Source organism: Nesterenkonia sp. F, from assembly GCF_000220985.1.
In the GTDB taxonomy this organism is placed as follows: Bacteria; Actinomycetota; Actinomycetes; order Actinomycetales; family Micrococcaceae; genus Nesterenkonia.
Window position 1 is genome coordinate 1 of record NZ_AFRW01000057.1, and the last position, 45,194, is coordinate 45,194.

The 45,194-nt window shown below is 72.3% G+C and carries 40 protein-coding genes, 1 tRNA gene and 1 pseudogene; 29 read left to right on the forward strand and 13 right to left on the reverse strand.

Translation table 11 applies throughout. The features are described from left to right. Positions 1-1,162, reverse strand: a 1,162-nt coding sequence (locus GU5_RS14045; RefSeq protein WP_010524409.1) for an MFS transporter, incomplete at its 3' end; no start/stop codon positions are given. A gap of 98 nt (positions 1,163-1,260) precedes the next feature. On the opposite strand from GU5_RS14045, the gene GU5_RS17350 reads away from it, so the two are divergent. The 6 genes and pseudogenes from GU5_RS17350 (at position 1,261) to GU5_RS16240 (ending at position 7,063) form a co-directional block, all read left to right on the forward strand. Further along, positions 1,261-1,950 carry a hypothetical protein gene (locus GU5_RS17350; RefSeq protein ID WP_010524410.1) on the forward strand — a complete coding sequence of 230 codons (690 nt, stop codon included), beginning with the start codon at positions 1,261-1,263 and terminating at the stop codon, positions 1,948-1,950. Between the two features lie 160 nt (positions 1,951-2,110). After that, the gene (locus GU5_RS0104630; protein WP_029514011.1) at positions 2,111-2,956 is read left to right on the forward strand and encodes an exodeoxyribonuclease III; all 846 of its coding nucleotides are present in this window, start codon (positions 2,111-2,113) and stop codon (positions 2,954-2,956) included. Between the two features lie 40 nt (positions 2,957-2,996). Continuing rightward, positions 2,997-3,279: pseudogene (locus GU5_RS16640) on the forward strand (Lrp/AsnC family transcriptional regulator). Between the two features lie 94 nt (positions 3,280-3,373). Next, complete coding sequence (gene trpS, locus GU5_RS0104635; RefSeq protein ID WP_010524412.1) at positions 3,374-4,429, forward strand: tryptophan--tRNA ligase; 1,056 nt, start codon at positions 3,374-3,376, stop codon at positions 4,427-4,429. 45 nt (positions 4,430-4,474) lie between these two features. After that, positions 4,475-5,611 (forward strand): YihY/virulence factor BrkB family protein, encoded by a 1,137-nt coding sequence (locus GU5_RS0104640; RefSeq protein WP_139084317.1) that lies wholly within the window; start codon positions 4,475-4,477, stop codon positions 5,609-5,611. A gap of 279 nt (positions 5,612-5,890) precedes the next feature. Further along, positions 5,891-7,063, forward strand: coding sequence for a hypothetical protein (locus tag GU5_RS16240; protein ID WP_139084318.1), 1,173 nt, complete (start codon positions 5,891-5,893; stop codon positions 7,061-7,063). Between the two features lie 181 nt (positions 7,064-7,244). Here the strand turns inward: GU5_RS16240 and GU5_RS0104650 are convergent, their stop codons facing one another. The 4 genes from GU5_RS0104650 to sdhC form a co-directional block, all read right to left on the reverse strand. Continuing rightward, complete coding sequence (locus GU5_RS0104650) at positions 7,245-8,027, reverse strand: succinate dehydrogenase iron-sulfur subunit (protein ID WP_010524415.1); 783 nt, start codon at positions 8,025-8,027, stop codon at positions 7,245-7,247. Continuing rightward, on the reverse strand, positions 8,027-9,814 hold the full coding sequence (gene sdhA / locus GU5_RS0104655) for a succinate dehydrogenase flavoprotein subunit (protein WP_010524416.1): 1,788 nt from the start codon (positions 9,812-9,814) through the stop codon (positions 8,027-8,029). Before sdhA ends, GU5_RS0104650 begins: the two co-directional genes overlap by 1 nt. Positions 9,815-9,928: 114 nt before the next feature. Continuing rightward, positions 9,929-10,423 (reverse strand): succinate dehydrogenase hydrophobic membrane anchor subunit, encoded by a 495-nt coding sequence (locus GU5_RS0104660; RefSeq protein WP_010524417.1) that lies wholly within the window; start codon positions 10,421-10,423, stop codon positions 9,929-9,931. Further along, a complete protein-coding gene (gene sdhC / locus GU5_RS0104665; protein WP_083830307.1) occupies positions 10,423-10,803 on the reverse strand; it encodes a succinate dehydrogenase, cytochrome b556 subunit in 381 nt (126 codons plus the stop codon). The genes GU5_RS0104660 and sdhC overlap by 1 nt, the downstream gene beginning before the upstream one ends. A 385-nt stretch (positions 10,804-11,188) precedes the next feature. Here sdhC and GU5_RS0104670 point away from each other — a divergent pair, with 385 nt between their 5' ends. The 5 genes from GU5_RS0104670 (at position 11,189) to GU5_RS14060 (ending at position 16,440) form a co-directional block, all read left to right on the forward strand. Next, complete coding sequence (locus tag GU5_RS0104670; protein ID WP_010524419.1) at positions 11,189-12,343, forward strand: mannose-1-phosphate guanylyltransferase; 1,155 nt, start codon at positions 11,189-11,191, stop codon at positions 12,341-12,343. After that, positions 12,333-13,598, forward strand: a complete 1,266-nt coding sequence (locus GU5_RS0104675; protein ID WP_010524420.1) for an amidohydrolase — start codon at positions 12,333-12,335, stop codon at positions 13,596-13,598. The genes GU5_RS0104670 and GU5_RS0104675 overlap by 11 nt, the downstream gene beginning before the upstream one ends. 87 nt (positions 13,599-13,685) lie before the next feature. Continuing rightward, entirely contained in the window at positions 13,686-14,180 is a 495-nt protein-coding gene (locus GU5_RS0104680; RefSeq protein WP_010524421.1) for a cytidine deaminase, read from the forward strand. Between the two features lie 135 nt (positions 14,181-14,315). Then, a complete protein-coding gene (locus GU5_RS0104685) occupies positions 14,316-15,671 on the forward strand; it encodes a thymidine phosphorylase (RefSeq protein WP_010524422.1) in 1,356 nt (451 codons plus the stop codon). Positions 15,672-15,678: 7 nt separating this feature from the next. Then, on the forward strand, positions 15,679-16,440 hold the full coding sequence (locus GU5_RS14060) for a DedA family protein (RefSeq protein WP_010524423.1): 762 nt from the start codon (positions 15,679-15,681) through the stop codon (positions 16,438-16,440). A gap of 90 nt (positions 16,441-16,530) precedes the next feature. On the opposite strand, the gene GU5_RS0104695 is transcribed toward GU5_RS14060, so the two are convergent. From GU5_RS0104695 to GU5_RS16645, 4 genes are all read right to left on the reverse strand, one after another. Next, complete coding sequence (locus GU5_RS0104695) at positions 16,531-20,577, reverse strand: type VII secretion protein EccC (RefSeq protein WP_010524424.1); 4,047 nt, start codon at positions 20,575-20,577, stop codon at positions 16,531-16,533. A gap of 115 nt (positions 20,578-20,692) precedes the next feature. Continuing rightward, positions 20,693-21,766 carry a hypothetical protein gene (locus GU5_RS17550; protein ID WP_010524425.1) on the reverse strand — a complete coding sequence of 358 codons (1,074 nt, stop codon included), beginning with the start codon at positions 21,764-21,766 and terminating at the stop codon, positions 20,693-20,695. A gap of 7 nt (positions 21,767-21,773) precedes the next feature. Beyond that, positions 21,774-23,093: a type VII secretion integral membrane protein EccD gene (eccD, locus tag GU5_RS0104705; RefSeq protein ID WP_010524426.1), complete on the reverse strand. Its 1,320-nt coding sequence runs from the start codon at positions 23,091-23,093 to the stop codon at positions 21,774-21,776. Next, positions 23,090-23,386, reverse strand: a complete 297-nt coding sequence (locus GU5_RS16645; RefSeq protein ID WP_010524427.1) for a hypothetical protein — start codon at positions 23,384-23,386, stop codon at positions 23,090-23,092. Before GU5_RS16645 ends, eccD begins: the two co-directional genes overlap by 4 nt. Positions 23,387-23,775: 389 nt before the next feature. On the opposite strand from GU5_RS16645, the gene GU5_RS0104720 reads away from it, so the two are divergent. From GU5_RS0104720 to GU5_RS0104770, 11 genes are all read left to right on the forward strand, one after another. Next, positions 23,776-24,108, forward strand: a complete 333-nt coding sequence (locus tag GU5_RS0104720) for a hypothetical protein (protein ID WP_010524428.1) — start codon at positions 23,776-23,778, stop codon at positions 24,106-24,108. A gap of 87 nt (positions 24,109-24,195) precedes the next feature. After that, positions 24,196-24,501: a pore-forming ESAT-6 family protein gene (locus GU5_RS0104725; RefSeq protein ID WP_010524429.1), complete on the forward strand. Its 306-nt coding sequence runs from the start codon at positions 24,196-24,198 to the stop codon at positions 24,499-24,501. Between the two features lie 90 nt (positions 24,502-24,591). Continuing rightward, positions 24,592-25,749: an adenosine deaminase gene (locus GU5_RS0104730; protein WP_010524430.1), complete on the forward strand. Its 1,158-nt coding sequence runs from the start codon at positions 24,592-24,594 to the stop codon at positions 25,747-25,749. Between the two features lie 31 nt (positions 25,750-25,780). Next, positions 25,781-26,584, forward strand: coding sequence for a MazG nucleotide pyrophosphohydrolase domain-containing protein (locus GU5_RS14065; protein WP_237704669.1), 804 nt, complete (start codon positions 25,781-25,783; stop codon positions 26,582-26,584). A gap of 13 nt (positions 26,585-26,597) precedes the next feature. After that, positions 26,598-27,878: a phosphopyruvate hydratase gene (eno, locus tag GU5_RS0104740; RefSeq protein ID WP_010524432.1), complete on the forward strand. Its 1,281-nt coding sequence runs from the start codon at positions 26,598-26,600 to the stop codon at positions 27,876-27,878. Positions 27,879-28,144: 266 nt separating this feature from the next. Continuing rightward, positions 28,145-28,741, forward strand: coding sequence for a septum formation initiator family protein (locus tag GU5_RS17555; protein ID WP_010524433.1), 597 nt, complete (start codon positions 28,145-28,147; stop codon positions 28,739-28,741). A gap of 152 nt (positions 28,742-28,893) precedes the next feature. After that, positions 28,894-29,481 (forward strand): DUF501 domain-containing protein, encoded by a 588-nt coding sequence (locus GU5_RS0104750; protein ID WP_010524434.1) that lies wholly within the window; start codon positions 28,894-28,896, stop codon positions 29,479-29,481. Between the two features lie 10 nt (positions 29,482-29,491). Next, positions 29,492-30,520 carry a Ppx/GppA phosphatase family protein gene (locus tag GU5_RS0104755; RefSeq protein ID WP_010524435.1) on the forward strand — a complete coding sequence of 343 codons (1,029 nt, stop codon included), beginning with the start codon at positions 29,492-29,494 and terminating at the stop codon, positions 30,518-30,520. 19 nt (positions 30,521-30,539) lie between these two features. Beyond that, entirely contained in the window at positions 30,540-32,069 is a 1,530-nt protein-coding gene (locus GU5_RS17215) for a S8 family serine peptidase (RefSeq protein WP_010524436.1), read from the forward strand. 141 nt (positions 32,070-32,210) lie between these two features. After that, on the forward strand, positions 32,211-33,581 hold the full coding sequence (locus tag GU5_RS0104765) for an NAD(P)/FAD-dependent oxidoreductase (protein ID WP_010524437.1): 1,371 nt from the start codon (positions 32,211-32,213) through the stop codon (positions 33,579-33,581). A gap of 142 nt (positions 33,582-33,723) precedes the next feature. Continuing rightward, positions 33,724-33,797 (forward strand) — tRNA-Leu (locus GU5_RS0104770). A gap of 22 nt (positions 33,798-33,819) precedes the next feature. Here the strand turns inward: GU5_RS0104770 and GU5_RS0104775 are convergent. After that, a complete protein-coding gene (locus tag GU5_RS0104775; RefSeq protein WP_010524438.1) occupies positions 33,820-35,073 on the reverse strand; it encodes an ABC transporter substrate-binding protein in 1,254 nt (417 codons plus the stop codon). Between the two features lie 133 nt (positions 35,074-35,206). After that, on the reverse strand, positions 35,207-36,226 hold the full coding sequence (locus tag GU5_RS0104780) for a LacI family DNA-binding transcriptional regulator (RefSeq protein ID WP_010524439.1): 1,020 nt from the start codon (positions 36,224-36,226) through the stop codon (positions 35,207-35,209). Between the two features lie 301 nt (positions 36,227-36,527). Here GU5_RS0104780 and GU5_RS0104785 point away from each other — a divergent pair, with 301 nt between their 5' ends. The 3 genes from GU5_RS0104785 to GU5_RS0104795 all read left to right on the forward strand — a co-directional run bounded on the left by GU5_RS0104785 (position 36,528) and on the right by GU5_RS0104795 (position 39,429). Beyond that, positions 36,528-37,676, forward strand: coding sequence for a Gfo/Idh/MocA family protein (locus tag GU5_RS0104785; protein WP_010524440.1), 1,149 nt, complete (start codon positions 36,528-36,530; stop codon positions 37,674-37,676). Then, on the forward strand, positions 37,673-38,605 hold the full coding sequence (locus GU5_RS0104790; RefSeq protein ID WP_010524441.1) for a PmoA family protein: 933 nt from the start codon (positions 37,673-37,675) through the stop codon (positions 38,603-38,605). Before GU5_RS0104785 ends, GU5_RS0104790 begins: the two co-directional genes overlap by 4 nt. An 89-nt stretch (positions 38,606-38,694) precedes the next feature. Further along, positions 38,695-39,429, forward strand: a complete 735-nt coding sequence (locus GU5_RS0104795) for a cupin domain-containing protein (protein WP_010524442.1) — start codon at positions 38,695-38,697, stop codon at positions 39,427-39,429. Between the two features lie 3 nt (positions 39,430-39,432). Here the strand turns inward: GU5_RS0104795 and GU5_RS17220 are convergent, their stop codons facing one another. Together GU5_RS17220 and GU5_RS0104805 are read right to left on the reverse strand one after the other, a co-directional pair. Then, a complete protein-coding gene (locus GU5_RS17220; RefSeq protein ID WP_010524443.1) occupies positions 39,433-39,813 on the reverse strand; it encodes an energy-coupling factor transporter transmembrane component T in 381 nt (126 codons plus the stop codon). A gap of 241 nt (positions 39,814-40,054) precedes the next feature. Then, positions 40,055-40,717: a biotin transporter BioY gene (locus GU5_RS0104805; RefSeq protein ID WP_010524444.1), complete on the reverse strand. Its 663-nt coding sequence runs from the start codon at positions 40,715-40,717 to the stop codon at positions 40,055-40,057. A 272-nt stretch (positions 40,718-40,989) separates the two neighbouring features. On the opposite strand from GU5_RS0104805, the gene GU5_RS0104810 reads away from it, so the two are divergent. From GU5_RS0104810 to GU5_RS0104825, 4 genes are all read left to right on the forward strand, one after another. Next, positions 40,990-41,865, forward strand: coding sequence for a Bax inhibitor-1/YccA family protein (locus GU5_RS0104810; RefSeq protein ID WP_010524445.1), 876 nt, complete (start codon positions 40,990-40,992; stop codon positions 41,863-41,865). 204 nt (positions 41,866-42,069) lie between these two features. After that, a complete protein-coding gene (locus GU5_RS14080; RefSeq protein ID WP_010524446.1) occupies positions 42,070-43,530 on the forward strand; it encodes an AI-2E family transporter in 1,461 nt (486 codons plus the stop codon). Next, entirely contained in the window at positions 43,527-44,807 is a 1,281-nt protein-coding gene (ilvA, locus tag GU5_RS0104820; protein ID WP_010524447.1) for a threonine ammonia-lyase, read from the forward strand. The genes GU5_RS14080 and ilvA overlap by 4 nt, the downstream gene beginning before the upstream one ends. After that, positions 44,807-45,139 carry a hypothetical protein gene (locus tag GU5_RS0104825; RefSeq protein WP_010524448.1) on the forward strand — a complete coding sequence of 111 codons (333 nt, stop codon included), beginning with the start codon at positions 44,807-44,809 and terminating at the stop codon, positions 45,137-45,139. Before ilvA ends, GU5_RS0104825 begins: the two co-directional genes overlap by 1 nt. The last annotated feature ends 55 nt before the right edge of the window (positions 45,140-45,194 follow it).

Here is a 45,194-nt window from a genome sequence, read left to right on the forward strand (position 1 = left end):
CGCGGTGCCGACGACCATCAGCCGCGGGCGGCCCGCTCCACCCGGCGCCCACCGCCGAGGAGAGCAGCATGACCATCACCGCGCCGGGCAGCGTCACCAGCCCGGCGGTCAGCGCCGAATGTCCCAGACTCTCCTGCACATGGACGGCGACCACCGCCCAGGTCGCCGGCATGCCGGCGAAGTACAGCGCCAGCACAGTGGTGTTCAGCGTGTATCCGGGCACGGCGAAGAGACGCAGATCGACCATCGGAGCCTCCGGATCCCGGCGGCCCAGCCGGTGCTCCCAGCCGACCCAGAGCCCCAGCAGCACCAGACCGGCCAGCCCCAGCAGCATCCCGGCGGCGCTGCGGAACTGGATGAACGGCAGCATGATCAGCACGACGGCGGCCGCCAACAGCAGGACGCCGCCGGGGTCGAGGGCGCGCAGCCCCGCCCGTCGGCCCGGTCCAGCGCTCCGACGGGCCGGGCCGGCGGCCGAGCCGGCGGACGCGTCCGGCGTCGAGGGGCTGGGCGGGGCCGCGTCGCTCCGCGGCAGCCAGAGCAGCGCCAGCACCAGGGCGACGCCGGTCAGCGGGGCATTGATCAGGAACGTCACGCGCCAGCCGACCTCGGTGGAGGTCGCATCGATGATCAGCCCGCCGATCGTCGGCCCGGCGGCGACGCCGAGCCCGATCACCGTGCCCATCAGCCCATAGGCTCGTCCGCGGGCCGATCCGGTGAACAGCCGCTGGATCATCCCGATGATCTGCGGGACGAGCAGGCCGGCGCCGAAGCCCATCAGCAGTCGCGCGGCATTGAGCACCAGCGCGTCGGGCGCCGCCGCGGCGAGGATCGAGGAGGTGCCGAACACGCCGGTGCCGAGCAGGAAGAACAGCCTCCGGCCCCACAGGTCGCCGGCGCGCCCGGCCGGCACCAGGGCGACGCCGAAGGCCAGCGCATAGCCGGAGAGCACCCACTGCAGCGCCGAGGAGGTCGTCTGCAGCGACTGCTCGATCGCCGGCAGCGCGACGTTGACGATGCTGATGCTCATCAGCGAGGCGAAGAGCGGGGCCAGCAGGGTGAGCATCGTGCGCAGCGGGTGGGCGTCCGCCGCGCCGGACGTGCCGGTCGGAGACTCGGGCCCGACGGTCGCCGCCCGTCGGGCTGGAGAGGGTGACGTCATGTCCACGACAACCTCGCGTCCGCGGCCGCCATTCCGAGAGACGCCCGACCCGCCGGTCGATTCGCCATCGACGCCGACGGGCGGGGATAATCGGGACCATGGGTTCGATCGATCGTGCCGCCGACGGCGGCGACCAGCACGGCTCCACCGGTTCGGGCGAGGACGGCGCCTCGCGCCCGCAGGACGCGGTCCGCAGCTTCGGACGGCGCTCCTCCGGGATGACTTTCGCGGTGATGATCACCGTGCTGCTGGTCGCCCTGGTCTTCGCGGCCAACCAGAACGACGTCATCGGCTGGATCATCGTGGTGATCTCCGGCGCCTGGCTGGTGCTGGCCGGCATCCTGGTGTTCTCCGTCCGGCGCGGCGCCCAGAAGGTCGGACAGACCCTCGACTCCGCCCGGGCCGACGCCGCGGCACGCCGCACGGCCGAGGGCGGCGGCACTGCGGTCATCGACGAGGACGCTCACCAGCGGAACATGAAGCTGGACCACTCCTTCAAGATCGTCCAGGTCCAGCGCCGCGTGGTCGCCCAGGAGATCGTCAAGGGGGCCGAGGCCGACCTCGAGATGGCCGAGCGCGCCCTGGACACCATCGAGACCACCGCGCACAACGGCCGCGACATCCTCGCCGACGTGCTCGGCGGTTCCGGCTCGGGCTCGTCCGGAGCCTCTTCCACGGACGCCGGCGCGTCCGCGGAGGAGGACCGCGGAGCGTCCCGGGACGAACGGCGCGGCCGGCGCCGCGGCGACGACGGTCCCGAGACGATCTCCGGCGACGTCGTCGAATGACGCCGCGCCCGACGCGCTGAGCGGCCCTGCCCGCCCGGCGCGCCCGGCATGCACGGCCCGCCCGGCACGCTCTGCACATCCCGCCGGCCCAGCCCGCACCTGCGACGAGAGGAACGACGTGACCGACCAGACCAGCGACTTCGGCGAGCACCCGCACCGCATCGTGGACCCCAAGGCCGACGGCGTCACCCGCATCGCCTCGGTGAACGTCAACGGCATCCGCGCCGCGGCGCGCAAGGGCATGGGGGAGTGGCTGGCCCATCGGGAGGTCGACGTGCTGGCCCTCCAGGAGGTCCGCGCGAACGAGGAGATCCTCACCAAGCTGGTGGCAGAGATGAGCGAGTCCACCGGCCAGCAGTGGCACATCCACGAGCAGGAGGCCGCCGACAAGGGCCGCGCCGGGGTGGCGATCCTCTCGCGGACCGAGCCGACGGCGGTGCGCAGCGGCATCGGCGACGGCCACCCGCAGGACCAGGGGCGCTGGGTCGAGGCCGACTTCACCCTCGGCGACGGGTCGACGCTGACAGTGGTCAGCGTCTACGTCCACTCCGGCGAAGTCGGCACCGAGAAGCAGGAGCACAAGATGCGCTTCCTGCAGGACATGCGCGACACGCTGCCGGCACTGGCCGAGCGCGCCGAGCACGTGCTGGTCGTCGGCGACCTCAACGTCGGCCACACCGAGCTGGACATCAAGAACTGGAAGGGCAACCGGAAGAACTCCGGCTTCCTGCCCGAGGAACGGGCCTTCTTCGACGCCTACTTCGGCGAGGAGGTCGGCTATGTCGACGTCGCCCGCCGGCTGGCCGGCGAGGTCGAGGGCCCCTACACCTGGTGGTCCTACCGGGGGAAGGCCTTCGACAACGACACCGGGTGGCGCATCGACTACCAGATGGCCACCCCGCAGCTGGCCGAGCGGGCCGAGAAGTCCGTGGTCGACCGGGCGCTGGACTACTCGCTGCGCTGGTCCGACCACGCCCCGCTCGTCGTCGACTACCGCCTGCCGTAGGCTGAGTTCCGTCCCGTCCCACCCCAGCGAGGAGCATGACATGGTGACCGCCTTCGTGATGATCCGGACCGATCCGCACCGCATCCCCGAGGCCGCCCAGGAGATCGCCGACATCGACGGCGTGCGCTCGGTGTATTCGGTCACCGGCGACTGGGATCTGGTGGCCATGGCGGAGATGCCCGACTTCGAGCAGCTGGCCACGCTGACTCCCGGACCGCATCTCCAAAGTCGAGGCCATCCGCGACACCGAGACGATGCTGGCCTTCCGCACCTACTCGAACCAGGACCTCGAGGCCGGCTTCGCCCTCGGTCTGGACGAGTGAGCGCCGGGGCCGACGGCGGTCGTGCCCTTGATACTCTGACCGCACTGAGACTGATCCGGCCGCGGGCCGGACGCGATGCTTCCACGAGGAGACCATGACTGAGGGGACGACAGACCCGAGCGCCGCACTGGTCGGCGTCGGCGGGGAGCACCGCGTGCTCTCCGGCATGCAGCCGTCGGCGGACTCGCTGCATCTGGGCAACTACGTCGGCGCGCTGCTGCACTGGGTGAAGGCCCAGGATCAGTACGACGCGTTCTTCTTCATCCCGGACCTGCACGGGATCACCGTCCCGCACGATCCTGAGGAGCTGCGCACGCGCACGCGCAACACCGCCGCCCAGTACATCGCCGGCGGCATCGACGTCGAGCGCTCCACGCTGTTCGTCCAGTCCCACGTGCCCGAGCACGCCCAGCTTGCCTGGGTGCTCACCTGCCTCACCGGCATGGGAGAGGCCTCGCGGATGACCCAGTTCAAGGACAAGTCGGCCAAGCAGGGGGCCGACCATGCCGGCGTCGGGCTGCTGACCTACCCGATGCTGATGGCCTCCGACATCCTGCTCTACCAGCCCGACGGCGTGCCGGTGGGCGAGGACCAGAAGCAGCACGTCGAGCTGGCGCGGAACCTGGCCCAGCGGTTCAACCACCGCTTCGGCGAGACGTTCCGGGTGCCCGAGCCGTTCATCCCCGAGGTCGGCGCGCGGGTCTACGACCTGCAGCAGCCCACGGCGAAGATGTCGAAGTCGGCCGAATCGCCCAATGGGCTGCTGAACATCATGGACACCGACAAGAAGATCGCGAAGAAGATCAAGTCCGCCGTCACCGACGACGGCTCCGAGATCCGCTTCGACCCGGAGGCCAAGCCCGGGGTGTCGAACCTGTTGAGCATCTTCTCGGCGGTGACCGGCCGCAGCATCGAGGCGCTGGAGGCGGAGTACGCCGGATCGATGTACGGGCATCTGAAGGTCGACCTGGCCGAGGCCGTCGTCGCGGCCGTCGGCCCGGTGCGCGACCGGGCGCTGGAGCTGCTCGACGACCCGGCCCAGCTCGACGCCCTGCTGGCCCGCGGCGCGGCCAAGGCACGGGCGACGGCGGCTCCGGTGCTCGCCGAGGTCTACCGGAAGGTCGGCTTCCTGCCGGCCGCGGGGCTCTGAGGAGGCCCCTGTGATGCGGAGCCCGTGCCCGGAGGTCCCCTCGCCGTGACCGACGACGCCGCGGCCGCCCCCGCATCCGCCGAGTCCGACGACCGCCCCGCGCGGTCCTCCGGCCGAGTCCGGGAGGCGCTGCGGCGTGCGGACCGAGGCCGTGAGGTCGAGCCGATGGTCCACCCGCTGGACCTGCCGGCGCTGCGGCGGCGGGAGGGGCGTGCCCGATCCGCGCGCCTCCGGGCGCGGGAGCTGGGACCCGGCGCCCGGATCGGCGCCTCGCTCGGCTGGGCGCAGGCCCGGCTGGACGTGACCCGCGGGATGCGGGTGGTCAACCTCTTCCTCTTCCACTACGGCACGGTGATGGCCGCCGGCGCGGCGTACATGATGTTCTTCTCGGTGGCCGCGGCGCTGGTGGCCGGATTCGCCGTGGCCGGGCTCTTCGTCGGCGGCGACGCCGAGCTCCAGGAGCTGATCACCCGGTCGGTGAACACGGTGCTGCCCGGCGTCATCGACGACGGCTCCGGCGGGCTGGCCACGCCCGAGCAGCTCTTCGACACCCGGGGGCTGAGCCTGACGCTGATCGTCTCGCTGGCGGCGCTGGTGGTGACGTCGCTGAGCTGGCTGCACGGGCTGCGCTCGGGCATCCGCAGCATCTTCGACCGGCCGCTGATGGGTGAGAACGTCCTCGTGGTGAAGGCCCGGGATCTGGTGATGATGCTGCTGGTGGGCACGATGTTCATCATCGCCGGGGCGATGGGCGCGCTCTCCTCGGAGCTGCTCGGCCGAGTCATGGTGTGGTTGGGGAGCGAAGACGCCGTCGCCCACGAGGCCCTCACCCGCGCGGCGACGCTGTCCGCGGCCTTCATCCTCGACGTGCTGATCGCCGTGCTGCTGATGCGGGTCGCCTCGCGGATCGTCATCCCGGTCTGGGCGCTGTGGCAGGCGGCGCTGATCGCCGGAGTCGGCGTCTCGCTGCTGCGCGTGCTCTCCGCCGAGCTTCTGGCCAGCACGACCGCCAACCCGATCCTGGTCCCGTTCACCACAGTGCTGGGTCTGTTCTTCTACTTCTTCCTGTTCTCGCTGATCTATCTGCTGGCGGCCTCCTGGGCTGCGGTGGCCGCGTCGGAGCGGGAGCGCCGGCGGGCCGGGCGCGGCCGACGTCGCGCCCGGCCGCGGATGCAGGGGTGAGTCCCGTGCTGAGTGTGCCGTCGCCCCGACGGGCGATGAGCGTCTGTGTCGCAGTCGCTCCCGGTCTCGGGCTCCTGCGGTGAGCGGACTTGTCGCAGGGCTCTGAGCCGTCGCACCCCGATATCGTTGCGACGACTCAGAGCCCTGCGACAGGTGCCGCCGCAGAGCGGTCGCCGACCCGGACGGCGGTCTCTCGGCCTGTGCAGGTGCGTTTCCCGCTGTCCACAGGGGCGAGGTCGGCGGCGACGCCGATCGTGCTCGTCCGTCAGAATGAGCGCCATGACGACGGCGACGCCCTCTGCGGACACGGCGCACCGGGTGCGTGCTCAATCTCGTGGCGACGACCTGCACACCGGCACCGCGCTGAGCCAGGACGTACGGTCCGGGCGCATGGTGCGCCTGCGGCGCGGCGTGTACGTCTCCCCGGAGGACTGGTTGCGTTCCCCGCCCTGGCGACGTCATCTGCTCTCCGTGGTGGCGACGGCGATGCAGGAGGCAGAGGCCGTCTTCTGTCGCGAATCCGCCCTCGCCCTGCACGGCGTGCCGCTGCTGGAGGCTCCCGACGCCGTGCATCGCCGATGCACCAGCCGCAGCGCCGCCCGCCGGGTCCCGGCGCCGTCGATGGTGGGAGACCGGTCGGCGGCAGCTGTGCGACGAATGCTGGCGGCGACGGCGCCGTCGGGACCGGCGGTCCCGCCGGAGTCGGTTCTGGCGGGCCTGCCGACGCATCGTCTGGAGCCGACTGCTCCGCGGGAGATGCGTCGGCCCGAGGCCCGGCGCGCGCTGCGGGACGGGGAACTCATCGTGCCGCGGCAGACTCTGGACGGTGGGGCGGTGCCGTGGTGCCGCGCCGACGTCGACGGCTTCACTGTGGAGCCGCTGGCCCTGGCCGTGGTGGATACGGTGCCGCGGCTCGCCCTGGCCGAGGGGGTGGTGATCCTCGACGCCGTGCTCGGCGGGCATACCCGCACCGGTGTGCAGGTCGACGGCGACGAGCTGGCCTCCTGGGCCGAGCGGGTCCCGTCGAAGAGGCTCCGCGCCCGGTGGGAGCGGGCGCTGGCGGCCGCCGATCCGCGGGCGGAGTCGCCCGGCGAGTCGTACTCGCGCGTCCGCATCGCGGAGCTGGGGTTCGGTCTTCCGGAGCTGCAATCGCGCATCGTCGTCGGCGGGACGACGTACCGGGTGGACGCGGAGTGGCGCGACGTCGGCGAGTTCGACGGGACGGTGAAGTACACCCGGGCGGCGGAGCTCGGCGGAGGAGATCCTGTCCGGACGGTGTACCGGGAGAAGGTCCGCGAGGACGACATCCGGTCCACCGGACGGGCGATGGTGCGCTGGGGCTGGCCCGAGCTGCGGCGGCCCGAGCTGCTCGCGCGGCGCCTCGACGCCGCCGGCGTGCCGCGTCGGAGAGCCGGCCGGCGCGGGAGCGTTGTCGGGCAGCGCACCGGGTGACGGGACCGGTCTTCGCAGGGCTGTGAGGTATCGCGGTGCAATCGGCCCGCGACATCTCACAGCCCTGCGATATCCGGCAGGAGCTACGACGACGGCCGCCCCACCGAAATCCGGCGGCGACGTCGGGGAGCGGCTCGGGAAACACCCCGCCCCTCGTCGTCGGGCGCGCTGTGCGTCGAGCTCAGGCCGCGCGGGTCAGGATGGCCGTCTTGACCTCCTGGATGGCCTTGGTCACTTCGATGCCGCGCGGGCAGGCGTCGGTGCAGTTGAAGGTCGTGCGGCAGCGCCACACGCCCTCCTTGTCGTTGAGCACCTCCAGGCGCATGTCGCCGGCGTCGTCGCGCGAGTCGAAGATGAACCGGTGCGCGTTGACGATGGCGGCCGGCCCGAAGTACTGCCCGTCGGTCCAGAAGACCGGGCAGGAGGAGGTGCAGGCCGCACAGAGGATGCACTTGGTGGTGTCGTCGAAGCGCTCGCGGTCCTCCGGGGACTGGTAGCGCTCAGCGGACGGAGCCGGGGAGTTGGCGATCATGAAGGGCATGATCTCGCGGTAGGACTGGAAGAACGGCTCCATGTCCACGATCAGGTCCTTCTCGACCGGCAGACCCTTGATCGGCTCCACAGTGATCGGCTCGGAGGTGTCCAGATCCTTCAGCAGCGTCTTGCAGGCCAGCCGGTTGCGGCCGTTGATGCGCATGGCATCGGAGCCGCAGACGCCGTGGGCGCAGGACCGGCGGAAGGAGAGCGAGCCGTCCAGCTCCCACTTGACCTTGTGCAGGGCGTCGAGCACTCGGTCGGTGCCCTGCATGGTGATGGTCCACTCGTCCCAGCGGGCCTCGTCGGAGAACTCCGGGATGTAGCGGCGGACCTTCAGCGTGATGTCGAAGGTCGTGATGCCGCCGCCGGTGGACTCGGGGAGGTCGACCGTGGAGGCGGGCTCGGCGGCTTCGGTGGTGGTGCTCATCAGTACTTACGCTCCATCGGCTCGTAACGGGTGAAGACGACCGGCTTGGTCTCGAAGCGGATGCCCTGGGTCCCCTCGGTGACCGCCTCGGGGTCCTTGTAGAGCATCGAATGCAGCATGAAGTTCTCGTCGTCGCGGTCCGGGAAGTCCTCGCGGAAGTGTCCGCCGCGGGACTCCTCGCGGTGCAGGGCCGCGACGGTCATGACCTCGGCCAGGTCCAGCAGGAAGCCGAGCTCCACGGCCTCCAGCAGGTCCAGGTTGAAGCGCTTGCCCTTGTCCTGGATCTGGACCTTCTTGTACCGCTCGCGGAGGTTCTCGATGATGCCGAGCGCCTCCTTGATGGTCGTCTCCGAGCGGAACACCTGCATGTTGGCGTCCATGGTCTCCTGCAGCTCGGCGCGGATCGCGGCCACGCGCTCGCCGCCGTCGCCGTCGCGGACGGTCGAGAGCATCGCCTCGACGCCGCGGGTCGGGTCCTCCGGCAGCTCGACGAAGTCGGCGTCGGCGGCGTACTCCGCCGCGGCGATGCCGGCCCGCTTGCCGAAGACGTTGATGTCCAGCAGCGAGTTGGTGCCCAGGCGGTTCGAGCCGTGCACCGAGACGCAGGCGACCTCGCCGGCTGCGAAGAGCCCCGGCACTCTGGTGTCGTTGTCCTGCAGGACCTCGGAGTCGATGGTCGTCGGCACGCCGCCCATCGCGTAGTGGCAGGTCGGGAACACCGGCACCGGCTCGGTGTAGGGCTCCACGCCCAGGTAGGTGCGGGCGAACTCGGTGATGTCGGGCAGCTTGGCGTCGATGTGCTCCGGCTCGAGATGGGTGAGGTCCAGGAGCACATAGTCCTTCTTGGGACCGCAGCCGCGTCCCTCGCGGACTTCGTTGGCCATCGAGCGGGCGACGATGTCGCGCGGGGCCAGGTCCTTGATGGTCGGGGCGTAGCGCTCCATGAATCGCTCGCCGTCGGCGTTGCGCAGGATGCCGCCCTCGCCGCGGGCGGCCTCGGAGAGCAGGATGCCCAGGCCCGCCAGCCCGGTGGGGTGGAACTGGACGAACTCCATGTCCTCCAGCGGGAGGCCGGCGCGGTAGGCCAGGGCCATGCCGTCGCCGGTCAGCGTGTGCGCGTTGGAGGTGGTCTTGAAGATCTTGCCCACGCCTCCGGTGGCGAAGACCACCGACTTGGCCTGGAAGACGTGGATCTCGCCGCTGGCGAGGTCATAGGAGACCACGCCGGCGGTGCGCTTCTCCGTGCGGGTGGTCCCGTCCTCGTCGGTGACCTCCTCGTCCACGGTGAGCAGGTCGAGCACGTAGAACTCGTTGTAGAACTCCACGTTGTGCTTCACGCAGTTCTGGTACAGCGTCTGCAGGATCATGTGACCGGTGCGGTCGGCCGCGTAGCAGGCCCGGCGCACGGCGGCCTTGCCGTGGTCGCGGGTGTGCCCGCCGAAGCGGCGCTGGTCGATCTTGCCCTCCGGGGTGCGGTTGAACGGCAGCCCCATCTTCTCCAGGTCGAGGACGGCGTCGATGGCCTCCTTGGCCATCACCTCCGCGGCATCCTGGTCGACCAGGTAGTCACCGCCTTTGACGGTGTCGAAGGTGTGCCACTCCCAGTTGTCCTCCTCGACGTTAGCGAGGGCGGCGCACATGCCGCCCTGCGCGGCGCCGGTGTGCGACCGGGTGGGGTAGATCTTGGTCAGCACGGCGGTGTGCGCGCGCTGGCCGGATTCGATGGCTGCGCGCATGCCTGCGCCGCCGGCGCCGACGATCACGACGTCGTACTTGTGAACCTGCATCAGCTTGGGTGCTCTCTCTGTGAGGGTGTCGGAAGCGTGGGGAGTCGGAACGGTCCCGTCCGACCGGCCGGAGCCGTCGTCGGCCGGCCGACGACGGCTCCGGGCGCGAGCGGGTCAGGACGGGCAGACCGCGCGGGGCAGCTGCTCGCCGGCGGCGTCGAGCATGCACGGCTCGAAGGTGAAGATCACCAGAGTGCCGAGCACGACGATGATCGCGGCGCCGAGGACGAGGATCGTCTTCAGCCACAGCCGCGTGGAGTCCTTCTCCGCGTAGTCGTTGATGATGGTGCGCATGCCGTTGGCGCCGTGCAGCATGGCCAGCCAGAGCATCACCAGGTCCCAGAACTGCCAGACCGGGTTGGCCCATTTGCCGGCCACGAACCCGAAGTCGATCTGCGCGATGCCGCCGCCGGACATCAGGTTCACCCACAGATGGACGAAGATCAGCACCACCAGGGCGATGCCGGAGAGGCGCATGAAGACCCAGGCGGCCATCTCGAAGCTGCCCGAGGAGGTCTTGCTGCGCAGATACTTGGGGTCGATGCGGCCCGAGCGCGGGGCCTCGAGGCTCGTCGCGGGGAAGGCCGCGGGCGTGTTCGTCGTCGACATCAGTGACCACCCTCCAGGAAGAGCATGACGTGGCGGGCGCTGAAGGCGACCATGGTCACCAGCCACAGCGCCAGCACGCCCCAGAGCATCTGCTTGTGATACCTGGTTCCCTTCTTCCAGAAGTCCACCAGGATGATCCGCAGGCCGTTGAAGGCGTGGAAGACGATCGCGCCGACCAGGCCGATCTCGCCGAGGATCATGACCGGGTTCTTATAGGCCCCGATGACGGCGTCGTAGGCCTCCGGGGAGACGCGCACGAGCGACGTGTCGAGCACGTGCACCAGGAGGAAGAAGAAGATCCCGACGCCGGTGATCCGATGGGCCACCCAGGACCACATGCCTTCACGGCCCCTGTAGAGGGTGCCTCTGGTTCGCGTCACGTCTGTGATACCTCCCTGCGTCGTCGCATGGCGTCCCGCCCGGCGGGTCCTGTCGGTGCGTGCAGATCGCAGCAGGCGGTGCGAGGCTCGTCGGCGCCGGTGCGAGTGCGATCTCGGGTTCCAGGGTACGGCACCGGAGCCTGTGACCGGGGCCCGCGATGCTCGCTGGAGGACACGCTGTCGTCGTCCCTCATCGTAGCTCCTCCGCAGGGACCCCGGGCGCAGATGTGTCGGCCGTCGTCGACTTCTACGTCACGTAGAAATTCAGGCCAGCCCCTGTGTCCCTCTCCGTTCGTCCTCGCCCGCCCGTCCTGCCGGGGATCGAGGCGGCCCCGCCGCGCGCCGCCTGCGCCCGGGCGCCCGGCAACATGTCTACCCTGGGGGAGTGACTTCCGCAGACGAGACTCAGCAGCGCTCCGCCGGCGACCCGGCCGGCCCGGCGCTGGACCGGTTCTACACGGTCATCCCGGCCGGCGGGGTCGGCACCCGGCTGTGGCCGCTCTCCCGTGCCAGCGCGCCCAAGTTCCTCCACGACCTCACCGGGTCCGGCACCACGCTGATCCGCAGCACCTATGAACGGCTGGCGCCGCTGACCGGGGAGAAGGTGATGGTCGTCACCGGCGACTCGCATCGCGAGGCCGTCTGCGCCCAGCTGCCCGAGCTCGACGAGGCCGATCTGGTGCTCGAGCCCTCGCCGAAGGATTCGGCGGCGGCGATCGGTCTGGCAGCGGCGATCCTGCACCGCCGCGACCCGGAGATCATCATGGGGTCCTTCGCCGCCGACCAGGTCATCGCGCCGATGGAGGCCTTCCAGTCGGCCGCGCGCGAGGCGGTGGTGACCGCCGCGACCGGGCGGATCGTGACCATCGGCATCACCCCGACCCATCCGTCGACGGGCTTCGGCTACATTCGCCGCGGCGACGCGCTCGACATCGAGGGCGCCCCCGGTGCCCACCAGGTCGTCGAGTTCGTCGAGAAGCCCGGCGAGGAGACCGCCCGGGAGTATCTGGCCGCCGGCGACTACCTGTGGAACGCCGGGATGTTCGTCGCGCCGGTGGGGCTGCTGCTGCAGCATCTGGCCGCCGCCCAGCCCGAGCTGCACGCCGGCGTCGTCGAGATCGCCGGGGCCTGGGGCACTGAGCGGCAGCAGGAGGTCATGGAGCGGGTGTGGCCGGACCTGCCGAAGACCGCCATCGACTACGCGGTGGCCGAGCCGGCCGCCGACGCCGGCGACGTCGCGGTGATCCCCGGGCACTTCACCTGGGACGACGTCGGCGACTTCGCCGCCATCGCCCGGCTGAACCCCGCCAAGGAGCAGGACGAGATGACCGTGCTGGGCGAGAAGGCCCGGGTCTACTCCGACCAGTCCTCCGGCGTCGTGGTCTCCGACACCCGGCGGGTGGTGGCGCTGATCGGCGTCGAGGACATCGTCGTCGTCGACACCGAGGACGCGCTGCTGGTGACCACCACCGACCATGCCCAGTCGGTGAAGCAGGCGGTGGAGGCGCTGCGCGAGAAGGGGGACTCCGATGTCCTCTGATCCCTCCGCCGTCCCCGACGTCGAGGCCGAGGACGACTCCCGGACGAACCGCGCGGACGACCGGCAGGCCGCGGCCGCGCAGGCCGGCGTCGTCGTCGACGGACTGGTCGACCGGCTGGTGGCCATGCGTCGCGAGCTGCACGCCCATCCCGAGCTGTCCTGGCGCGAGGTCGAGACCACCGCACGGCTGGCCCGCTGGCTGCGCGAGGCCGGTCTGGAGCCGCAGCTGTTCCCCGACACCACCGGGGTCTTCGTCGACGTCGGCTCCGGCCCCGTCGCGGCGGCCTTCCGCGGCGACGTCGACGCCCTGCCGGTGACCGAGCTGACCGGCCACGACCATGCTTCCGTCGAGGACGGCGTCGCCCATGCCTGCGGGCACGACATCCACGCGACCGTGATGCTGGGGCTGGCGCTGAGCCTGGCCGAGCTCGACTCCTCGACGCCGGGAGGGCTGGGCGGCACGGTGCGGATCATCTTCCAGCCGGCCGAGGAGACCATGCCCGGCGGGGCGCAGGAGACCATCCGGCTGGGTCTGCTCGATCCGGCGCCGCGGGTCTTCGCCCTGCACTGCGACCCGCGCATCGACGTCGGCACCATCGGCACCCGCATCGGAGCCATCACCTCGGCCACCGACATCGTCCACATCGACGTCACCGGCCGCGGCGGCCATACGTCGCGGCCGCATCTGACCCAGGACGTGGTCTCGGCGCTGGCGCACATCACCGCCACCGCGCCGAGCATCCTCTCCCGACGCATCGACGTGCGTTCGGCGGTCTCGCTGGTCTGGGGCCAGATCCACGCCGGCAGCACCTACAATGCGATCCCCTCGACCGGGATGCTCGTGGGCACCATGCGCGTGCTCGACGCCGAGGCCTGGGAGGGCGCCGGAGACCTGCTGGTCGAGATCATCGAGCAGTGCGCCGCACCCTTCGGCGTCGAGGTGGACCTGGAGCATGTGCGCGGGGTGCCGCCGGTGGACAACGCCGAGCGCGAGACCTCGATGATCGAGGAGGCCGCCCGTCGGATGCTCGGCGAGGACGCCGTCGAGCTGGCCCCGCAGTCGATGGGCGGCGAGGACTTCGCCTGGATGACCCAGCGGCGCCCCGGGGCGATGTTCCGGCTGGGCACCCGGACCCCGGACGGCGAGACCTTCGACCTGCATCGCGGGGACTACGACCCCGACGAGCGGGCCGTCGCCGTGGGCACCCGGGTGATGGTCGGCACCGCGCTGCGGGCGCTGGCCGAGCGGGGCTGAGCGCGGCGGCGGACGCGGTGCGGCGACGGAGCCGGACGACCGGGCGCGGGGAGGCGCGCGGAGGACCTCGCGCCGTAGGATGTGCCCATGAGCAACGACGACGCCACCTCACCGTCCGGACGGGGCGCCCGGCCGGAGCCGACCGACGACACCGAGGTCACCGGCAGTCTGCGGCTGTTCCCCGGCGGCGGCGCGGTCGACTGGGAGACGCTGAACACCCGGGCCCGCATCGCGATGACCAGGGCCTATGCGCCCTATTCGGGCTACCCGGTCGGGGCGGCGGCGCTGCTGTCCGACGGGACGGTCGTCTCCGGGTGCAACGTGGAGAACGCCTCCTACGGCGTCGGCCTCTGCGCCGAGTGCACGCTCGTCGGTCAGCTGCGCATGGAGGGCGACGGCGAGATCGTGGCCTTCACCTGCGTCAACGGCGACGGCGAGCACATCACCCCGTGCGGACGGTGCCGGCAGCTGCTGCACGAGTTCTCCGCCGAGACGATGTACATGCTCACCGCCGAAGGCGTGACCACGCTGGCCGAGATGCTGCCCCAGGCCTTCGGCCCCCGCGACCTCGCCGAGCGCTGAGCGCGCCACGAGCCGCGGCACGACTGACCCGCGATGACCGGCCCGCGGGCCGGTCCGCGCCGGCGTCCGCGCTCGCCCCCATCTGCGACCTCCTCCACCCGTCCCGCACGTCCGCGGGGAAAGGACCCTGTCACCATGAGCTCCACCGAGTCCTCGTCGCCGGCTCCCGACGCCTTCGACGTCGTCGAGCTGATCCGCGCCAAGCGCGACGGCGGTCGCCTCGAGACGGCGCAGATCGACTGGATCATCGACGCCTACACCGCCGGCCGCGTCGCCGACGAGCAGATGTCGGCGATGGCGATGGCGATCCTGCTCCGCGGCATGGAGCGGGACGAGATCGCCCAGTGGACGCGGGCGATGATCGCCTCCGGCGAGCGGATGGACTTCTCCTCGCTGCGCACGGCCGACGGCGCGCGCCGGCGCACCGCCGACAAGCACTCCACCGGCGGCGTCGGCGACAAGATCACGCTGCCGCTGGCGCCTCTGGTGGCCAGCTTCGGGGTGCCGGTGCCGCAGCTCTCCGGCCGCGGCCTGGGCCACACCGGCGGCACGCTGGACAAGCTCGAGGCGATCCCCGGGTGGCGCGCCTCGCTGAGCAACGAGGAGATGCTCGCCCAGCTCGACGACGTCGGCGCGGTCATCTGCGCCGCCGGCGCAGGGCTGGCCCCGGCCGACAAGAAGCTCTACGCGCTGCGCGACGTCACCGGCACCGTCGAGGCGATGCCGCTGATCGCCAGCTCGATCATGTCCAAGAAGATCGCCGAGGGCACCGACGCCCTGGTGCTCGACGTCAAAGTCGGCGCGGGTGCGTTCATGAAGACCCGCGCCGACGCCGAGGAGCTCGCGCGCACGATGGTCGCGCTGGGCACCGACGCCGGCGTGGCCACCACGGCGCTGCTGACCGACATGTCGGCTCCGCTGGGGCTGACCGCCGGCAACGGCGTCGAGGTCGAGGAGTCGGTGGAGGTGCTCGCCGGCGGCGGGCCCGACGACGTCGTCGAGCTGACCGTGGCGCTGGCCCGGGAGATGCTGACCGCCGCCGGACAGCCCGACGCCGACCCCGCAGAGGCGCTGCGCGACGGCCGGGCGATGGACACCTGGCGGCGGATGATCGCCGCGCAGGGCGGCGACCCGGACGCGCCGCTGCCGCAGGCGCGGCACGAGCACACGGTGACCGCCGCGGAGAGCGGGACGGTGGCCGCGATCGACGCGATGGGCGTCGGACTGGCTGCCTGGCGCCTGGGTGCGGGCCGGGCCCGGAAGGAGGACCCGGTGCAGGCCGCCGCGGGTGTGCGGATGCATGCCAAGCCCGGCGACGCCGTGACCGCGGGCCAGCCGCTGTTCACGCTGCTCACCGACGAGGAGCCCCGCCTCGACCGCGCCGAGGAGGCGCTGGCCGACGCCGTCGAGATCTCCTCGCAGGAGGTCTCGCGGGGTGACCTGGTGCTGGGGCGGATCAGCGCCGAGGACGTCGACCCCGCAGCCGGCTGAGGGCGCCATGGGGCCCGGGGAGCTGCTCGACACCGTCAACGAGGCCGTCCTCGACGCCGCCTCCGGCTGGTGGACCCTGCTGGGTCTGCTCTTCTTCTGCGTCGTCGACGGATTCTTCCCCGTCGTGCCCTCCGACTCGCTGGTCGTCGGGCTCGGCTCGCTGCTGGGCGAGCCCGGCACCCCGCCGTGGTTCGGCGTGGTGCTGGTCGCCGCCGGCGGAGCCCTGCTCGGCGACATCATCGCCCATCGGCTGGGGCGGCTGATCGGCACCGAGCGCTTCGGCTGGATGCGCCGGCCGGCGCCGCAGCGGATGTTCACCTGGGCGCGGCACGAGCTCGACAAGCGCGGCGTGTTGCTGATCTTCGTCGGACGGTTCATCCCGGGCGGTCGGGTGGGCATCAACTTCGTCGCCGGCGCCACCGGCTACTCCTTCCGGCGCTTCGTCGTCATCGACGCCGGGGCCTCGCTGCTCTGGGCGGCCTACACCACCGCGATCGGTCTGGTGGGCGGTCAGCTCTTCGACTCGGTGCTGATCTCGATGGTGGTCTCCATCGGCGGGGCCGTGGTGCTCGGGTGGATCTTCGACCGCCTCTTCCGCCGCTTCACCGCCTGGCTGGACCGCCGCGGAGTGCAGCTGGACCCCGAGGGCTACCAGGATCTGGGCGAGCTCGAGGTCGAGGCCCCGTTGCACCTGCCGCACCGGCTGCAGGACCGGTCGGAGCCTCGTCGCCGGCGGGGCCCGCCGGGGAACGGCCCCGAGCACAGCTGAATCGACGGCACCGTCTTGGCCGACGCCGGGGCCTGACCCCCGACCGCGGCCAGCACGCCGGCGACGATTCCGCCGTTCGCGGTGACACGGTCACCCGCGGTGGACCGTCTGCACCGTCCGCGGCGGGCGACCTCCGTGGAGGAACAGTCCGCGGCCCGGGGGCATGCGGGTGGCCCGCACGCCGTCGACCAGCGCGCCTTCGGCCCGATCGCCGTCCATCAGGAACGCCGCCCCGCCGGTCTCGCGGACTGCGGTGATGAACGGGTCGTGCATCCCCCGCATGGCCCCGCGCACTCGCCGCGCGACCAGGACGTTCAATCTGATGTCCGGCCCCAGGGGGAGCAGCTCGGAGAAGGGATGCATCGGGGACCGGCCGCCGGCGGTGAGCACGTCGTAGTCGTCGACCAGCAGCACCACCCGGGGCCCCTCGACGCCGCCGTCCGCCGGGGCCGCGACGGGGCCCTCCTGGACTCGGGCGCGCAGCTCCTGGGCGACGCCGCCGGCCAGGCCTTCGGCCAGCTGCGGGCTCGTGGCCGTGCCGCCGCGATAGGACTCGGGGATCACGCCCTCCAGGCCCCGCCGCGGGTCGAAGACCGCGAAGACCAGTTCCTCGGGCGTGTGCTGCTCGATCAGCGACTGGGCCAGCGTGCCCAGCAGCGAACTCTTGCCCGAGGACTCGTCGCCGAGCACCAGAAGGTTGGGCTCGGCGCCGGCGAGATCGAGATGCTTCGGCGTCGAGGTGCGCTCGACCAGGCCGAAGGGCACCTGCCCGCGCCGGGTCGGCGCGGGGAACTCCTCCACGGGCAGCACCTGGGGCAGCACCTGCACGCGTCGGGCCACCGGCTCGGGCTCCCGGCGTCGGATCGTCGCCACCGCGTCCTGCTGACCCTGGTTCAGCGAGTCGATCTCGGCGGAGCCGTCGAGGCGCGGCAGCGCGAGCTGACCGATGAGCCGGTCGTGATTCAGGCCCCGGCCGGGGCGGTCGGCGGGCACCTGCTCGGCGACGCGGCGTCCGTGCGCCGACTCCGCGGGCTCGCCGAGCCGCAGCTCCAGCCGGGTGCCGAAGAAGGACTGCTGGGCGATGCGCACCTCGTTCCAGCGCGTCGCGGCCGCGACGACGTGCACTCCGTAGCCGCCGCCGCGGGAGAGGACGTCGTGGACCTGATCGGCGAGCTCGGCATGCTCCTGCTGAAGCGAGCCCCAGCCGTCGAGCAGCAGCACCACGTCGGCGGCGTGGAGCTCGGGCAGCTCACCGGCGGCGTGGCGCCGTCGCATGGTGGCCAGCGTGTCGATCTCCCGCTCCTCGAAGAGGCGTTCCCGCTCGTCGAGGATGTCGCTGAGCTCTTCGACCGTGCGGCGGATCGTCTCCCGCGAGGTGCGCGCGGCCATCCCGGCGCTGTGCGGAAGGTCGCGCAGCGGCAGCAACCCGGCGCCGCCGAGGTCGATGCCGTAGAGCGCCACCTCCTGCACGGAGTGGGTGGCCGCCAGCGACAGCCCGATCGTCCGGAGCGCGGTCGAGGTCCCGGACGACGGGCCGCCCAGCACCGCCACGTGGCCGCCGGCGCGGGCCAGGTCCAGCCTCCACGGGCCCTGCCACTGGTTCGCCGGGTCGTCGAGCAGGCCGACGGGCACCTGCATCGGCCGCGTCCGCGCCGCCCGGAGGTCGCCCTCGACGGCGCGGTCCAGCGACAGCGCGTCGGGCAGCGGCGGCAGCCAGATCGGGGCGATCGGCCGTGGACGGTCGCGCATCGCCTCGACCAGCGTCGAGAGCACCGTCGGCGCCGTGGGGCTCGTGGCGCCGGGAGAGTCCTCCGCACCCGAGACGGCGCCCGGGCTCCCGGGGCCGGCGGATCCTGACGACCCGCCCGCGTCCCCCGCCCCGTCGGCGCGCTCGGCCGCCGCCCGGGCCACGGCGTCGTGCACCGCGTCCTGGGCGTAGAAGCTGTCGGCCAGCACCGGCAGCTCCTCCTCGACCTCCACCTCGTCCTGAGGCGCCGTCTCGGCGCTGAGCGGGCCGGAGACGTAGCCGGCTTTGAACCGGGTGTAGGTCGTGGTGTCGACTTTGAGATAGCCGTATCCGGGCTGAGGCGGCAGGTGGAACGCGTCGGGGGTCTCCAGCACGGTGCGCGACTCGCCCTCGGAGAGCGTGCGCAGGCCGATCCGGTAGGAGAGATGGGTCTCCAGTCCGCGCAGCTTGCCGGTCTCGATGCGCTGGCTGGAGAGCAGCAGATGCACGCCGATCGACCGGCCGATCCGGCCGATGGACATGAACAGATCGATGAAGTCCGGACGGGCGGAGAGCAGCTCGCCGAACTCGTCGATGATCACGAAGAGATGGGGGAGCGGCTCCAGTTCCTCGCCGGCGGCCGCCCGCTCAGCCCGGTGGGCGCGGTACTCGCCGATGCTGGCGAAGTCCCCGGCGTCCTTGAGCACCTCCTGGCGGCGCAGCACTTCGCCCTCCAGGCTCGCGTGGATGCGATCGATCAGCGTGGCGTCGTCGTTGAGATTGGTGATCAGGCCCGAGACGTGCGGGAGCTCGGCGAAGGGCGCGAAGGTGGCGCCGCCCTTGTAGTCGACCAGCACCATCGACAGCTCCTCCGGCGGGTGGGTCACCGCCAGCCCGGTCACCAGCGTGCGCAGCAGCTCGGACTTGCCCGACCCGGTGGCTCCGACGCACAGCCCATGAGGTCCCATGCCGTGCTGCGCGGACTCCTTGAGGTCCAGCCGCACCGGCCGGCCGCGGTCGTCGACGCCGATGGGGACGGTGAGGAAGTCCGGCGGCGTCCGAGGGCGCCAGAGCCGGTCGACGTCGTGCGCGTCGACGTCGCGGATGCCCAGATGCGCGGTGAAGCGTCGACGGTCGAGGTCCTCATCGTGCTCCCTCGAGTCCGGAGAGAGGCGCAGCGGAGCGAGCATGCGGGCGACGCCGTCGGCGATGGCCCTCGGCACCGGGTTCAGCGCCCCGTGGGTGATGGCGGGATCCAGCGGGTCGGCGGCGCAGTCCTCCAGACGCAGGCCGTCGGCGGTCTGGACGATGCGCAGCGAGACCTCCTCGGGCTCCTGGTGCTGGGCCGAGACGAGATGCAGCGAGGTGATCGCCAGGTCTCCGGGCCGCAGCGTCGGATCCGGAAGCGTCGGAGCGGAGGCGGCGCCCTCGTGGGCGAGGTCGAGCATCAGCAGCCGCGGCTGGGCCACGGCGGGGCGGGCGGAGAGCGTGGTGCGGCGGACCTCGGCATGCCGCTGATGCCGGGCGCGGATCTCCTCGTCGAGCAGATCCCGCAGCGCCGTCGAGGACGGAGCGACGCGATTCAGCGGCCCCCGGGCGGTGGGGCGACGCTGGTCCAGCACATGGGGCAGCCGTGAGAACCAGAGCCAGTCCTCGCGCAGCTCCGGCGGCACCGCGGCGGCCAGCTGCAGGTCCTCCGGACTGTGCAGGGCCGCGGCGGAGAGCGTCAGTGCGCGCAGCACCTGCTGGCCGAACGACGCGTCACCGATGATCGAGACGGTGTCGTGGCGGGCCAGGTCCACCAGCAGGGGCACGTCGGGGGCCGCCCGGAAGCGCCGCACCAGGGTGTCCAGCTCCTGGGAGAGGTGCGGATCGAGACGCTCGCCGGGTGATTCCTCGCCCCCCTCGAGAGCCAGCCGCCGCACCGGAGTCGTGCCGGTGCCCAGTCGTACCCGCAGGAAATCCTCATGGCCGCGGCGCCGCTCCCACAGACGATGCGGATCGGAGACGACGTCCACCAGCGCCTCCGGCAGCGGGTCGCACGCCCGGGCGGCGGTGCGGTGTGCGCGTTCGTCCTCCAACAGTTCGTGACGACGTTCCTCGAGGTAGTCGAGATAGCCGTCGCGCAGCGTCTTCCGCCGTCGACCGGCCCGGCCACGCTGGGAGACGAGCATCACCACCGCACCGACGACGGTGACGATCATCATCAGTGCGCCCACCGCGGCGAACGGCGAATCGCGGAAGAGCATCATCACCGTCATGGAACCGGCCGCGCCGAGCATCGGGATCAGCCCGAGGAGCCCCGCGCCGCCGCTCGAGTCCTCGCCGACCAGCGGGGGTCGGCGGATCGTGGTGGTCTCCGCCGGTCGCGCCGGCGCGGTGGACCGTGCGGGGCGGTGGACCAGCCGCACGCCGGAGCCGGCGTCGTCGGGGTCGGCATCGCGGGAGGACCCGGTGTTCGTCCGGCTGCGGCCCGGGAGAGCTCGGGCGACGCGGCACTCCGCACGGGCGAGGACTCGGTGATGCTCATCGGACCTCCTGGTCGGCGCGATGCGGCCCGGCGTGCGGCCCGGTGTGCGGCCCGGGCCGGTGCGCGGAGTGCGGGCCGGGGGAGGCGGCGAGCGAGAGGGCCGTCGCGGCGAGTTCGACGAGCTGCAGACGTCGCTGCTCGCCGACGCGCTCCAGGGAGATCGGGAGGCCGGGAGCCAGGTGTCGATCATGGTCGACCAGCAGCGGGGTCGTCCCGGAGGCCGCGCCGAGCACGTCATAGGCGCCGCGTCGTTCGGCCGGGGTCGCCGGACGGGTGGAGGAGACGACCGGCAGGATCGGCACCTGGGGAGCGCGGTCGCGCAGTCGGTGCAGGTGCTCGGCCGCCCGCGCCGCGCTCGACGCCGCCGCCCCGGAGACGAGGATCAGACAGTGCATCTGCTCCAGGGAGGCCGCCGGCATCGGCATCGCCGCCGGCGGCAGCTCCAGCACCGAGACGCTGAACGCGCGGGCGAGCACGTGGTGGATCAGCTCGACCTCCTCTGCGGCCGGGGCCGGGTGCGCCGTCGGATCGGGATCCCGATCGAGCAGATGCAGCGACGATCCCGTCCGGCGCAGGCTCCGGTGCAGACCTGTCGCCGCCCGGTCGGGACTGGCCGGGTCGGCCACCAGCTGTCGCCAGGAGGAGGCGGGGACCTGCTCCGGCAGTCGGGCCGCGACGCCCGACGGGGTCGGCCCCAGGTCGACGACGGAGACGGCATCTGCGCGCGCCGCGGCGAGGACCAGGCCGACGGCGGCGGTCAGCGTGGACCGGCCGACGCCGCCGTCGACGCTGAGCACCCCCACTCGACGGCCGGTGGCCACGGGCAGCTGGCACCCGCCGAGCGCCTGCTCGTAGGAGTCGGGGAAATCGTCGTCGCCGAGCAGTCGGCGCAGTCGGCGCAGGAGGCGCCGGGGCGTCGGATCTCCGTGACGGCCGCGCAGAGCGGCGACGTCCTCGCCGGGGGCCGATGCCGGTCCGCGGCGTCCGGGCGATGCGACGCCGCCGTCGGGACGGCGGCCGGCGATGCCCGCCGGCGCGGTGTGCGGCGGCTGGGCGGAGGGGACGGTCATCGAGCGCTCACTCCTGGAACGTCGTGGTCAGCTGGGCATACAGGCCGAACAGGCCCAGCAGCAGCGGGACGAGGGTGATCGTGGCCAGCACTTCGGCGCGTCGTGCGGTCAGACGCAGCCGCGCGCCGACGTGCTCGGGGCGACGGGCCAGCGTGAGCGCCAGCGGCAGCGCCGCGACGACGACCAGGGCCGGCAGGACTGCGGCGCCGGCCCCATGGTCGGCGACGTGGTGGGCGAGCAGCGTCGCCGAGACTGTGGCCGAGCCGAGCAGCGCCGCGCGTTCGAGGGCCAGCGGCATGCTGCGTGCTCGCAGCGCGACCAGCGCGGCGACGACCAGGGCCAGCGTCGGACCCCACGGCGAGGCCCCGGCGGCGAGCAGTCCGTGCACCGCCGCGGCGCCGGAGGCCCCGCAGAGCAGCACCCCGCCGACGAGGCCATGATGCGCGGCGGTCCAGGCGCCGCGGACGTCGGAGACCGTGGTGCGCCGCCCCGCGGAGACCCGGTCGTCGAGGGCGTCCAGCCCGGAGAGGGCCAGCGCGGTCCGCGGAGCGAGCCCCAGCATCACCGCGCTCGTCGCGCCGGCGACGCCGGCGGCGTGCCCGGTGGAGCCGGTGAGCAGCGCCGGGACCGCCCACCCTGCGGCGAGCACCGCCGCCGTCGTCGCGCAGACCGCCAGCGCCGCCCAGTTCCTGCGCGAGATCTGCCAGGCGCACAGCGCGGCGGCGCCCCAGAGCCCGGGCAGCCATGCGCTCCACGGATGCTCCGGCAGTCCCTGGACCAGAGCGAGGCCCAGCGATGCGGCGCCGGCGATCAGCAGCTCGGCGTCCCAGCCGATCCGCCGGGAGGGGACGGCGGCGAGGATCGCGAGCAGAGCTGCCGCCGCGCCGAGCGACCACCAGGACGGGGTCGCCGGGGCCAGCAGATCCGTGAGCACGGTGAGCGCTCCGACCAGCGCGACGGCGACGACGACTGCCGAGCCCGCCCGGTCGAGATCGACGGCCCACCGGCGGTCGAGCTCCGGGCCCAGCGCCTCGACAGTCTCGGTGACGTCGTAGACCAGCGGATGCGGCACGGCCTCGTCGAGGCGGTCCAGCGCCAGCATGCCGCCGTCGCCCACGCCCGCCTCGGCGAGGGTCTGCTCGGCGTGCAGCGAGGGGCCGCCGACCGGCGTCAGCGTCGTCGTCCGGGGTGCGGAGCCGCGGTGATCGCCGCCGACGTGCCGGAGGATCTCCGGCATCAGCGACCCGAGCGGCTGCCGGGCCGGCAGCAGCAGCTCCACGCTGCGCCGCTCGGCGGTGACGGTGACACGGGTGTATCCGGCGCTCATCGGGCGTCCTCCGCGACGAACGGCGCCGGTGACCTGACCCCGTCGCCCGGCACGACCGGGGAAGCGGGGGTCGAACGGGTCGCGGCGCGGTCGGCGAAGAGATCGGTGATGAACGAATAGCCGACGCATCCGGCGCACAGGAGCGCGGCGAGGACCAGGCTGATCAGCGTGGTCCGCACGCCGACGTCGTAGCGCCGGCGGGTGCGCTCCCGCCCGTGCAGCAGCGCTTTGAGGAGGCGATGTCGTCGGACCGAGACCGATTCGAGGATCTTCTCGTCGTGGTCGATCGTCACTGCGTCACCTGTCCTGCTCGTCCTGGCTGCTCGCCGGCGGCGGGCCGTCCTCCGGAACGTCCGGCACGTCGGGCGGCGTCGAGGAGCGGCACATGGTCGTCGTCTGTCCGGGCGGTGTCCATTCCTCCGGCGGTCCCGGAGGCGATGTCGAAGATTCCAGGTTTCGCCCGGCCTGTCCAGCGGAGCGCAGTCGCTTGTGGAGAACGGCGGACCCCTGGACTGTCGGGGAATCGGAGGTTGTGGATGACCGTTTGACGCGATCTCCCGAACCCGATGAGCTGAGGGACGTGCGGCACCGGAGGCGTCCGGGCCGCTGGAACCGGCCCCGGATCGCCGCGGGCCCGAGGACGACGACAACCCGAGAGACACCTCGCAGGAGGGGAGCAGCCATGAAGTTCGACATGGGGAACGAGACCCTGGGGACGCTCGCTCAGCGGACCGAGCAGTCCGGCACGGAGCTGACCTCGCTGGTGCGCCAGCTGGCCGCGGCGGCGGATCCGCTCCAGGGCCGGTTCAACGGCCAGGGGCGTGCGCAGTTCGACAGCTTCAAGAGTCGCGTCGACGAGATCTCCCACGATCTGAACAGCGCGCTGAGCGCGATCAACCGGGGACAGGCCGAGATGGACGCGGCCACCCGGACCGGCGACCAGGAGTCTGCGGCGAACGCGGAGCGCCAGCAGAGTGCGGCGAACTTCGACGCCGCGCGCTTCGCCGGACGCTGAGCGCCGGGGCGCGACGACGCGGCACCGCAGGACCACAGGAGCACGATCCGCCCGGCGGGACCGCGGCGGACGGAAGGAGACACCACGATGACCACGGACCGCATTTCCTACGACACCGACGCCTCCGGCCAGGTGCAGGGCGACATCGAGCAGATCGCGGCTCGGCTGGAGACGCTGATCAACGACCGTGACCAGCAGGTCGCCGCGGCGATGTCGGACTTCCAGATGGACGGAGCCGACGCCGAATACCGCTCCGTGGAGCAGCGGTGGCGCTCTGCTTCGGACGAGGTCAAGGGCATCATCCAGCTGGTCCGCACGACGCTGTCGGAGAACGACCAGACGGCGCAGGCGACCCAGCAGCGGACCCGCAGCGCGATCAGCGGCATCGGCTGAGTCGCTCGGCTCGTCCCGGCGCTCGACGAGGCCCGGGCCGGCGGCGGCTCGGACTCCCGCCGGGTCGCCGTCGACCGATAGGCTGGCATCATGACTGCGACTTCCGCTCCGGAGAGCACCGGCCCGTCCCAGGACCTGCACGAGACCATCCGTCCGCTCCCCAAGGTCAGCCTCCACGACCATCTCGACGGCGGGCTGCGCCCGTCGACGATGATCGAGCTCGCCGCCGAGATCGACCACGAGCTGCCCGCCGAGACCCCGGAGGCGCTCGCCGACTGGTTCGTCCGGGCCTCGACGTCCGGGTCTCTCGAGGCGTACCTGGCAGGCTTCGCCCACACCACCGCCGTGATGCAGACTGCCGAGTCGCTGCGCCGCGTGGCCCGCGAGTACGTCGAGGACCTGGCCGCCGACGGCGTCGTCTACGGCGAGGTGCGCTGGGCCCCCGAGCAGCACCAGCGGCGGGGACTGTCCCTGGACGAGGCCGTCGAGGCCGTCCGGACCGGACTCGACGAGGGTGTCGCCGCCGTCGAGGAGCAGGACGGGATCATCATCGTCGGACAGCTGATCTCGGCGATGCGGCAGAACGACCGCGGCGAGGAGATCGCCGACCTGGCGGTGCGGCACCGCGGCGCCGGCGTGGTCGGCTTCGACATCGCCGGACCGGAGGACGGCTTTCCGCCGGTCCGGTTCGCCGCGGCCTTCACCGAGCTGGCGACGCAGATGGTCCCGACGACGGTCCACGCCGGGGAGGCCGACGGCGTGGAGTCGATCCGCGACGCCCTCGTCTCCGGGCGGGCACGCCGCCTGGGACACGGCGTCCGCGTCGCCGAGGACATCACCGTCGTCGACGACCCTGCGGCCGCCGAGGAGGAGGGCGCCGCCGAGGACGAGCAGGTCTTCCAGGTGGAGCTCGGGCCCGTCGCCCGCTGGATCCGCGACCGCGAGGTCCACCTCGAGGTCTGCCCGACCTCCAACCTGCAGACCGGGGCGACGGCGGGCTTCGGTCCGGAGCTGGCCGACCATCCCGTCGACATGCTCCACCAGCTGGGCTTCAACGTCGGCATCAACACCGACAACCGTCTGGTCTCGGGCGTGACGCTCACTGGGGAGCTGGCTCTGCTGGCCTCGACCTTCGGCTACGAGCTGGCCGAGCTGGCCGACTTCCAGATCAACGCGCTGGAGTCGTCCTTCCTGGGGCTGGACGAGCGCGAGGCGCTCTCGGCCATGATCCTCGAAGCCTGGCAGTGATCCGCGCCGCGTGAACCCGCAGTCCCCCTCCGTGTCCGACGTGCCTGCCGCGGACGGCGGTGCCCTCCTCCGCCTGCGGCAGGTCGTGGACGCCCTGCGCCGCCACTGTCTCTGGACCCGCCGCCTGACCCACGAGAACCTCGTGGAGTATCTGGTCGAGGAGTCCTACGAGACGCTCGAGGAGATCGAGTCCGGTCGCGTCGACGAGTCGCTGCGCCGGGAACTCGGCGACGTCCTCTTCCAGGTCGTGCTGCATGCCCGACTGGCCGAGGAGCGCGGCTCCTTCGACCTGGACGGCGTCGCGGAGGCGATCACCGCCAAGCTGGTGCGGCGCAGTCCGCACGTCTTCACCCCCGAGGGGCGGCTGGCCGTCGACGAGCATGCCGATCTCGCGAGCATCCAGCGGGCCTGGGCGAGGATCAAGGCGGAGGAGAAGGCCGGGGAGCACGGCGGCGCGCCGCCCCGATACGCTGCTCACGCCGCCGCCGACGACGCCCGCGACGATCGTGCCGCCGAGCCGGACGAGCCGGACGAGGCGTCGGAGGCCGCGGCGCTCGCCGCCGTCGTCGACTCCCTGCCGTCCCATCTGCCCGCCCTGGCTCGCGCCGCCAAGACGGTGGACCGGCTCGCGCGCGACGGCGCCGTGCCGGCGGACGAACCGGACGGCTCCTCGCCGCTCGGCGCGGCTGACGAGGATGCCCTGGGTGAACTACTCTTCACTGTGGTGCACGAAGCCCGTCGTCGGGATCAGGACCCCGAACGCGCGCTGCGCCGCCATCTGACCTCGCTGGCGCAAGGGCGCGTCGGCCCCCGAATGTCACACCATCAGCAATAAGGAGCCGACAGACATGTCTCTCATCGCCAGTGTGTATGGTCGCGAGATCCTGGACTCGCGGGGCAACCCCACCGTGGAGGTGGACGTGCTGCTCGACGACGGCAGCTTCGGGCAGGCGGCGGTGCCCTCGGGCGCCTCCACCGGCCAGTTCGAGGCCGTCGAGCGCCGTGACGGCGACAAGGGCCGCTACCTCGGCAAGGGCGTCACCGGCGCGGTCACCGCGGTCAATGACGTCATCGCCCCGGCCCTCGAGGGGCAGGACGCCACGGAGCAGCGCCAGATCGACCAGGTGCTGCTCGACCTCGACGGCACCGACAACAAGAACAGCCTCGGCGCCAACGCGATCCTGGGCGTCTCGCTGGCCGTGGCCAAGGCCGCCGCCGACGCCTCCGACCTTCCGCTGTACAAGTACCTGGGCGGGCCGAACGCCCACCTGCTGCCGGTGCCCATGATGAACATCCTCAACGGCGGCTCCCACGCGGACTCCAACGTCGACATCCAGGAGTTCATGATCGCTCCGATCGGTGCGGCGACCTTCGCCGAGGCGCTGCGCTCCGGCGTGGAGGTCTACCACGCGCTGAAGGCGCTGCTGAAGGAGAAGGGACTGGCCACCGGCCTCGGCGACGAAGGCGGCTTCGCTCCGAACCTGCCGTCGAACCGCGAGGCGCTGGACCTGATCACCGAGGCGATCACCCGCGCGGGCTACACCCCCGGCGAGGACGTCGCGCTGGCCCTGGACGTCGCCGCCAGCGAGTTCTTCTCCGACGGCGCCTACACCTTCGAGGGCGAGCAGAAGACTCCGGAGCAGATGAGCGCCTACTACGCCGAGCTCGTCGAGTCCTATCCGCTGGTCTCCATCGAGGACCCGCTGGACGAGGACGACTGGGCCGGCTGGAAGACGCTGACCGAGCAGATCGGTTCGACGGTCCAGCTCGTCGGCGACGACCTCTTCGTGACCAACCGCGAGCGGCTGGCCAAGGGCATCGAGAACGACACCGGCAACTCGCTGCTGGTGAAGGTCAACCAGATCGGCTCGCTGACCGAGACGCTGGACGCCGTCCAGCTGGCCCAGCGCAGCCGCTACACCACCATGATCTCCCACCGCTCCGGCGAGACCGAGGACACCACGATCTCCGACGTCGCCGTGGCCACGAACTCCGGGCAGATCAAGACCGGCGCCCCGGCCCGCTCCGAGCGCGTGGCCAAGTACAACCAGCTGCTGCGCATCGAGGAGGAGCTCGGCGACGCCGCCGCCTACGCCGGCACGTCGGCGTTCCCGCGCTTCTCGCGCTGATCCGCCCGACGCGCTGAGCGCCCGAGCTGTCGGGCGCCGGTCGTCCAGCCGGCTCCCCATCCTGCGGCCGGGCCCCTCGCGAGGGGCCCGGCCGCAGGCGTCTCCGGAGCCGGCGCCGGGAGGGATCCTCCCGGTCAGCGCGTGTCCGGCGCGGCGCGGCCCCGACGTCGCACTACCCTGAAGGTCCGACGTCGACCACCGGCGTCGAAGCAGGCCGTCGACAGACGGCGGCGCCGAGTCCCGCGCCGCCGGGGAAGGGAGGTGCCATGGCCGCACGTCAGGACCGCGCCGCCCGCCGCATCGCCGAGCGCGAGCAGGTCTCGGGCGAGATCCGCATGCCCGCCCGCGCCGCGGCCCGCCGCCCCGGTCGGATCGGCTCGTCCCGCTCCGCCGCCTCCGCCCGCGCCGGGACGACCGCCGACGCCTCCTCCGACGGCACCGGATCCGCGGGCCGCAGCCCGGTCAGCGCCCGCACCCGGGTCCCCGAACGGACGGTCTCCGGACGCATGATCGTGCTGACCGTGGTCGCCCTGGTGGTGCTCTCCTTCCTGGTCCCCACAGTCCGCACCTACGTCCAGCAGCGTGTCGAGCTCGGCGAGCTCGAGTCCGAGATCTCCGCCGCGCAGCAGGAGCAGGACGAGCTCCAGGACCAGATCGCCCGCTGGGACGATCCCGAGTACATCCGGCAGCAGGCGCGTGAACGGGTGGACCTGGTGATGCCGGGGGAGAAGCGGTATCACGTGGTCGGGGACCTCGACGCCCGGGAGGCGGACGGGACGCCCCCCGCCGACGGCGAGGTCCGGCATGATCTGCCCTGGGCCGAGGCGCTCTGGGATTCGCTGGTCCGTTCGGCGGTGGATTAGTCTCGACATCGATGTCCGGTGTGACTCGGCAGACATCCGGCGGCGCCTCGGCGGTCGAACGTTCCGCCCCGCATGCGCCGCACCGGCTGCACGAGCCCGTCCCATCAGAACCCGGCGACGTCGCCGGCGCGCAGAGGAGACCGCAGATCACGATGACCCAGCACGAGGCGACGCCGTCGGCGCAGGACCTGGAGACGCTCAGCCGCCAGCTGGGCCGCCCGGTGCGCGACGTCGTCGAGATCCCCGCCCGCTGCTGCTGCGGGAACCCGCTGGTCGCCGCGACCGCTCCGCGGCTGTCGAACGGGATCCCCTTCCCGACGACCTACTACCTGACCCACCCGACCGTCGTGCAGGCGGTCTCCCGGCTCGAGGCCGCCGGAGTGATGGCCGAGATGACCGAACGGCTCGCCGCCGACGAGCTGCTGGCCGCCGGCCACCGCGCCGCCCACGAGGACTACCTCGAGCGTCGCGAACAGATCCGACGGCGGGCCGGGCTGGATCCGGTCTGGGAGATCGACGGCGTCAGCGCCGGGGGCATGCCCGAACGCGTCAAGTGCCTGCATGTTCTGGTCGGCCACGCCCTCGCCGTCGGCCCGGGCATCACCCCGCTGGGGGACGAGACCCTGGAGCGCATCGTGGAGGACTGGACTCCGCAGATGTGCACCTGCGCGACCGCCTGGGATCACGACGCCGACGTCCCGACCGAGGACCTCAGCCGTCACGTCCGGCGCCGGAGCTGAAGGAGCAGACATGAGAGTTGCCGCCATCGACTGCGGGACGAATTCGATCCGCCTGCTGATCGCCGACGTCGGACGCCGGCCCGCGGAGGAGCGGCCCGAGCGTCATGACCCGTACGGGCATCGCCTCGGCTGCCCGGTGCGGACCTCCCCGCTGACCGACGTGGTGCGCCAGATGATCGTGGTGCGGCTCGGCGAGGACGTGGACTCCACCGGCCGATTCTCCGAGGCCGCCCTCGAGCGGACCTTCGCGGCCGTCGACCAGTACGCCGCGCTCATCCGCCGCCACGACGTCGAGGCGGTGCGCTTCGTGGCCACCTCGGCCACGCGGGACGCGGCGAATCGCGACGTCTTCATCCGGGGAGTGGAAGAGCGCCTCGGCGTCGAGCCGGAGGTCATCCGCGGCAGCGAAGAGGCGGGCCTGTCCTTCACCGGCGCGTCGTCGCTGCTGGACGCGGACCCCGAGCGGAAGGTCCTCGTCGTCGACCTCGGCGGCGGGTCCACGGAGTTCGTGCTGGGCACCTCCGACGGCATGACCCACTCGATCTCCACCGACATGGGATGCGTGCGCTTCACCGAGCGGCACCTGCACAGCGATCCGCCGCGGGAGACCGAGACCTCGATGGCGAGCTTCGAGACGCTCTCCTTCCTGGAGGACGTCTCCCAGGTGATGCCGCTGGACGAGACCGACGTGGTCATCGGCGTGGCCGGCACGGTCACCACCGTCACCGCCCACGCCCTCGGCCTGGAGGACTACGACCCCGACCTCATCCACGGCGCGGAGATCGGTCTGGACCAGTACCAGCAGTCTGTGGACCAGCTGCTCACCGCATCCCGGGACGAGCGCGCCCATATGCCGTTCATGCACCCCGGACGCGTCGACGTCATCGGCGCCGGCGCGCTGATCTGGGGAACCATCCTCGACTACGTGAACACGGTCACGGATGGGCGCGTGACCTCCGCGGTGGCCTCCGAGCATGACATCCTGGACGGCATCGCCCTCTCGCTGGCCGCCGGTCGCGAGCCCCAGATCGCCGGTTGACCGGAGGACCTCGCAGACGATGAGCCCGATGCCCCCGCAGAGCCCGGAGCCGCCGCGCCGTCGCCGTCCTCTCCGACTGCTGCGGTCGACGGCGGTCGTCGGCGCCCTCGTCCCGCTGATGCTGGCCCCGCAGGTCGGAGGAGCTCCCTCCGCCGAAGCCGACGCCTGGCGGGAGGCGCAGTACTGGCTGGACACCTACGGCGTCACCGAGGCCTGGAAGACCACGCAGGGCGAGGGCGTGCGGATCGCCGTGATGGACACCGGCATCGACGCCGAGCACCCCGCGCTGAAGGACGCCGTCGTCGGGGGCACCGACGTCTCCGGCGGAGGAGACTCCGACGGCTCCCCGGTGGAGCAGATGACCGCCGAGCACGGCACGCTGGTCGGCTCGCTGGCCGCCGGCCGCGGCGCCGAGCCCAGCGGCGACGACCCCGAGGACCTGCCCGAGCCCCACGACTTCGAGGATTTCTCCGAGCAGGACTGGAAGGAGTTCTGGGAGGACCTGCGCGAGGAGATGAGCACCTCCGGGGCGGCCGGAGCCGGCGTGGTCACGCGCGAGGCGCTGACCTCCGGCGCGGTGCGGGCCTCCGACCTGGTCGCCGGCGCGGCGATGTCGCCGGACGTGGAGCGCACCTCCGGCGTCGTCGGCGTCGCGCCGCAGGCGGACCTGCTGAGCATCTCCATGTCGCTGGAGATCCCCAGCTCCTACGACGTCCCGCTGGAGCAGCAGGTCGTCGACGGCGTGGACTGGGCGATCGAGCACGACGCCGACGTCCTGAACATGTCCTTCGGCCTGCCCAACCAGCAGGAGTGGCCGAGGTCCTGGGACCGGGCCTTCCAGCGGGCCGAGGAGAACGACGTGCTGGTCGTCGCCGCCGCCGGGAATCGGATCTCCGGGCAGTGGAGCGTCGGCGCGCCGGCCTCGATCCCCGGAGTGGTCACCGTCGCCGGGGTCACCGAGGAGGAGGAGATCAGCCAGGACGCCTCGGCCCAGGGCATCGCGGTGGACCTCGCGGCCCCGTCCGAGCCGCTGGTCGGGGCGGTGCCCGACGGCGGCTACGCACAGTGGTCGGGAACCTCCGGGGCCTCGCCGATCGTCGCCGGAGCGGCGGCGCTGGTGATGGCCGCCCATCCGGACCTGCCGGTCGCGGAGGTCCGCCACCGGCTGCTGGCCACCGCCGAGGACGCCGGGCCCGAGGGCGTCGATCCCGAGTTCGGCCGCGGGATCCTCGACGTCGCCGCCGCTGTGGACAGCGACGACGTCCCGGAGTACGACGAGGCGGACTATCAGTCGCTGGCCGAGTGGGTGCGCATCCACCGGCGCGGGGACTCCGAGACCTCCCAGCACGTCGACATCCCCGAGGACTCCGGGGTGACGCCGGGGCCGGAGGGTGATCCGCGGGCCCGCCCGCAGTCGGAGGAGGCCGCGACCGTCCAGGACTGGGCCGGAGCGACCACGCTCGGCGTCGCCGCCCTGGTGGTGGTGCTGATCGTCGCCGGCGCGGCCTCCCATCTGACCCTGCGGAGGCGTCGCGTCACAGGTCGCTGAGCCGCGACGTCGGACGGAGTAGACTGCTGATGTTGCGCATCGCACTGTGGCGGTGGAGCACGGCGACCCCGCCGTGGTCCGCCGCCACAGGCGTGTGCGAGCAGTTCACGTTCACGTCAGCAACCCGGCTAGGATGACTCCATGGCAACCTCGCAGAAGCTCTCAGACAAACCGCGCACGCTGATCGTCGGAGGCGGCTACGTCGGCCTGACCGTCGCGCAGCAGCTGCAGAAGAAGGTCAAGGAGGCCGGCGGGGTCGTCACTCTGGTCGACCCGCTGCCCTACATGACCTACCAGCCCTTCCTCCCGGAGGTCGTGGGCGGACACATCGAGGCTCGCCATGCCGTCGTCTCCCACCGCAAGCATCTGAAGGACACCGAGGTCGTCACCGGCAAGGTCACCGGCGTCGACCACGAGGCCCGCACCGCCACGGTCGAGCTGGACGACGGCGACACCATCGAGCTGTCCTATCAGGACGTCGTCATGGCCGCCGGTGCGACGACGCGCACCTTCCCGATCGAGGGCCTGGCCGAGCAGGGCATCGGTCTGAAGACCATCGAGGAGGCGCTGACGCTGCGCAACCAGATCCTCGACGACATCGAGGCCGCCTCGACGATGACCGACGAGAAGGCCAAGGCGCGGGCACTGACCTTCACCGTGGTCGGCGGCGGCTTCGCCGGCATCGAGTGCATCGCCGAGATCGAGGACATCGTCCGCGCCGCAGTGGACGCGAACCCGCGGCTGAGCCAGTCCGACGTGCGCATCGTCCTCGTCGAGGCCATGGGCCGCATCATGCCCGAGGTCTCCGAGGACCAGGCCGAGGGCGTCGTCGAGCACCTGCGCTCCCGCGGCATCGAGGTGCTGCTGAACACCTCGCTGGGCTCGGCCGTCGACGGCGAGCTGCAGCTGATCGACATGGCCGACAAGTCCGAGATCGACCGCTTCGAGTCCGGCACGCTGGTCTGGACCGCCGGTGTGGCGGCCAACGCCGTGGCCAAGTCCTCCGGCTTCCCGGTCGACGAGCGCGGCCGGCTCAAGGGCTCGCCCACTCTGCAGATCGTCGACGACGAGGGCCGGGCGATCCCGGGCGCCTGGACCGCCGGCGACGTCGCCGCCACCCCGGACCTCACCGGCGCCGGCCCGGGCGGCTTCTGCGTGCCGAACGCCCAGCACGCCCTGCGCCAGGCGAAGATGCTGGCGAAGAACCTGCTGGCCGCCCGCGCCGGCGAGTCGCTGACCGAGTACAAGCACGAGTCCCTGGGGGCCGTCGCCGGGCTGGGCCTCTACAAGGGCGTCGGCAACCCGTTGGGCGTCAAGCTCACGGGCTTCCCGGCCTGGCTGGCCCACCGCGGCTACCACGGCATGGCCATCCCCACCGTCGAGCGCAAGGTCCGGGTGGCCAGCAACTGGCTGAACGAGCTGCTCTTCGGCCGCGACTTCACCCAGCTGCGCGATCTGGAGACCCCGCGTCGCCAGTTCGAGGAGGCGGCGACCCCCGCGACGAAGAAGTGACTCCTCGTCCGGCCTCTGCCTGACCTGCACCCCCGGTCGCCGGCGGACGGGATGGGCGATGAGGACCCCCGAGGACGACGACGGCGGGCCGCCGCGGCGGATCTACGATGGATCCGCACGGCGGCCCGCCGTGCGCGTCTCGGCCCCCATAGCCCAATCGGAAGAGGCAGCTGATTTAAAATCAGCACAGTCTGGGTTCGAATCCCAGTGGGGGCACCGGCCTGCCGCGTCGCGCGGCTCAGCCGGCGTCGTCGAGGTCCGACTGCATGTCCGCGTGCATCGCCTCGGCGGCCTCCTGCGGCGTCTGCCGCCCGAAGAGGACCTCCTGGGAGTAGCGGTAGACGTGGTCGGGGAAGGCCGAGGCGCCCTCCGGCGGGATCGGCGTGGGGTCGCCGACCTCGGAGTCGAGCTCGGCGGCATGGTCGGCCAGGATCTGCTCCTGCTCGGTGAGCTCGTCCCGGATGCTCTCCAGCGCGCCCTCGGCCGCGGGCATGCCCCGGTCGGTCAGGTTGATCTCGGTCGACTCCTCCGAGGTGGCGAGGAACTCGATGAAGTCCTGGACCTCCTCGGGGTGGTCGGTGTCGGAGGACCCCGAGTAGAACATCGACGGCTTGAAGAACATCTGGTGGTCGCCGTCGCCGTCGATGCTGGGCATCCGCAGCGGGGTGAAGCTCGAGTCGGCGTACTCCGAGAGGCCGCCGATCATCGTGTCCCACCAGGTCCCCATCACGGCCTCGCCGCGGCCGGTCATCGACTGTTCGGCCGATCCGGGCGGCTGCTCCTCGGCCGACGCGGAGGGCGGCGGGTAGCCGCCGTCGTCGAGCAGGTCCAGCTGGAATTGGAAGTACGCGGCGGCGTCGGCCGGCTCGAAGCCCAGGTCGCCGGAGTCGGTGGTGATCTGGCGGCCGTGCTGACGCAGCCAGGTCTGCAGTCCGGCCGACTCGAGCAGCGGACTGACGCCGTACTCCCCGGTGGCCTCCGCCAGCTCGGCGGAGTACGCGCTGAACTCCTCCCAGGTCCAGGAGGTGTCGTCGGGCAGGTCCACGCCGGAGTCGGCGATCATCGAGTCGTTGGCCGCCAGCGTCATGACCGTCATCCCGTGCGGCATGGCCCAGACGCCGTCGTCGGTGGCGCCGGCGTCGCGCACGCCCGCGGCGATGCCGCTGAAGTCCATGGCGGAGAGGTCCAGCAGCGTGCCGTTCTCGGCGTACTCGCGGAGATAGAGGGCGTCCATCTGGATGACGTCGGGGGCGTCTCCGGCGGCGGTCTGCGTCGCCAGCCGGTCCCAGTAGCCCGACCAGTCGGAGAACTCCGGTTCGATCGTCACCCCGGGGTTCTTCTCCTCGTAGACGTCGATGAGCTCCTGGGTGTTCTCGTGCCGGCCGTCGTGGCCCCACCAGTAGAAGCGCAGCGTGACGTCGCCGTCGTCGCCGGCGGCGGATCCGGCGCCGCAGCCGGAGAGCAGCAGGGCCCCGGCCGTCAGGACGGCCACGGGGGCGGAGGCGGCGGTGGACAGAGCGGTGCATGGAACAGTTCCTCCCGAGGATCGTGATGTGGGTCACCTCACATACTGTGACCGATCACATTTTTGTCCGTCAAGAGCATCGATCGACGGCGGGGCCGACTCAGCGACGCGGGGCGGGGCCGACCGACTCGCGCAGCAGCAGGGTGTTCATCTCCGGCATCACCGTGGGCGGGTCCTGCTCGCGGACCAGCGCGATGAGGCGCTCCATGGCGAAGCGTCCCTGGCCGGCACGGTCGGCGGCGACGGTGGAGAGCGCCGGGACGGCGTAGCGGCTGACGCCCAGGTCGTCCCAGCCGACCACGCTCAGGTCATCCGGGACACGCCATCCGCGCTCGTGGGCGGCGCGCAGCACGCCGAACGCGACGTAGTCGTTGGCCGCGACGACGGCGGTCACCCCGCTGTCCTCGGGCAGGTCCATGAGCGCGGCATGGCCGGTCTCGGGCGACCATGCACCGCCGACGACGCCGTGGGACTCGAGCCCGTCCTCGGCGATGGTCTCCTCGTAGATCTGTCGGCGTGCGGCCGCCGAGGCCCACTCCTGCGGGCCCTGCACGTGCAGGAAGCGGCGATGCCCCATGTCGGCGAGCCGGCGCACGATCTCGGCGATGAGCGAGGCGTCGGCGAGCGGGCCGATGCCGCGCAGCCGGTCGTCGTACTGGCCGAGCACCGCCAGCGCCGCCGTCGTCGCCGTCCGCGGAGACTCCTCCAGGCCCGGCAGGCCGCTGAGCGACAGCACGCCCTCGACGCGGCCGGAGTCCATCAGCTCCCGGGCGCGGGCGGCCCGCTCCTGCGGCGAGCCCTCCACCACGGCGATCTCCATGAGGAAGCCCTCGCGATGGGCGACTTCGCCGGCCGCGGCCAGCATCGGGGTGGGCATCTGCTCGACGGGGGAGGGGAGCACCACGGAGAGCACGCCGGTCCGCCGGGTGCGCATCGACCGGGCGATGGTGTTCGGCCGGTAGTTGAGCTCCTCGATGGCCGCCTCGACCTGCTCGACGGTGTGCGGGCGGAAGGGGCCGAGTCCGCGCAGATAGCGCGAGACCGTCTGGTGGGACACGCCGGCGGCCCGGGCGACCTCGTGGATGGTCGCCCGGCGGCCGGAGGGGGTGTCGGGTGTCACGGGGGCAGTGTCTCTCCGTCCTGCGGTCGGGGGCGGTCGGCGCGCCGACCGCCGGGCACATCGGTGTTCCGGACGGAGCTGCACCGTGCGGGCGGGACGTCGGGTCCCGCAGGTCGCGCCGGCGACCAGCCCGCTCGGCGATGTGACCGGGATGACAGAATCGTGTTGACAGCGTGGCCGGGGTCTCCCTAGTCTCGATGATGATCGGTCATGTGATCGGTCACTCGCGCCCGTCGGCGACTGCGGCCGGTCGGTCGACGCGGCGCCCGATCATCGAGCACATCCACTGCGAGGAGCACGCATGTCAGCCGCATCCAGCACGATCCGCGTCGGCGTCGTCGGCGCCGGAGGGATCGCCGCGGGGGCTCACCTGCCCACGCTGAAGTCCCACGAGGGCCGCGTCGAGGTCGTCGGCCTTGCCGACGTCGACCCCGACCGGGTGGCCCGAGTCGCCGACGAGTGGGGGATCCCCGGCCGCCACGGCGGCATCGACGAGCTGCTCGAGGCCGAGCGGCCGGATCTGCTGGTGCTGTGCACCCCGCCCTCGGCCCACCGCGAGGGCGTCATGAAGGGGCTGCGCGCCGGCGCCTGGGTCTGGTGCGAGAAGCCGCCGATGCTGACGCTGGCCGAGTACGACGAGGTCGCCGCGCTGGAGCGGGAGGGCGGCCCCTACGCCTCCTACGTCTTCCAGCACCGTTTCGGCTCGGGCGCCCAGCGGCTGAAGCGCCATGTGCAGGAAGGCACGCTGGGACGACCGCTGGTCGCGCTGTGCAACACGCTCTGGTATCGCCCGCACTCCTACTACGACGTCGCATGGCGCGGGAAGTGGGAGACTGAGGGCGGCGGCCCCGCGATGGGCCACGGCATCCATCAGATGGACCTGCTCCTCGAGATCCTCGGCGACTGGACCGAGGTCTCGGCCACCGCCGCGGCGCTGGACCGCGACGTCGAGACTGAGGACGTCTCGGCGGCCACCGTCCGACTGGCCTCCGGTGCGCTGGCCACGGTGGTCAACTCGGTGCTCTCCCCGCGCGAGGTCTCCTACCTGCGCTTCGACTTCCAGGACGCCACCGTCGAGGTCGAGCACCTCTACGGCTATGACAACAGCTCCTGGACCTGGACCCCGGCCCCGCATGTCGGCGAGGAGGTCCCCGCCGACTGGACGCCCGAGGAGGACGTGCCCTCCTCGCATCGCCGGCAGCTGGGCGAGCTGCTCGACGCGATGGCCGCCGGGGTGCGCCCGCGGGCCTCGGGCGACGACGGCCGGCGGGTGCTGGAGTTCATCGCCGCCCTGTACCAGTCCGCCGAGACCGGACGCCCCGTCCGGCGTGCGGAGCTGACCCGCTCCGGCACCTACTACGCCGGCATGCACGACGCCGCCCATGACTACCGCGTCGCCGACAACACCGCCGGCGTCGTCCCGACCCCCGCCGAGGAGCCCGCCCGATGAGCCAGACCTTCGACGTCGCCCGCACTGACGAGGAGATCGCCGTCTCCGCCGCCGGCACCGAGATCCTGCGCTACGTGATCCGCCCGGACACTGCGCCGGAGGAGGCGCCCAAGCCGTATCTGTATCCGCTGCGCTTCCTGGACGGCGGCGACGCGGCGGTGCGCCGGCCGCACGACCACCGCTGGCACACCGGCCTGCAGTTCACCTGGTCGCATGTGGCCGACCAGAACTTCTGGGGCGGCCCGACGTTCCACGTCGAGGACGGGTACCAGATGCGCGGCAACCTGGGCACCATGCGCCACACCGGGTTCTCCGCCGAGCCGACCGGCGGCGAGGAGGTGGTCTTCGACGAGACGCTGGAGTGGATCACCTCCCGCGGCGAGCATTGGTTCGACGAGCACCGCGTCCAGCGGGTCCACTCGCTCGACGCCGACCGCGGCCTCTGGGCCATCGACCTGGAGACCGAGCTGACCAACGTCTCCGGCGAGACGCTGCCGATGGGCAGCCCGACGACGGCGGGCCGGCCGAGCGCCGGATACACCGGCTGGTTCTGGCGCGGGCCGCGCTCCTGGACCGGCTGCCAGGTGGTCAACTCCGCCGGCGCCGACGGCGAGGAGGACACCATGGGCGCGATCGCCGACTGGGTCGCCTTCAGCTCCCCGCACGACGAGATCGACGGCGGCGGCACGGTCATGGCCTTCGCCGGGACCTCGGAGGCCTCCGGGCCGGAGGGGCCGGTCGAGGTCCCGCCGATCAAGTGGTTCACCCGCACCGGGATCTTCACGGTGACCAGCCAGTCGCCGGCGTTCGACCAGGAGATCCACCTGCCGGACCGCGGCGTGCTGCGGCTGAGGCACCGGTTCGTCTTCGTCGCCGAGCAGCTCGAGCCCGCCGCACGGGACGACCTCGGGACGGAGTTCGCGCTGTGATGAGCACACCTGCGCACGGACGCACGCCGGACGGAAGCTCGCCGCACGGAAGCTCGCCGCACGGAAGCTCGCCGCACGGAAGCACGCCGGTGCAGCGTGCGCTGCCGCGGTTCCCGGGCGGCACCTCGGTCAGTCAGCTCTGCGTCTACGACTGGGAGACCCCCGACGGGCTGCACGGCGGTTCCCCCCATCTGCACACCGTCTCCACCGAGGCCTACGTGGTCACCGGCGGGACCGGAGAGGTCCACACGCTCTCCGCGGAGGGGTTCGCCCGCGACCGGCTGGAGGCCGGCTCGCTGCTGTGGTTCACCCCCGGCACCGTCCACCGGCTGGTCAACCACGGGGACCTCCGGCTGAACGTGGTGATGTCCAACGCCGGGCTTCCCGAGGCCGGCGACGCGGTGCTGACGTTCCCCGACGAGATCCTCGCCGACCCGGAGAAATACCGCGAGGCCGTCGCGCTGCCCGAGGGCGACGAGCAGGAGCGCGCGCGGGCCGCGCAGGCTCGACGCGACCTGGCCGTCGAGGGCTGCCGCGAGCATATCGCCGCCGTCGAGCGCGACGGCCCGCAGGCGCTGGCGACGCTGCACGCCCGCGCCGCCGAGCTGGTCCGCCCGCGCGTCGAGCGCTGGCGCGAGATCTGGGAGGCGACCGTCGAGGCCGAGACCGCGCGGACCCGGGAGCACCTGCAGGCCCTGCAGTCCGGCGACGGGTCGCATCTGGGCCGCGCCGCCGTCGTCCGCGGCGAGCCGCGCCCCGGACCGCGGCTCTTCGGGATGTGCGGACGGCTGCAGACCTTCACCGGCGAGGAGCCCGTCGGCTGAGGCTCAGCGCACGCCGCGGGCGGTCAGCGCCTCGGCGGTCCGCTCAGCATGGCGCAGCGTCATCACCAGCAGCGGCATGATCGTCGTCCACGGACCGCCCCGAGCGCCGCGGGCGCGCTGGGCCTGCCGGATCTCGGCATGGAAGCCCATGATCGTGGGCACCGAGCGGATGGTCAGCGACAGCGCCAGCGAGACTCGCTCGGGGTCGACGCCGAGGCGCCGCAGCGGGTGCAGGGCACGTTCGACGGCGTCCAGCACGGCCTCGGTGCTGGTGGTCAGCGTCAGCAGGCCCGCCAGCAGGATCAGTGCGGTCACCCGGGAGACGTTCAGCGCCGTCTCCGCTCCGGAGAGGAAGATCAGCTGCGGGACGGTCAGCAGCAGCACGAGCCAGCGCAGCCCCCACCAGTCGGCGCAGAAGCGCGACGGCCGGAGCGCCCGAGGCCAGGTGTCCGAGGACGGCCAGCGCCCAGGCGGCGGCGACGATCCACGGATCCTCGCGGCGCAGCGAGAGCACCAGGGCCAGCACCAGCAGCACGGCGAACTTCGCGGGCACCGGCATCCGATGCACCGGCGAGTCGCCGGGGCGGTGCAGCGGGATGAGCGGGGTCGAGGGCATCGTCCGGGATCAGCCCCGCCGGCTCCGGGCATGCTCGAAGGGCGTCGGGTAGGCGCGGGCCAGCGCGTGGGCGAGCAGCACCGCCGCGGCGGCCTTGGCGAGATCGCCCGGGAGGAAGGCGGCCGACGAGACCGCGGCCTGCGGCAGGGTCAGTCCCAGCTGCCAGGCCATCACCGGGATGCCGCAGGCGTGGATGACGGCGACGCCGCCGAGCACCGTGCCCGCCGTCGTGCGCCACAGCCGCAGCGGCCAGCCGGCCTGGACGATCGCCCCGACGACGCATGCCCCGGGGATCCAGCCCAGCGCGTAGCCGGCCGTCGGTCCGGCGTAGACGGCCAGGCCGCCGGACCCCTGGCTCAGCAGCGGCAGCCCGGCGGCGACGAGCAGGTGCAGCAGCACCATCGCGCCGGCGCCGCGCCACGGCCCGAGCACCGCGCCGGCGAGCATGACGCCCAGCGTCTGCAGCGTGATGGGCACGCCGGCGATCACCGGCACGGCGAAGGGCTGGCCGAGGACCGCGACCAGGGCGGCGAAGACGGCCATCCGGGCGATGCCGCGCACCGAGCGGCTCACTCCGCCGTCGTCGCGGGCCGTGCCGGGCCGGAGGGTCTGCGGGGCGGGGGAGCCCGGTGCGGAGGGCCTCGTCGGGTGCTGCGGCGCGGGGGGCGGCATCGGAGTCCTTCTTCCGGTCGACGGTCGGCTGCCCGGACCGTCGGGGAGCGATCGGGTCTGAACGGTGTTCAAATCCTACGGGTGCCGCGCCGCGGACACCAGTCGACCTGGGGTGCGCGGGCGGCGTGGATCCGCAGTGCACGATGTGCGGCCCAACTGTGGACGGCGACGTGCATCACGCCGTCGCGGCGGTAGACTGGGGGCAGACCATCGCCCGCGTCCGCGGGCGATCATCCTGAGGCAGACGAGCCCGATAGGAGTCCGGCCCGAACATGTCGAACCCGATCTTCAACACGCAGGCGTTCCCGCAGCAGTTCTCCGAGCGCGGCCGTCGCCGGTTCACGATGGACCAGCGGGGCCACGTCACCGAGCAGCCGCAGCAGGACGACCGTCCCTACGCGCAGCAGCACGGCATGCCCGGCCAGGGCGGCGTCGCCGCGCCGCAGGCGGCTCCGCAGGACCTGGAGCCGATGACCTACGACGACGTCATCCGCAAGACGCTGGTCAGCTTCCTGGTTGTGCTGCTCGGCGCCGGCGTCAGCGTCACCGTGGGCGCGACGTCGCCGGCGCTGCTGATGGTGCTGGTCATCGTCGGTCTGCTCGGCGGCCTCGTGCTCGGCCTGGTGAACTCGTTCAAGCGCGAGCCGAACCCCGCGCTCATCCTGGCCTACAGCGCCTGCCAGGGGCTGCTGCTCGGCGGCATCTCGATGCTGCTGGAGATGCAGTTCCCCGGCATCGTGCTGCAGGCGGTGCTCGGCACCGTCATCGTCTTCGGCTCGGTGCTCGCGCTCTTCCGCTCCGGCAAGGTCCGGGCCACGCCGAAGCTGACCAAGATGTTCATGGTCGCCGGCCTGGCGTACTTCGTCTTCAGCCTCGTCAACGTGGGTCTGATGATGTTCGGCGGCACCGACTCGATGTTCGGTCTGCGCGGGGAGATGCCGCTCCTGGGCCTCGCCCTCGGCGCACTGGGCATCCTGCTGGCCACCTACTCGCTGGTGATGGACTTCACCAACATCCAGGAGGGCGTCGACGCCGGCGTCGCCAAGCGCTTCGGCTGGGCGGCGGCCTTCGGGCTGACCGTCAGCCTCGTCTGGCTGTACATCGAGCTGCTCCGACTCATCGCGATCGTCCGTTCCATGGCGGAGTGATCGTCCCTGCGGGCCTCGCCCGCACCCGCGCTCCGGGCTCGCTCGCCGCATCTCGACCTGCGGCGGCGGGCCCGCAGTGCATGGTCCCGGACACCGGTCCCGGACCGGTCGTCCCGGGAACGCGTCTCGGCGCCGCAGAGGAGAAGGAGGAGGTCGCTCGTGCCGTCCGGGTCCCCGGGCGTCGCCTGTGTCACTATGGAACGCATGACTCGAGATGACGAGAGCTCGTTCTCCACTCCGGCCGCGCCGCCGGCGCCGTCCGGGGACGTCGGCGTCTCCGACGAGCGGCGCATCCAGGAGGACATCCCCTGGGGCGTGCGGATCGCGGCGGCGTGGTCCTGGCGCGTCCTGCTCATCCTCGCCTTCACCGGCGTGCTCCTCTGGCTGCTCAGCTTCGTCAAGCTGCTGATCATCCCGCTGCTGATCGCCGCGCTGCTGGCGACGCTGCTGCGCCCGGTCCATGACTTCCTCCGGCGTCTGAAGTTCCCGTCCCTGCTGGCCTCCATCTCCTCGATCCTGTTGCTGCTCGCCGTCGTCAACGGCCTGCTGTACCTGGTCGGCCAGGAGCTGGTCCAGGGCTTCGCGGAGATGACCGACCAAGTCCGCGTCGGCGTGCTGGAACTGGTGCGCCTGGCCGAGGACGCCGGTCAGCAGCTGGGCGTCACCGTCTCCACCGAGGAGTTCGACCGCTGGCTGCAGCAGGCCCAGCAGTACGTCCAGGACAATTCGAGCTCGCTGCTCGGCGGCGCGGTGAGCATCGGCTCGACGGCCGGCAACATCGTCGTCGGACTCATCCTGGCGCTGTTCACGCTGATCTTCTTCCTGGCCGACGGCGAGCGGCTGTGGCGCTTCGGCGTGCAGTTCGTCCCGAGCAAGTTCCGCCCGGCCGTCCACGGCGCCGGCCGCACCGGCTGGACGGCGCTGGGCTCCTACGTGCGCGTGCAGGTCTTCGTCGCCGCGGTCGACGCGGTGGGCATCGGGATCGGTGCGCAGCTGCTGGGCGTCCCGCTGGCCCTGCCGGTGGCGGTGCTGGTCTTCCTCGGCTCCTTCATCCCGGTGGTCGGCGCGGTGGCGACCGGGGCGATCGCGATCATCCTCGCGCTGGTGGCCAACGGACCGATCAACGCGCTGCTGATGCTCGGCGTGGTGCTGCTGGTCCAGCAGATCGAGTCCAACGTGCTGCAGCCGATCGTCATGGGCAAGGCCGTGCGGCTGCACCCGCTGGCGGTGGTGCTCGCGGTGACCGCCGGGACCACGCTGCTGGGCATCGTCGGCGCGCTCTTCGCCGTGCCGGTGCTGGCCTTCATCAATCGCTCCACCCGCTATATCGTGCGCGAGGAGTGGCGGCACGATGACGTCGCCCTGGCGATGGAGCGCGAGCAGCGGCTCGAGGCCGCGCGCCGGGACGTGCCGCCGGAGCCCGACGAGTCGGCGGACGAGGAGGCCCTGGCCGGACTGAAGCGCCGGCTGAAGGAGACCGTGCCCGCGCTGGATCCCGAACGGCGCGCGGCCCGCGGGGAGTCCGGGGACCCCGACGCCTCCGGACCCTCCGACGCCGTCCGCCGGTCGCGCCGCTCGGCGACCGGCGAGGCAGAGACCCGAGGCGCCGCCGACCGTTCCCGCGGCGTCGACGAGGACCGACGACACGCTGAGGATGAGGAATGACCCAGACTGAGAACGACTCCGCCGTCACGCCCCCGGGCCACGGACTGAGCGTCACGCTCGACGACGTCCGCGCCGCCCGCGAGCTGCTCGACGGGGTCATCGTCCACACCCCGTTGGAGCACTCCCGGGCGCTGGGGCGGATGATGAACGCCACTGTGCACCTGAAGTGCGAGAACCTGCAGCGCGCGGGCTCCTTCAAGGTGCGCGGGGCCTATGTGCGGATGTCGCGGCTGAGCGAGGAGGAGAAGGCCCGCGGCGTCGTCGCCGCCTCCGCCGGCAACCACGCCCAGGGCGTGGCCCTGGCGGCGAAGAAGCTGGGCATCTCGGCGACGATCTACATGCCGCGCGGCGTGGCGCTGCCCAAGCTCGCCGCCACCCGCGACCACGGCGCCGACGTCGTGCTGCACGGCTCCAACGTCGACGAGGCGCTGGCCGAGGCCCAGCGCCAGTCCGAGGAGACCGGGGCGGTGTTCATCCACCCGTTCAACAGCACCGACGTCGTCTCCGGCCAGGGGACGATCGGCCTGGAGATCCTCGACGAGGAGCCCGAGGTCGACACGGTCATCATGGGCATCGGCGGCGGCGGCCTGCTGGCCGGCAACGCCGTGGCGCTGAAGCAGGAGGCCGCCCGGCGCGGCCGGCACCTGCGGATCATCGGCGTGCAGGCCGAGAACGCGGCGGCCTACCCGCCGTCGCTGGCCGCCGACGCGCTGGTCCCGCTGAAGGGCGTGCGCACCATCGCCGACGGCATCGCCGTCGGCCAGCCCGGTGAGATCCCCTTCGAGATCATCAAGGAGCTGGTCGACGAGGTCGTCACCGTCAGCGAGGACGCCATCGCCGAGGCGCTGATCTTTCTGATGGAGCGTTCGAAGATGGTCGTCGAGCCGGCCGGAGCCGTCGGCGTGGCCGCGCTGATGGAGGGCAAGCTGGCGTCGCTGGGCATCGAGGCGGAGAACATCGTCGCGGTGCTCTCCGGCGGCAACATCGACCCGATGCTGATGCTCAAGGTCATCCAGCGCGGCCTCTCGGCCGCCGACCGCTTCCTGACCGTGAAACTGATGCTCAAGGACCGGCCCGGTGAGCTGGCGATGATCTCGCGGATCGTCTCCGAGACCGACGCCAACGTCATCGGCGTCGACCACACGCGCATCGGCGGCGAGCTGTCGATGGGCGACGTCGCGCTGGTGATCAACATGGAGACCAAGGGCGCCGAGCACTCCTCCCTGGTGCTCAACAGCCTGCGCGCCGAGGGCTATGAGCCGATGGTGCTGAACTGATGGGGGCGCTCGCGGGGACCCTCGCCCTCGGCGCGGCGACGACGGCGCAGCAGGCACCCGCGGAGGGCTCCGCCGCCGGAGATGCGCTGCTGATGGTGCTCACCGGCGTCATGTGGGCGCTGAGCCTGGCGGCGCTGGCCGGGATCGCCTGGCTGATGGGCCGCTGGATGCAGAATCGCGAGGCTCGGCGCAGGGCCCCGGCCGAGGACGGCTCCGCCGGCCGGACGAGCGCCGTGCGCGGACGCCGGCCGGGCTCGCGCGCCGCCCGGCGCAGCGTCCGCCGCGGGAAGCGACGCCAGGACAACGCCAGCGACCTCGACGGCTGGGCCTGAGCCGGACGGCCGGGACCTGAGTCGGCGTGCCGGCCTCCATCGCGCGGCGCGCGAC

Bases quoted from the DNA above. Each gene is read 5' to 3' on its own strand.
- GU5_RS17350 (WP_010524410.1), top strand. From the start codon at position 1,261: ATGGGTTCGATCGATCGTGCCGCCGACGGCGGCGACCAGCACGGCTCC.
- trpS (WP_010524412.1), top strand. From the start codon at position 3,374: ATGACTGAGGGGACGACAGACCCGAGCGCCGCACTGGTCGGCGTCGGC.
- GU5_RS16240 (WP_139084318.1), top strand. From the start codon at position 5,891: ATGACGACGGCGACGCCCTCTGCGGACACGGCGCACCGGGTGCGTGCT.
- GU5_RS0104650 (WP_010524415.1), bottom strand. From the start codon at position 8,027: ATGAGCACCACCACCGAAGCCGCCGAGCCCGCCTCCACGGTCGACCTC.
- sdhA (WP_010524416.1), bottom strand. From the start codon at position 9,814: ATGCAGGTTCACAAGTACGACGTCGTGATCGTCGGCGCCGGCGGCGCA.
- GU5_RS0104660 (WP_010524417.1), bottom strand. From the start codon at position 10,423: ATGTCGACGACGAACACGCCCGCGGCCTTCCCCGCGACGAGCCTCGAG.
- GU5_RS0104675 (WP_010524420.1), top strand. From the start codon at position 12,333: ATGTCCTCTGATCCCTCCGCCGTCCCCGACGTCGAGGCCGAGGACGAC.
- GU5_RS0104680 (WP_010524421.1), top strand. From the start codon at position 13,686: ATGAGCAACGACGACGCCACCTCACCGTCCGGACGGGGCGCCCGGCCG.
- GU5_RS0104685 (WP_010524422.1), top strand. From the start codon at position 14,316: ATGAGCTCCACCGAGTCCTCGTCGCCGGCTCCCGACGCCTTCGACGTC.
- GU5_RS14060 (WP_010524423.1), top strand. From the start codon at position 15,679: ATGGGGCCCGGGGAGCTGCTCGACACCGTCAACGAGGCCGTCCTCGAC.
- GU5_RS17550 (WP_010524425.1), bottom strand. From the start codon at position 21,766: ATGACCGTCCCCTCCGCCCAGCCGCCGCACACCGCGCCGGCGGGCATC.
- eccD (WP_010524426.1), bottom strand. From the start codon at position 23,093: ATGAGCGCCGGATACACCCGTGTCACCGTCACCGCCGAGCGGCGCAGC.
- GU5_RS0104720 (WP_010524428.1), top strand. From the start codon at position 23,776: ATGAAGTTCGACATGGGGAACGAGACCCTGGGGACGCTCGCTCAGCGG.
- GU5_RS0104725 (WP_010524429.1), top strand. From the start codon at position 24,196: ATGACCACGGACCGCATTTCCTACGACACCGACGCCTCCGGCCAGGTG.
- GU5_RS0104730 (WP_010524430.1), top strand. From the start codon at position 24,592: ATGACTGCGACTTCCGCTCCGGAGAGCACCGGCCCGTCCCAGGACCTG.
- eno (WP_010524432.1), top strand. From the start codon at position 26,598: ATGTCTCTCATCGCCAGTGTGTATGGTCGCGAGATCCTGGACTCGCGG.
- GU5_RS17555 (WP_010524433.1), top strand. From the start codon at position 28,145: ATGGCCGCACGTCAGGACCGCGCCGCCCGCCGCATCGCCGAGCGCGAG.
- GU5_RS0104750 (WP_010524434.1), top strand. From the start codon at position 28,894: ATGACCCAGCACGAGGCGACGCCGTCGGCGCAGGACCTGGAGACGCTC.
- GU5_RS0104755 (WP_010524435.1), top strand. From the start codon at position 29,492: ATGAGAGTTGCCGCCATCGACTGCGGGACGAATTCGATCCGCCTGCTG.
- GU5_RS17215 (WP_010524436.1), top strand. From the start codon at position 30,540: ATGAGCCCGATGCCCCCGCAGAGCCCGGAGCCGCCGCGCCGTCGCCGT.
- GU5_RS0104765 (WP_010524437.1), top strand. From the start codon at position 32,211: ATGGCAACCTCGCAGAAGCTCTCAGACAAACCGCGCACGCTGATCGTC.
- GU5_RS0104785 (WP_010524440.1), top strand. From the start codon at position 36,528: ATGTCAGCCGCATCCAGCACGATCCGCGTCGGCGTCGTCGGCGCCGGA.
- GU5_RS0104790 (WP_010524441.1), top strand. From the start codon at position 37,673: ATGAGCCAGACCTTCGACGTCGCCCGCACTGACGAGGAGATCGCCGTC.
- GU5_RS0104805 (WP_010524444.1), bottom strand. From the start codon at position 40,717: ATGCCGCCCCCCGCGCCGCAGCACCCGACGAGGCCCTCCGCACCGGGC.
- GU5_RS0104810 (WP_010524445.1), top strand. From the start codon at position 40,990: ATGTCGAACCCGATCTTCAACACGCAGGCGTTCCCGCAGCAGTTCTCC.
- GU5_RS14080 (WP_010524446.1), top strand. From the start codon at position 42,070: ATGACTCGAGATGACGAGAGCTCGTTCTCCACTCCGGCCGCGCCGCCG.
- ilvA (WP_010524447.1), top strand. From the start codon at position 43,527: ATGACCCAGACTGAGAACGACTCCGCCGTCACGCCCCCGGGCCACGGA.
- GU5_RS0104825 (WP_010524448.1), top strand. From the start codon at position 44,807: ATGGGGGCGCTCGCGGGGACCCTCGCCCTCGGCGCGGCGACGACGGCG.